General features: G+C 45.5%; 53 protein-coding genes, 15 tRNA genes and 9 pseudogenes (1 of these 77 running past the window's edge). 19 read left to right on the top strand and 58 right to left on the bottom strand.

The features are described from left to right. From JO375_RS03195 to JO375_RS03185, 3 genes and pseudogenes are all read right to left on the bottom strand, one after another. A protein-coding gene (locus tag JO375_RS03195; protein ID WP_229523100.1) for a peptidoglycan D,D-transpeptidase FtsI family protein crosses the window boundary here: on the bottom strand, positions 1–1,310 show its 5' portion. It extends 766 nt beyond the left edge of the window; only the first 1,310 of its 2,076 coding nucleotides appear in the window; it begins with the start codon at positions 1,308–1,310; its stop codon lies beyond the left edge, outside the window. 180 nt (positions 1,311–1,490) lie between these two features. Next, positions 1,491–1,841: pseudogene (locus JO375_RS03190) on the bottom strand (penicillin-binding transpeptidase domain-containing protein); the annotation flags it as partial. 695 nt (positions 1,842–2,536) lie between these two features. Beyond that, positions 2,537–4,783, bottom strand: a complete 2,247-nt coding sequence (locus tag JO375_RS03185) for a glycoside hydrolase domain-containing protein (RefSeq protein ID WP_229523099.1) — start codon at positions 4,781–4,783, stop codon at positions 2,537–2,539. A gap of 1,086 nt (positions 4,784–5,869) precedes the next feature. Here JO375_RS03185 and JO375_RS03180 point away from each other — a divergent pair. Further along, entirely contained in the window at positions 5,870–6,199 is a 330-nt protein-coding gene (locus JO375_RS03180) for a hypothetical protein (RefSeq protein ID WP_229523098.1), read from the top strand. On the opposite strand, the gene JO375_RS03175 is transcribed toward JO375_RS03180, so the two are convergent. From JO375_RS03175 to JO375_RS03150, 6 genes are all read right to left on the bottom strand, one after another. Next, on the bottom strand, positions 6,192–6,359 hold the full coding sequence (locus tag JO375_RS03175; protein ID WP_229523097.1) for a hypothetical protein: 168 nt from the start codon (positions 6,357–6,359) through the stop codon (positions 6,192–6,194). The two genes, JO375_RS03180 and JO375_RS03175, sit on opposite strands and share 8 nt — an antisense overlap. Before the next feature lie 22 nt (positions 6,360–6,381). Next, entirely contained in the window at positions 6,382–6,756 is a 375-nt protein-coding gene (locus JO375_RS03170; RefSeq protein ID WP_229523096.1) for a hypothetical protein, read from the bottom strand. A 518-nt stretch (positions 6,757–7,274) separates the two neighbouring features. Further along, positions 7,275–7,739 (bottom strand): hypothetical protein, encoded by a 465-nt coding sequence (locus JO375_RS03165; protein WP_229523095.1) that lies wholly within the window; start codon positions 7,737–7,739, stop codon positions 7,275–7,277. A 511-nt stretch (positions 7,740–8,250) separates the two neighbouring features. After that, positions 8,251–10,323, bottom strand: a complete 2,073-nt coding sequence (locus JO375_RS03160; RefSeq protein WP_229523094.1) for a peptidoglycan D,D-transpeptidase FtsI family protein — start codon at positions 10,321–10,323, stop codon at positions 8,251–8,253. Positions 10,324–10,342: 19 nt separating this feature from the next. Beyond that, the gene (locus tag JO375_RS03155) at positions 10,343–11,494 is read right to left on the bottom strand and encodes a transglutaminase domain-containing protein (protein WP_229523093.1); all 1,152 of its coding nucleotides are present in this window, start codon (positions 11,492–11,494) and stop codon (positions 10,343–10,345) included. Between the two features lie 17 nt (positions 11,495–11,511). Further along, positions 11,512–11,994, bottom strand: a complete 483-nt coding sequence (locus JO375_RS03150) for a hypothetical protein (RefSeq protein WP_229523092.1) — start codon at positions 11,992–11,994, stop codon at positions 11,512–11,514. 225 nt (positions 11,995–12,219) lie between these two features. Between JO375_RS03150 and JO375_RS03145 the strand changes: the two genes are divergently transcribed. From JO375_RS03145 to JO375_RS03135, 3 genes are all read left to right on the top strand, one after another. After that, positions 12,220–13,389: an MFS transporter gene (locus JO375_RS03145; protein WP_229523091.1), complete on the top strand. Its 1,170-nt coding sequence runs from the start codon at positions 12,220–12,222 to the stop codon at positions 13,387–13,389. Between the two features lie 125 nt (positions 13,390–13,514). Then, on the top strand, positions 13,515–13,631 hold the full coding sequence (locus JO375_RS03140) for a sporulation protein YjcZ (RefSeq protein WP_229523090.1): 117 nt from the start codon (positions 13,515–13,517) through the stop codon (positions 13,629–13,631). Between the two features lie 162 nt (positions 13,632–13,793). Then, positions 13,794–14,141 carry a toprim domain-containing protein gene (locus JO375_RS03135; protein WP_229523089.1) on the top strand — a complete coding sequence of 116 codons (348 nt, stop codon included), beginning with the start codon at positions 13,794–13,796 and terminating at the stop codon, positions 14,139–14,141. Between the two features lie 81 nt (positions 14,142–14,222). On the opposite strand, the gene cyoE is transcribed toward JO375_RS03135, so the two are convergent. Continuing rightward, positions 14,223–15,167 carry a heme o synthase gene (gene cyoE, locus JO375_RS03130; protein WP_229523088.1) on the bottom strand — a complete coding sequence of 315 codons (945 nt, stop codon included), beginning with the start codon at positions 15,165–15,167 and terminating at the stop codon, positions 14,223–14,225. 200 nt (positions 15,168–15,367) lie between these two features. Between cyoE and JO375_RS03125 the strand changes: the two genes are divergently transcribed. Beyond that, positions 15,368–16,351 (top strand): metal-dependent hydrolase, encoded by a 984-nt coding sequence (locus tag JO375_RS03125; RefSeq protein ID WP_229523087.1) that lies wholly within the window; start codon positions 15,368–15,370, stop codon positions 16,349–16,351. A gap of 236 nt (positions 16,352–16,587) precedes the next feature. Here the strand turns inward: JO375_RS03125 and JO375_RS03120 are convergent, their stop codons facing one another. Further along, entirely contained in the window at positions 16,588–16,809 is a 222-nt protein-coding gene (locus JO375_RS03120; protein WP_229523086.1) for an alpha/beta-type small acid-soluble spore protein, read from the bottom strand. A gap of 119 nt (positions 16,810–16,928) precedes the next feature. On the opposite strand from JO375_RS03120, the gene JO375_RS03115 reads away from it, so the two are divergent. Beyond that, entirely contained in the window at positions 16,929–17,096 is a 168-nt protein-coding gene (locus JO375_RS03115) for a hypothetical protein (RefSeq protein WP_229523085.1), read from the top strand. A gap of 43 nt (positions 17,097–17,139) precedes the next feature. Here JO375_RS03115 and trpS read toward each other — a convergent pair whose 3' ends face one another. Next, entirely contained in the window at positions 17,140–18,129 is a 990-nt protein-coding gene (gene trpS, locus JO375_RS03110; RefSeq protein ID WP_229523084.1) for a tryptophan--tRNA ligase, read from the bottom strand. A 453-nt stretch (positions 18,130–18,582) separates the two neighbouring features. Here trpS and JO375_RS03105 point away from each other — a divergent pair, with 453 nt between their 5' ends. Both JO375_RS03105 and JO375_RS03100 read left to right on the top strand, forming a co-directional pair. Next, complete coding sequence (locus JO375_RS03105) at positions 18,583–19,548, top strand: aldose 1-epimerase (RefSeq protein ID WP_229523083.1); 966 nt, start codon at positions 18,583–18,585, stop codon at positions 19,546–19,548. A gap of 90 nt (positions 19,549–19,638) precedes the next feature. After that, positions 19,639–19,881 (top strand): alpha/beta-type small acid-soluble spore protein, encoded by a 243-nt coding sequence (locus JO375_RS03100; RefSeq protein WP_229523082.1) that lies wholly within the window; start codon positions 19,639–19,641, stop codon positions 19,879–19,881. Positions 19,882–20,002: 121 nt separating this feature from the next. On the opposite strand, the gene JO375_RS03095 is transcribed toward JO375_RS03100, so the two are convergent. Together JO375_RS03095 and JO375_RS03090 are read right to left on the bottom strand one after the other, a co-directional pair. After that, a complete protein-coding gene (locus JO375_RS03095) occupies positions 20,003–20,377 on the bottom strand; it encodes an O-methyltransferase (protein WP_229523291.1) in 375 nt (124 codons plus the stop codon). A gap of 287 nt (positions 20,378–20,664) precedes the next feature. After that, a complete protein-coding gene (locus JO375_RS03090; RefSeq protein ID WP_229523081.1) occupies positions 20,665–22,452 on the bottom strand; it encodes a M3 family oligoendopeptidase in 1,788 nt (595 codons plus the stop codon). 96 nt (positions 22,453–22,548) lie between these two features. Between JO375_RS03090 and JO375_RS03085 the strand changes: the two genes are divergently transcribed. Both JO375_RS03085 and JO375_RS03080 read left to right on the top strand, forming a co-directional pair. Further along, positions 22,549–22,716, top strand: coding sequence for a YycC family protein (locus JO375_RS03085; protein ID WP_229523080.1), 168 nt, complete (start codon positions 22,549–22,551; stop codon positions 22,714–22,716). Continuing rightward, on the top strand, positions 22,716–22,952 hold the full coding sequence (locus tag JO375_RS03080; RefSeq protein ID WP_229523290.1) for a hypothetical protein: 237 nt from the start codon (positions 22,716–22,718) through the stop codon (positions 22,950–22,952). The genes JO375_RS03085 and JO375_RS03080 overlap by 1 nt, the downstream gene beginning before the upstream one ends. Before the next feature lie 93 nt (positions 22,953–23,045). Here the strand turns inward: JO375_RS03080 and JO375_RS03075 are convergent, their stop codons facing one another. Together JO375_RS03075 and JO375_RS03070 are read right to left on the bottom strand one after the other, a co-directional pair. After that, entirely contained in the window at positions 23,046–23,756 is a 711-nt protein-coding gene (locus JO375_RS03075) for a DUF2225 domain-containing protein (RefSeq protein WP_229523079.1), read from the bottom strand. A 42-nt stretch (positions 23,757–23,798) separates the two neighbouring features. Then, positions 23,799–24,176 carry a globin domain-containing protein gene (locus JO375_RS03070; RefSeq protein ID WP_229523078.1) on the bottom strand — a complete coding sequence of 126 codons (378 nt, stop codon included), beginning with the start codon at positions 24,174–24,176 and terminating at the stop codon, positions 23,799–23,801. A gap of 377 nt (positions 24,177–24,553) precedes the next feature. Here JO375_RS03070 and ylbJ point away from each other — a divergent pair, with 377 nt between their 5' ends. Beyond that, a complete protein-coding gene (gene ylbJ / locus JO375_RS03065) occupies positions 24,554–25,831 on the top strand; it encodes a sporulation integral membrane protein YlbJ (protein ID WP_229523077.1) in 1,278 nt (425 codons plus the stop codon). Between the two features lie 69 nt (positions 25,832–25,900). Then, positions 25,901–26,704 carry an NAD kinase gene (locus tag JO375_RS03060; protein WP_229523076.1) on the top strand — a complete coding sequence of 268 codons (804 nt, stop codon included), beginning with the start codon at positions 25,901–25,903 and terminating at the stop codon, positions 26,702–26,704. 105 nt (positions 26,705–26,809) lie between these two features. On the opposite strand, the gene JO375_RS03055 is transcribed toward JO375_RS03060, so the two are convergent. Then, on the bottom strand, positions 26,810–27,709 hold the full coding sequence (locus JO375_RS03055) for a YutD family protein (RefSeq protein WP_229523075.1): 900 nt from the start codon (positions 27,707–27,709) through the stop codon (positions 26,810–26,812). 24 nt (positions 27,710–27,733) lie between these two features. After that, a complete protein-coding gene (gene lipA / locus JO375_RS03050) occupies positions 27,734–28,636 on the bottom strand; it encodes a lipoyl synthase (protein ID WP_229523074.1) in 903 nt (300 codons plus the stop codon). 238 nt (positions 28,637–28,874) lie between these two features. Between lipA and JO375_RS03045 the strand changes: the two genes are divergently transcribed. Then, a complete protein-coding gene (locus JO375_RS03045) occupies positions 28,875–29,972 on the top strand; it encodes a M23 family metallopeptidase (protein ID WP_229523073.1) in 1,098 nt (365 codons plus the stop codon). Positions 29,973–30,014: 42 nt separating this feature from the next. Here the strand turns inward: JO375_RS03045 and yunB are convergent, their stop codons facing one another. From yunB to JO375_RS02990, 11 genes and pseudogenes are all read right to left on the bottom strand, one after another. Then, on the bottom strand, positions 30,015–30,824 hold the full coding sequence (yunB, locus tag JO375_RS03040; protein ID WP_229523072.1) for a sporulation protein YunB: 810 nt from the start codon (positions 30,822–30,824) through the stop codon (positions 30,015–30,017). Between the two features lie 123 nt (positions 30,825–30,947). Next, on the bottom strand, positions 30,948–31,880 hold the full coding sequence (locus JO375_RS03035) for an aldo/keto reductase (protein ID WP_229523071.1): 933 nt from the start codon (positions 31,878–31,880) through the stop codon (positions 30,948–30,950). Between the two features lie 98 nt (positions 31,881–31,978). After that, complete coding sequence (locus JO375_RS03030; protein WP_229523070.1) at positions 31,979–32,668, bottom strand: DNA alkylation repair protein; 690 nt, start codon at positions 32,666–32,668, stop codon at positions 31,979–31,981. Between the two features lie 17 nt (positions 32,669–32,685). Then, positions 32,686–33,303: a DNA-3-methyladenine glycosylase family protein gene (locus JO375_RS03025; RefSeq protein WP_229523069.1), complete on the bottom strand. Its 618-nt coding sequence runs from the start codon at positions 33,301–33,303 to the stop codon at positions 32,686–32,688. 52 nt (positions 33,304–33,355) lie between these two features. Further along, positions 33,356–33,496 (bottom strand): annotated as a pseudogene (locus JO375_RS03020) (radical SAM protein); the annotation flags it as partial. A gap of 15 nt (positions 33,497–33,511) precedes the next feature. Next, entirely contained in the window at positions 33,512–34,027 is a 516-nt protein-coding gene (locus JO375_RS03015; RefSeq protein WP_229523289.1) for a methylated-DNA--[protein]-cysteine S-methyltransferase, read from the bottom strand. Positions 34,028–34,171: 144 nt separating this feature from the next. Beyond that, positions 34,172–34,381, bottom strand: a pseudogene (locus tag JO375_RS24950) (Ada metal-binding domain-containing protein); the annotation flags it as partial. 146 nt (positions 34,382–34,527) lie between these two features. Continuing rightward, positions 34,528–36,030: an alanine/glycine:cation symporter family protein gene (locus tag JO375_RS03005; RefSeq protein WP_229523068.1), complete on the bottom strand. Its 1,503-nt coding sequence runs from the start codon at positions 36,028–36,030 to the stop codon at positions 34,528–34,530. Positions 36,031–36,247: 217 nt separating this feature from the next. Then, entirely contained in the window at positions 36,248–38,137 is a 1,890-nt protein-coding gene (locus JO375_RS03000) for a beta-glucoside-specific PTS transporter subunit IIABC (protein WP_229523067.1), read from the bottom strand. A gap of 207 nt (positions 38,138–38,344) precedes the next feature. Next, a complete protein-coding gene (licT, locus tag JO375_RS02995) occupies positions 38,345–39,175 on the bottom strand; it encodes a BglG family transcription antiterminator LicT (RefSeq protein WP_229523066.1) in 831 nt (276 codons plus the stop codon). A gap of 272 nt (positions 39,176–39,447) precedes the next feature. Continuing rightward, the gene (locus JO375_RS02990; RefSeq protein ID WP_229523065.1) at positions 39,448–40,887 is read right to left on the bottom strand and encodes a 6-phospho-beta-glucosidase; all 1,440 of its coding nucleotides are present in this window, start codon (positions 40,885–40,887) and stop codon (positions 39,448–39,450) included. Between the two features lie 281 nt (positions 40,888–41,168). On the opposite strand from JO375_RS02990, the pseudogene JO375_RS02985 reads away from it, so the two are divergent. The 3 pseudogenes from JO375_RS02985 to JO375_RS02975 all read left to right on the top strand — a co-directional run. Further along, positions 41,169–41,501, top strand: a pseudogene (locus JO375_RS02985) (L-fucose/L-arabinose isomerase family protein); the annotation flags it as partial. Between the two features lie 8 nt (positions 41,502–41,509). Next, positions 41,510–41,692, top strand: a pseudogene (locus JO375_RS02980) (hypothetical protein); the annotation flags it as partial. Positions 41,693–41,704: 12 nt separating this feature from the next. Then, positions 41,705–41,815, top strand: a pseudogene (locus JO375_RS02975) (hypothetical protein); the annotation flags it as partial. Between the two features lie 111 nt (positions 41,816–41,926). On the opposite strand, the gene JO375_RS02970 reads toward JO375_RS02975, so the two are convergent. Both JO375_RS02970 and JO375_RS02965 read right to left on the bottom strand, forming a co-directional pair. Continuing rightward, positions 41,927–42,727 carry a TrmH family RNA methyltransferase gene (locus JO375_RS02970; RefSeq protein WP_229523064.1) on the bottom strand — a complete coding sequence of 267 codons (801 nt, stop codon included), beginning with the start codon at positions 42,725–42,727 and terminating at the stop codon, positions 41,927–41,929. A 72-nt stretch (positions 42,728–42,799) separates the two neighbouring features. Further along, positions 42,800–43,465, bottom strand: a pseudogene (locus JO375_RS02965) (potassium channel family protein); the annotation flags it as partial. Between the two features lie 159 nt (positions 43,466–43,624). Between JO375_RS02965 and JO375_RS02960 the strand changes: the two are divergent. Beyond that, positions 43,625–43,858 carry a small acid-soluble spore protein SspI gene (locus JO375_RS02960; RefSeq protein WP_229523062.1) on the top strand — a complete coding sequence of 78 codons (234 nt, stop codon included), beginning with the start codon at positions 43,625–43,627 and terminating at the stop codon, positions 43,856–43,858. Positions 43,859–44,019: 161 nt separating this feature from the next. Here JO375_RS02960 and JO375_RS02955 read toward each other — a convergent pair whose 3' ends face one another. The 3 genes from JO375_RS02955 to JO375_RS02945 all read right to left on the bottom strand — a co-directional run bounded on the left by JO375_RS02955 (position 44,020) and on the right by JO375_RS02945 (position 48,346). Beyond that, entirely contained in the window at positions 44,020–45,600 is a 1,581-nt protein-coding gene (locus tag JO375_RS02955) for a peptide chain release factor 3 (protein WP_229523061.1), read from the bottom strand. A 237-nt stretch (positions 45,601–45,837) separates the two neighbouring features. Further along, positions 45,838–47,394 carry a glucose-6-phosphate dehydrogenase gene (zwf, locus tag JO375_RS02950; RefSeq protein ID WP_229523060.1) on the bottom strand — a complete coding sequence of 519 codons (1,557 nt, stop codon included), beginning with the start codon at positions 47,392–47,394 and terminating at the stop codon, positions 45,838–45,840. Positions 47,395–47,581: 187 nt separating this feature from the next. Beyond that, a complete protein-coding gene (locus tag JO375_RS02945; RefSeq protein WP_229523059.1) occupies positions 47,582–48,346 on the bottom strand; it encodes a YwmB family TATA-box binding protein in 765 nt (254 codons plus the stop codon). 244 nt (positions 48,347–48,590) lie between these two features. Here JO375_RS02945 and JO375_RS02940 point away from each other — a divergent pair, with 244 nt between their 5' ends. Then, entirely contained in the window at positions 48,591–49,049 is a 459-nt protein-coding gene (locus tag JO375_RS02940) for a hypothetical protein (RefSeq protein WP_229523058.1), read from the top strand. Positions 49,050–49,122: 73 nt separating this feature from the next. Here JO375_RS02940 and JO375_RS02935 read toward each other — a convergent pair whose 3' ends face one another. The 9 genes and pseudogenes from JO375_RS02935 to JO375_RS02895 form a co-directional block, all read right to left on the bottom strand. Continuing rightward, on the bottom strand, positions 49,123–49,773 hold the full coding sequence (locus JO375_RS02935; RefSeq protein ID WP_229523057.1) for a response regulator: 651 nt from the start codon (positions 49,771–49,773) through the stop codon (positions 49,123–49,125). Then, entirely contained in the window at positions 49,751–50,830 is a 1,080-nt protein-coding gene (locus tag JO375_RS02930) for a sensor histidine kinase (protein WP_229523056.1), read from the bottom strand. The genes JO375_RS02935 and JO375_RS02930 overlap by 23 nt, the downstream gene beginning before the upstream one ends. 15 nt (positions 50,831–50,845) lie before the next feature. Continuing rightward, positions 50,846–51,493, bottom strand: coding sequence for a cell wall-active antibiotics response protein LiaF (gene liaF, locus JO375_RS02925; RefSeq protein ID WP_229523055.1), 648 nt, complete (start codon positions 51,491–51,493; stop codon positions 50,846–50,848). A gap of 147 nt (positions 51,494–51,640) precedes the next feature. Then, the gene (locus tag JO375_RS02920; protein ID WP_229523054.1) at positions 51,641–52,345 is read right to left on the bottom strand and encodes a PspA/IM30 family protein; all 705 of its coding nucleotides are present in this window, start codon (positions 52,343–52,345) and stop codon (positions 51,641–51,643) included. Further along, entirely contained in the window at positions 52,345–52,830 is a 486-nt protein-coding gene (locus JO375_RS02915) for a PspC domain-containing protein (protein WP_229523053.1), read from the bottom strand. Before JO375_RS02915 ends, JO375_RS02920 begins: the two co-directional genes overlap by 1 nt. Before the next feature lie 7 nt (positions 52,831–52,837). Next, positions 52,838–53,509 (bottom strand): PspA/IM30 family protein, encoded by a 672-nt coding sequence (locus tag JO375_RS02910; RefSeq protein WP_229523052.1) that lies wholly within the window; start codon positions 53,507–53,509, stop codon positions 52,838–52,840. Positions 53,510–53,596: 87 nt separating this feature from the next. Next, entirely contained in the window at positions 53,597–53,908 is a 312-nt protein-coding gene (locus JO375_RS02905) for a LiaF transmembrane domain-containing protein (RefSeq protein ID WP_229523051.1), read from the bottom strand. Positions 53,909–54,038: 130 nt separating this feature from the next. Continuing rightward, positions 54,039–54,566: pseudogene (locus JO375_RS02900) on the bottom strand (MFS transporter); the annotation flags it as partial. After that, positions 54,566–55,118 (bottom strand): annotated as a pseudogene (locus JO375_RS02895) (TetR/AcrR family transcriptional regulator). The pseudogenes JO375_RS02900 and JO375_RS02895, both read right to left, overlap by 1 nt. A gap of 827 nt (positions 55,119–55,945) precedes the next feature. Between JO375_RS02895 and JO375_RS02890 the strand changes: the two are divergent. Further along, positions 55,946–56,089 (top strand): tyrosine-type recombinase/integrase, encoded by a 144-nt coding sequence (locus JO375_RS02890; RefSeq protein WP_229523049.1) that lies wholly within the window; start codon positions 55,946–55,948, stop codon positions 56,087–56,089. 79 nt (positions 56,090–56,168) lie between these two features. Here the strand turns inward: JO375_RS02890 and JO375_RS02885 are convergent. The 15 genes from JO375_RS02885 to JO375_RS02815 all read right to left on the bottom strand — a co-directional run bounded on the left by JO375_RS02885 (position 56,169) and on the right by JO375_RS02815 (position 57,576). After that, positions 56,169–56,247, bottom strand: a tRNA-Leu gene (locus JO375_RS02885). A gap of 12 nt (positions 56,248–56,259) precedes the next feature. After that, positions 56,260–56,334 (bottom strand) — tRNA-Cys (locus JO375_RS02880). A gap of 12 nt (positions 56,335–56,346) precedes the next feature. Further along, a tRNA-Gly gene (locus JO375_RS02875) sits at positions 56,347–56,418 on the bottom strand. Between the two features lie 6 nt (positions 56,419–56,424). Beyond that, positions 56,425–56,499, bottom strand: a tRNA-Gln gene (locus JO375_RS02870). A gap of 9 nt (positions 56,500–56,508) precedes the next feature. Next, a tRNA-His gene (locus tag JO375_RS02865) sits at positions 56,509–56,581 on the bottom strand. Positions 56,582–56,598: 17 nt separating this feature from the next. Beyond that, a tRNA-Trp gene (locus JO375_RS02860) sits at positions 56,599–56,672 on the bottom strand. A gap of 7 nt (positions 56,673–56,679) precedes the next feature. Continuing rightward, a tRNA-Tyr gene (locus tag JO375_RS02855) sits at positions 56,680–56,765 on the bottom strand. A gap of 4 nt (positions 56,766–56,769) precedes the next feature. Beyond that, positions 56,770–56,845, bottom strand: a tRNA-Thr gene (locus tag JO375_RS02850). 19 nt (positions 56,846–56,864) lie between these two features. After that, a tRNA-Phe gene (locus tag JO375_RS02845) sits at positions 56,865–56,937 on the bottom strand. Between the two features lie 37 nt (positions 56,938–56,974). After that, positions 56,975–57,051, bottom strand: a tRNA-Asp gene (locus tag JO375_RS02840). Between the two features lie 24 nt (positions 57,052–57,075). After that, positions 57,076–57,149, bottom strand: a tRNA-Met gene (locus tag JO375_RS02835). A 26-nt stretch (positions 57,150–57,175) separates the two neighbouring features. Continuing rightward, positions 57,176–57,251, bottom strand: a tRNA-Val gene (locus JO375_RS02830). Between the two features lie 66 nt (positions 57,252–57,317). After that, a tRNA-Glu gene (locus JO375_RS02825) sits at positions 57,318–57,389 on the bottom strand. Between the two features lie 16 nt (positions 57,390–57,405). Further along, positions 57,406–57,497: transfer RNA gene (locus JO375_RS02820), tRNA-Ser, on the bottom strand. Between the two features lie 3 nt (positions 57,498–57,500). Further along, positions 57,501–57,576, bottom strand: a tRNA-Asn gene (locus tag JO375_RS02815). Positions 57,577–57,671 lie beyond the last annotated feature (95 nt).

Here is a 57,671-nt window from a genome sequence, read left to right as displayed (position 1 = left end):
TTTTTTCCGTAATACGCGCTTCCTGTATCCAAATAAGTTTGTCCGGGTGAAAATAAGTTCTCCCTCAAACCGACCAACACGGTTAGGGGCTTAATGGTTGAACCCAGCAGCACGGAGGACTCCGGGTGTGGGCCCGGCTTTCCACTCGGTACAGACTTAATCGTCCCATTCCCCATTTTATGCTGAATTTCGTTATATACCGCAGGCGCCGTACTACCGGTTTTCCATACATTGGGATCATAATCCGGCATACTGGCCATCGCCACGACATTTCCAGTATCTACCTCCATCGCTACTGCAAAGCCCGTAGTGGCATCTGTATGGAGCTCGCCGGAGATTGCATGCGTATGAAGCCAATGAAGCTGGTCCATAATCGCCTGCTCGGTTTTTTGCTGGATTTCCTTATTGATGGTGGAGTAGAGATGGTAGCCTTTTTGCGGAGGAGTAATGGATTCGATCCCCTCCGGCATGCTCCGCGGATTGACTGCAACCGTTTTATAGCCATTTTTTCCTCTCAGCTCATCCTGGTACTGCAGCTCCAGTCCGTCATATCCGACCATTTCACTTTCCAGATAGACCTGCTCCGGTCTTAAAAGCTCCGAATTAGCCTTATACAGTTCTTTGTATTTCGGTCGATTCGCACGTGCTCCTTTGAACTTGTACATATATCCAATCGCTTGTACCGCTACCCGATCCGGGTCATAATGGCGGACGTTTTCTTCCACAACATCCACGCCGGGAAACTCCTCTTTATGTTCCAAAAAATAGGCGATCTCCTGCTGGCTTAGGTCAGATTTGACTAAACGCGGGGTAAAGCCCCGATATTGACTATAGTCCGGGTCCAGACGTTTCTTGATTTCCGCTGCATCAAGCTTTTCTCCCTCTTCACGTCCCAATTCATTGAGTTTGGCAGCAAGCTTGTCGGCCAGAGCATTAAGTTCTGGAAGCAGCTTTTCCTCAGGCTTGCGTTTGCTGTCTGCATGCTTGCTATAATCCTTAGACAAGGTCACATAAAGTGACTGTACCGGGGTTGAATAAGCTAGCTTAACCATACCTGTGGCGTCATAAATCGTGCCTCGGCTCGGAGGCAACGGAACTTTTTTCGTATTCACAGACTGCTGCAGCCCCTTTAATTCATCTGACTGTACAAACTGCAGCACAGCAAGTCTGGTAATGATTAAGGAAAACAGCACAAAAGCACTGAAAAAAACAAGGTTCGTTCGCAAGATCGTCCGCTTTGTTTGTGTCTCTTCGTTTTCTTCGTTTTTCTTTGTGAATGAAAATTTTTTATCCAAGCTTCGTTTGTCCATACGGGCTGTTCATTACTCCATTCAATTTGATCTTATATCCCAATAATACCATAGATTACATAAATAACGATAAAATTAGGGATTACAATTTTGTAAGAGAATACATAAAACCAACAAAAAACTTCCCTTAGTCCGATGACTAAGAGAAGTTTTTTAAATGGGAATAATTGTATAAATAGATTATGGCTGTTTGACTGCATTCGAATCGGTTGTCGCAGCATCTTTTTTCTTCGGCACTCCGTCCAATCCATAAACTTCATCATAAGCATCAAAAATTTTACGTGCCACAGGCCCGGCACTAAAAGCCCCGAAGCCTCCTTCAGGAATGACAACCGCTACCGCCAACTTCGGATTCTGTCGAGGGGCAAAGGCAATAAACACACCGTTATCCTTCAGCTTGCCGCCTACACTTTGCTGCGATGTACCTGTTTTGCGGGCAAAGTCATAAGGGAAACCATTAAAGGCACTGACATCTGTCGACATCCCGCGTATAACTTCATTCCAGTAAGCGTCCGGAAAATTCACTTCATTATCGAGCGCAAGCAACTTGTATTTATATTGGTTCTCTCCCATGGTTTCTCTTCCTTCTGTAATGTCCCATATGTCCAACGACATTTTACAACGAAAAAGAGAAGCTCACAAAAGAATTCAAGTTCTTACTTCGATGTCTGCGGTTTTTTTTGGGTACCACCCAGCCCGTATACCTCGTCATATGCATCAAATATTTTACGCGCCAAACATTTTCCCCTTTTTTTAGTTGTACAAATATCCCCTTCAAGTTCACTCCATCCACATAACACCGCATGGACTTCTTTGAGTGACTATTACTTGAAGGGGATAATTTAAAACTCATCTGAAAAGCAGTAAGCTAAAATAAACAATTACTTGAGATTGACTGGGTTAATGAAATAAACAAACAAAAAAATCGTTAAATTAACTATACAAAAGATGCTTTTCTTGACTCCCGCTTTTTTAAACAATGTGACGTAACTGAAAATTAATAGAAAAGCACTCATAGAGACAAATAACAGCGTTATGATTAGAATTATTGCAAAGAGATTTTCTTCCCCAATGAGGTCAGGAGCCGAATATTTACCCATAAAAAATCCAATATAATAAATACAAGTATACACCATTATGATTTGATAAGGTAGCAATAATGCCAAAATAACATGAATGAGAAAACTTAGATATAAATATATTTTATTCATTTATCTCCTTTCTAGTTATTCTACAGCCTGTTCCCGAATAATCTTGTTATATTTCTCAAAAAGTAAATAGGTTTGATAAACGAGGTTACCGTAATTCACTGCTGAATCACCCGTACCATTATATCTTGTGATAGCACTTTTGGTTTCTGCTTCTCCAAATTCGTAATAATCCCTACTCAATCCTACTTTATTTGCAGCCCTAATCAATACTAAAGCACAAGTGCTCACATTAAAGTTGTTATCAGTACGAAGCTTATCCCAAATATAGTCCATATCCTTCCAATTGTCTATGTCATAGACTCGATCAGTAACTAAGTCAATCCCTATAGCAAAGTTAATGGAATCAATGGCAGTTGCTGCGAATATCTGACCTAGACCGGTGCTAGCATCTTCCTTTATAACTAGTGGAGGAGTCGGCGCTGGAGTAATAATTTTAACGGCGGTGGGCAAGGCATCCCACGCTTCATAACTTTTTTTGTAGCCATAATATTGAATCACCAATCCATCAGCCAGAGTATCATCCGCGCCTTCAGTACATAACTCTCTCATTAATACACATTGTATCAAAGCCTTTCTTATACTATAAGTACGACTCAAATTCGTAATTAAACTATCGTACTCTAATACTATTGACAAAGCCTTAGCTGGACTCCGAAGTGATTTTGCCTTTTGTACAGCTGTTAATTGTTCATCAGCTAACTTTATTTGTTCTTCAGTCATTGCGTCTCTGTATTCAGCCAAGAAGTAAGAATCATCTAGGGGAATAGATGTTGGAAATGACACTTTTTTAACGCCCATATCCCGGCCTGATTGAATATTGTTGTCAATCTCGATAGCTCCATCCCCTGTCCCAATTTTAATGGTAGAAATTTGATCGAAAGCCCAATTTGCAGGAAGATTATACCCGAGATTTCCGCTAAATCCTGTAGACATATCGCTAACAAAGCTAGTAACAGCATACCCTGCTTTAGATACGCGACTACATACATTCCTTGGTCCATAAATACCAATGCGGTATTTTCCCCCAAGTCCCTTCATTTTATTATGGAGAGCTTGGAAGTGAGGAAGAAGGTGACTGGTGACTTCTCCATCTACTGCGTCATAGTCAACGGCAAAATAGATGATGGTTCCAGGTTCAAAACCATAATTGTTAGCTGCTACTAACGCTCGTCTTGCATCGATTGCACCCTGAGTCGCACTAAAATAGCTCAAAGAATTGGCCGAGTATTGAAAAATTGGGAAAACCGAGAGTCCAGCTGCAAAGATTGTATCAAGCTCCCCTTCTTTAATTTTCTTTGAAAGTCTTGAGGTTTCAACAATATAACGGCCAACTGTGGTATATCCATTGTTCTTAAGAGTCTGAGCCCTAGCAGGAGTAATAGTTGTGATGCAGTCGCAAGCGGTTCCTTTCCGGTTTTTATCACCTGTACTTACTAGTAGAGATGCCCATGTTTGCTTTCCAGCAGCACCATCAGCAGTCAGTTTAGTAAACTTTTGAAAATTAGTTACTGCAGTTTTGACACCTTGATCAAAAACTCCATCAAAACGACCTGGATCGTACTCATTAAAATATAGTGCGTATTGCAGTAGCGATACAAACTTGGTTTGTGTGCTTCCAAGAGATAATGTTGGACATAGTGCAGTTGTGGAAGGACCAAACGAGCCATTGGGCTCGGGTATCCCTTCTTCAACTTGTAATGCGTAAATTAATGCTTTATTTGTTGAACGTGCATATATCCCGTCGCAAGGAATTAATCCTAGTGGTTCAAAGAGAGTTCGATAGTAATCTCTGTTAAGTTTTTGTTGAATTTCTCTAATCTTTGGATCTCCTATGTTAACAAATGCATCCATGTTTAACAGCGCTTTAAAAATCATAGGCGTTGCAATTCCATCTGGAACAGCTAATCCAGCATCTGATTGAAATTTTGATATTGCAGTTTTGGTGCCATTGCCAAACGTGCCGGTAAATCCCCCAGGGTTATACCCCTTACAAAATAAAGCTCCTTGAAGAATTCTTATTTGATTGGAGACTGAGCCGTTTGTTGAATCAGAGTTAACAGAAAGCGTAGGACAAAGCGAAGCAGTGGCAGGACCAAAGCTTCCTGTCGGAGATGAAATTCCTAATTCGATTTGCAGTCCCCAAATTAAAGCTCTGATTGTGCCTCGCCCTGTATGTCCGTCTTCTGTAATTGAATTAAATCCAGATCTACCTTGATAAGTTTTGTTAGCCCACTGCTGAACTTTTAATACCATTTCATCCATAATGATAACCTCTTTTCTTATTAAATATCGTTTCTAATAATTCAAATAACAACATCAAAAAAAGTAGTAACAATGTTACAAAACCAATTACTGCTCATTGGCCTAGGGATAATAGTAGAAAATGGTGTATCCCTGCACTATTTTCTACTAAGACAACATTGTTATTGAATATTATATAATGTAACGTAATGATACGCAATATAAAATGTTGCTCGGACCGTCACCATTCAGAAAAACCAAACTTTCTATGTGGTTTTGAAAAGCCGATTCCCGTCGTGGTAAGAAAAAAGCATGTATCACGAAAGCCAGAAAAATACCTGTGATTTGATAATATATGCTCAAGAACATCTTATATTGAAAGAGGACTACATCATTCTCTTTGGCAAGCTGGCTTAGCAAGGTAACCAACTTCAAAACAACTTATAGAATAGCTCCCGTAAACCAGTTTTTTTAGGCATCCTACTGTCTTTTTTGAACTAAAAGTTACATTATAAACAACAATCCGTTACAGTGATCTCAAATGATTTTTCACAGAAGAAAACAAGCAGCAACAACGTTTAATCAAATTACTACTTCTCACTAAATCCACTACTCCTCAAGAAGAAGCAGAGTTCAGGTTTAACAGGTTTTGAAACCGAAAGCTACAGATCACTGGTAAAGCAATAAATTTTTGATATTTTATTGTTTTTCCATAAGTAAAAACAGTTTGTCAAGGATACTCTTTGGTGAAGAGCTTCCAGCTCATGCTTTTCATGCGCTACCAATACCAATAATTATTTAATACTGTTGGTTCGAAAGCAGGCATATGTCAGCAAAGAGATAGATTTAAGCTTTCTGCTAGATAAGCGCTTTATCTTAAACCGTTATATGAGCTTGGTTAGCGTATCAATCACTTTTAGGCCGATTGTGAAGGAAACTTTTGAAAGTAAACTTGCTATTTAATTTGTTAGGGCGTTTTATATAGTAAATATTCTGTTGATAACAAACATACGTTCGTATATAATTAATTTAGTAAGTAAAATAAACACTTATAGCATGTAAAACTATATCAAGTAATTTTTTCAATATAAGGAGAGATATAACTGAATGAACTATATTTCGCTCAAGGAAAGTCTTATTTCACTCCAAAACCTTCCAGATTATCCACTTTCTTTACATGTCCGTGAAATCGTTAATACTGAGCATACAGATTCCAAAATTGTCTTGGAAGTTCTGGATGAACCTGAGCTTTTTAGCTTACTTCTAGTAACAACTAATGTCAAAGAGGATTATTGGAACATGCACCTTTTTTATATGGATCAGGTCGAAAGAAATAACGACCAGTATCGCTATCATTCTTTTTCTATCACCGAGAGCATTTACCTGCATAACTGTTTTACCAGACTGTTAAAGCATAGAGAAGCAGGACTCATTTAGAGTCCTGCGCTGTACCTTTTACTCTTTGATATTCTTCTTCTATAATTCTAGTAAGCAACTCAGTAGCGGTAATCCCCATCTTCTTGGCAGCCTCTGCTAACTCCTTCTTAATATATGCAGGCACATCATAATGAAACTTAACTTTATTCCCATAAGCCATCTTTCTTTCCTCCACATTCCCCTTAGTTGTTATTCATTACTTCGTGATACTTTTGATCAATTAAGCGAATTAACAACTGGGTTGCTGAAGTTTCCTGTAAATTCGCACATTCAATGAGCTTTTCTTTCGTCTCTGGTGCAAATTCATATGGCAATTTAAGCTTTGGCTCTGACATTCGTCCACCCATATTTTTCTCAACTTGGACAGCTTTAGTGACCATTAATTCTAAGGAATTTTCCTCAGATGTATTCACTTCCGTGTATTTCTTAAGTACTCTAGATAAATATGATTTTATCGCCTTTTGATTGTCCTCATCCAATACAATGGACAGGTTATTATCTTGTACATGCAGTTCACAATCAAAGTTATTTCCAAATAGATTGATATTGTATTTCACGCTTACACTCCTTTTGCTAAACATTAAGATTTGTTGCTTATAATATACTTTGTTTCGTTATGTTACGCAATATTTTATAAAATATAATTTATTACTGGAAACTTTTTTTCAAAAAATTAAGGATAGGGAGAGTACAAGAATATACTAAATAAAATACCTTGATCCTTCTTAAAATAAATATTTGTTAAGAAACACCAAAAAGGAGGGAGAATGAAGAAAGTAATATCCCATACAATGAGGATACCAGAAGATTTATCTTAGAATGGTCAGAGAAAGCAGGACGTGATAACTAAACTAAAAGGAAGACATGAAGAACCGAATTGCGTTGTGCGTGATGAAAATAAGTTTAAAAAAAATAAAGAATATCCCCTCCAGTCAGCAACGTTCAAAATTTTTCCCGTTGTTAGACTGTGGGGATATTACTAACGCACATTATTTTAGTATTTAAACAACATAGTTTCACACCACTAAAATTGGTTAAAAAAATATTTCATGGAGTTAAAAATTCATGAAATCTGTCAATGGTAATCTACATAAAAGGTTCCTTTTGCATTATCTGAACCCGGAGTAACACTTACTTCAAAGTAACCATAAAGACCACTGAGAGTAACGTTATTATTATATTTTGAACCATTTTGTAAAGTGTAAGTCGTCCATGGACCATGAGACGTAGTATCTCCTACTTTGTAAACTGCAACACTAAGCGCGTAATCCCCGCCTTGAGTATTTGGAAAAGTATGCACTGTTATTTTCCCGTTACAATAAATCGGAGCAGATCTTTCGTTCCAACTATACGATTTCGTAGTTCCCATTGTATGTATTAAGTGATTTTCTTGTGTAGGAACTTTAGAATAAGCATCAGATGTTACAGATGTCACTGCATAAGTTGAAGATGTTACAGAAGCATCCGCATAAGCTGAAGATGTAATTGCTAAAAACAAGAGACACGCCACTCCCGAGACTTTCACTTTTTTATCTAGCATATAAAAACCTCCTTGTTTATTTAACTACAACTTGATTATATAACACAATGCCTCAAAAAGAATTTATGTATATATATCATTTTCTGTTAATATTATCATTTCAATGTCTTTTTCTATTAATCACTAAATATGCCTTTTCGCTCCATAGAGAGCAAAAACAATGAATCTTCAGATTCGACTTAATAATTCAAGAAAAAATATTCCTATATACATTTTCGGCTCTCTAAAGTCTCCTTGTCAGAAAAAGCACTGTGATATATATAAACTTTCATTAATATATCTAGCGGCCCATCATTTTGAAACAAATGATGGGCCGCCATTCTTGAAAGAACTACGCGATCTGCTTGAATGATCAAACCTCACGCTTATTGTTTTTCTCCAGATTCTCATCCACTTTCCATCAGGCAAACCAGACCTTACGACTGTTGAACTAATTCTCATTGGTATACTTAGGTGTAATGACTTTCATTCTATACGCACAAGTCCACGAATCATCTTTACTTTTACAGTCTTACATTCCATCATTAACAGCTGAATTTCCAGCTTTTTTCTTCGGCACTCCGTCCAATCCATAAACTTCATCATAAGCATCAAAAATTTTACGCGCTACAGGTCCGGCGCTCCAGGCTCCAAAGCCTCCTTCAGGAATGACAACCGCTACCGCCAACTTCGGATTCTGTCGAGGGGCAAAGGCAATAAACACACCGTTATCCTTCAGCTTGCCGCCTACACTTTGCTGCGATGTACCTGTTTTACGGGCAAAGTCATAAGGGAAACCATTAAAGGCACTGACATCTGTCGACATCCCGCGTATAACTTCATTCCAGTAAGCGTCCGGGAAATTCACTTCATTCAGCACTTTAGGCTTAATGGTTTGAACCACGTTGCCGTTGGCATCCTTAATTTGGCTGACCAGATGCGGCTCCATCCGTTTGCCTTTGTTTGCAATCATCGCTGCATATTGCGCAAGTTGCATAGGTGTATATTTACCTTGTTGACCAAAGGATGCATAAGCCAATTTGGAAAGTGCTGATTCTGTTTTTTTCGTGTACTCCCGCCATCCTCGGAACTCACCGGGTAAGTCTACTCCAGTAGAAACGCCTAACCCAAACTCCTTCATATAACGGTCCCATACATTAACGCCTTGGTCTTCTGAGGCGTTATTAATATATTTGTTATATAAGCGCTTGCCAACCATATCGACCATAAAGACATTGGAGGAATGACGAATAGCAGAAGCCGGGTCCATTATACCGTATACATGACCAGATGCGTTACGTACTCGTGAGGAATTGTTACGTCCGAAATAAGCCGCGCCTGTATCTTGATAGTACGTATTTGTTGTAAACAATCCTTCTTCCAATCCAATAAGAACAGACAATGGTTTGACAGTTGATCCGAGAAGTACAGTAGAATCAGGGTGCTGTCCAGGTTGGCCAGAGCCAACGTTCCTAATTGTACCGTTTTGATAGACATGTTCAATTTCTTTATACTTTTCTGACGAAATTGTTCCAGTCTGCCAATAATTCGCATCGTAGTCCGGCATACTTGCCATCGCCACGACATTCCCGGTATCCACTTCCATGGCTACAGCAAAGCCTGTTTTGGCATAAGGATGCGTACTGCCAGATACAGCATGTGTATGAAGCCATCTCAATTGATCCATAATGGCATTTTCCGTCTTAACCTGAATTTCTTTGTTAATCGTCGAGTAAATATTGTCCCCTTTTTGCGGAGGAGTGATGGAATCTACACCTTCCGGCATATTACGCGGATCGATCGGAACGGTTTTATAGCCATTTTTCCCCCGTAGCAGCTCCTGATATTGAAATTCCAGTCCATCAAAACCAACCGACTCATTATCCATATAAATAAGGCCTGGGTCCTTTTCCTCTGACATGGATTCTTGAATCTCCCTATATTTAGGCAACGATTCACGCGCACTTTTATAGCTTTTAATATAGCCGACTGTTTGGACAGCCACCGTATCTGGATCATAATGGCGAACGGTTTCCTCAACGACATCCACTCCTGGAAACTCGCTCTTATGCTGCATGAAGTAGGCAACTTCTTCTTGACTAAGATTGGTTTTAATCAGGCGGGGCGTAAAGCCGTTAAACCGTTGATAGTTCCGGTCCATCGCATCCAAAATTTGTTCTGCCGTCATTTTCGGCTCGTTTTTATCGCCATATTGAGCAAAGCGATTTGCCAGCCTTTGTGCCATATTTTCCAGCTCGGGCAATAGCTTTTTGTCATTGCTACGCAATTTTTCCATACTGTCGCTGTAGTTTTTGGAGAGTGTAATGTACAACGATTGTACTGGTATAGAATACGCGAGCCTGTTCTGCCCGGTTGCATCGTAAATGGTTCCCCGAATCGGTGCAAGCGGTACGTTTTTGGTAACATCGCTGGCCTCCTGCTGCTTTAGCTGAGGTCCCTCCACAAATTGAAGTATAGCCAATCTTACGATAATAACTGTAAATATAATGAACGAGCTGAAAAAGAACAGGTTGATTCTGAAGCTGAATCTTTTTCGGTCGGACGACTCATTGTCTTTTCCCTGCTCGTTATCCATTTTTCTCATGTGCCCTCTTTCACTCCTTTTAAATCACCTTATCCTTGATATGGGTCTGGGCAAAACCAGGCGGATTAAACCAATCCCCGCTTTGCGCCCAGGTCGGATCTAACGGTACCCACTGACCCTTGCCGCTTAGATACACTTCATTCCAGGCATGTGGCCCATAGCCTCCCTGTCCGTTGTATCCGAGTCCAGTCACAACCTTGACCTGAAGCCCCTGGGAACGGGCCATCACGGCGTACAAGCGGGCATAATCGATGCAAACCCCCTTGCGTGTATCAAATGTATCTCTCGGAGTCTGCTCATGCCATTCGCCCCTCTGCTCATAAGCTTCTACCTTGCCATAGTCATAGTTGATACGGGTGCCTACCCACTCATACAACGCTCTGGCTTTTTGCTCATCACCTTTAGCCCCCTGTGTAATCCTCGCCGCGGCCTGACCAATGCCGTCCGGAATTTCACGGTCGATCATTTCGTATTTACGCTGCATGATGCCGTTTAATTCCTTGGTAACAGCCTGCGTAAATACGGGCAGCTTATCCTTGATCAGAGTGCCGGACAACGGTTCAATGACCGATTGCGCACCTTTCATATAAATCGGCGAAGCCTGTACGTAGCTGCTGAACCCGCTATTAGGATATAGACTAACACCGATAAACAGCAAGGCTATAACCATAATGGCACGCGCTCCGCCGATAACCGTACCAATACCGGCTCCTGCAATCCTGCTGAAAAACCCTGTTCTATGCCCCTGCTCACGAGGAGGAGCACCCAACTTGCCGCCTACCACCAGTACATAAATGGCACGCAGCACAAACTGAGCAATCGCATAGCCGAGCATGAATAATACGGCAAACCGCAGGAGAGGAAAACCCTCAAGCCCTGCCACAAGTGTGTAATAAAATTGCTCAATTCCGCTCAATCCACGCTGCGGCATATGCTCCATATAAGCCGCCAACCATTGCTGTACCTTCGGTGAAACCCACATAGCTAATCCAAGTGAGCACAAAATACCCGCCACGGTCAGTATGCCATCCACAATGAGACTGAGCAGCGCACCTACAGATCTGGAGGCTCCTCTTCTCCAGCCCTGTATCAACGACAATAGTACAATGGCGGTCAAGAACACCGTCACACCATTCCAATGAAGAATTGGCTCCAGCCAGGATGGTTTCATTTGTGTTCCTCCTGTCTCTACGGCGACTGCGGCGACTGTGTGACAGCCGAGTCTTTCGCACTTTCGATATATTTCTTGACCGTATCGCCTATGCTCCACTCGCCCAGGGGCATCCCTTGAAACCATACTTTTACCTTGTCTCCATCAAACGGGCCTTTCACTTCCAGATTGGAGCTGGTTACTGAAAAAGTACCATCCGGGTTGGAGGTGTACTTGGCATCCTGCCCCTCTTTTATCATCATGTTCAAAGCCTCGCTCTGAACCTTGCTAATTGCATCATCTTTTGCCTGAGTCACTACCTTGCCGACCTGTTCAAAGGAAATACCGCTGTAGATTAGTAGGCCTGTAATCACAACAATGACGATCAGCCATTTTACGAGCGTTCTTACAACCTTCAATATGACTAACAATAGAACAAGCCCAATCAATATATACAGCCAGTTATCCTGAACGATCTGCCAATTATGTTCCAAAAACTCTCTCCAGACGTTCTTATCCATTTCGCTACACTCCCGTTTTTTACTGCATGATTCAAAATTGCAAAATTGTCTCTGTAATTATACATGATTACGTGATGTCCTGTCAGCTTGGCACTTTTTCACTGCATATCCATTCAAGTCTTGTCTGTACAAAATGGTCTATGTTCGTCCATTCCAGCGTACAACTTAGGAAGGGCCGATACGCAGCAGCATGAAAGTTTATGTTCGGGAAAGGGGGTCATCCGCTTGAAAACAGCCCTCTGGCTGTATCTCTTTTTGTTCATTGCCTTTTTTGATCTGCATGCACAATATCCTATTCTGACACCATTCGCTATCTCCCTGGGTGCAGCACCTACCTTTATCGGCTGGATGATGGGAATTTACTCCCTGACTCACCTGCCGGGCAATTTAATGGCAGGTCCCATGGTCGACAAGCATGGCAGCCGCCGCTATATTATGTTCAGCCTGACAGTGGCAGGCATCATCCTGATCATTCAATCGTACATCCATACCCCGTGGGAATTGCTGTTTCTGCGTGCGATTAGTGGTTTTGTGCTGGCCTTTTTGTCCCCGGCCTGTCTATCGATGTTGGCGCAGCTATCCGATCATCCGGTTACACAGGGCAACTATATGTCAGGACACGGCGTCGTCCATACTTTGGCCTCTGTCCTGTCTCCCGCGGCGGGTGCGTTCATCGTAGCCAGCTTTGGCTTTAGTGAAACGTTCAGCTCCCTTGGCATCATTCTCGTAATCACGGGACTCATGGCGTATTTCACCCTGCCAAAATCGGCCCCCGCTCCGCAGGCTCAATTATCCGATGGACAGACAGCACCTTCACCACAGTCCGGGTCACAGCCACTGATACCATTCAATTGGCGTTATCTGTTCGTGCCCTTTGTTTTGGCATGTGCACAAGGCATTTTATTTTATGAGATCCCATTGCGCAATAACGGTTCGGCGTCCATAATGTCGACCGGTCTGCTATTTTCGATCATCAGTTTGGGAGCGCTCTGCACGCTCAGCCTGCTTTTTCTTAACAAATATTCGTCGATGATTCGACTGATTTGTGGCATTATTCTGATGTCCCTAAGCTTCTACGCGCTTGCCATTGTCCCCGAAGCGGTCATTGGCATTATCCTTTTTATTCTGGGAACAGCCAAAGGAATTATTTTTCCTGCCCTGGCTTCTCTCTTTATACAGCTAGGGGGTACACGCCTGGGTAAAACCTTTGCGCTGCAATCTATTGCGACGTCCATTGGCTCCTTTGCCGGGCCTGTTCTGTCAGGTCAGCTGCCAGATCATCTTTCTCCTTTTTTTATTGCGTTCTTAATACTAATGCTCGGCTTGCTGCTCATTCCGGTTCGGCGCTTATCTTCAACACCGCCACTATCTTCCCCGGGACCATATCATTCCTAGCTCGTCTGAATTATTTGCCCTATAAAGCCCAAAATGCCGAACCAAGGGCGAATGCACAGTACCATATATCCCTGATAACATAGACTATTTTGACTGAACATTTATTAGGAAGGGAGGTGCAGCCCGTGAGCCACTGCCATCCTTGCCCTACCCCCTACGCTGGATTCGGAACATCAACTGGCACCATTCTTGTTCTTTATGTTCTGCTCGTCATCATTCTCCGTACACCTTGGATCATGTAAATGTATGTTTTTACTGTTATAGCACAGCAATCATGCCTGCCGCTTCTGGCAGGCCGTTTTATTGTTTTTTTGCATGAGAACCTCATTTAGAGCTACACTATACACATATTCATTCATTTCCCGGGGAATTTCGAGCAAAGGCATCAAGCAGGGGGTGGGCAAATGGCGATCACCGTGATTGTTGAAGGAAAAAATGACCGCAGTAAACTTCGCCGACTGCTGGACTCGGAGGTCCGCATTTTATGCACCTTCGGCACTTTAAACTCTACCAAGCTGGAGTCCCTCCGCAAGCGGGCCAAACATGACGAGATATACTTATTTATGGACAATGACAGCTCGGGAAAAAAAATAAGGGGTGTGCTTGCAGACACTTTTCCGGATGCATATCATATGTATACCCGCAAAGGGTATGCTGGCGTGGAAGGCACTCCGGATGAATATGTGATTGCTCAATTGGAAAAAGCAGGGCTGGAGGAATATGTTTTATACCCTGCTGATCTCCAATTTTGAACAACAAAAAAGCTGTCCCAGGCCGTGTTTTCGCCTACTGGACAGCTAGATATCCTCTAACCAATTGTTTCAAAAATCAGGTTAGAACTTATGAACCGTATTAATAATCATCAGCAGAAAGCTGAGTGTCAGATGGTTAATGGAAAAGAAAAATACTTTTTTAGCCCAGGAATTCGTTTCTTCTTCCTTAATTGTAAAACCTTTAAAGGCATAAAATGCCCAGAGTACGGACAATAATACGGACACAATCATGAATATCAGGCCAGCATAACCATAAACGTACATGAGAATGGGTACCGGAATCAGCAGCACAATATAAGGAATCATTTGAATTTTGGTCCGATGAATGCCCTTCACGACTGGCAATAATGGAAATCCTGCTGCACGATATTCCTCGACTCTGCGAATTGCAAGTGCCCAGAAGTGAGGCGGCTGCCATAAGAACAACAAAGCGAATAGGAGCCAGGCACCCATATCAATACGACCGGAAGCAGCCACATAGCCGATTACCGGAGGCATTGCACCTGAAATACCACCGATGGATGTACTCCATGTGGATGAGCGCTTCAGCCATAGTGTATAAATACCGACGTAAACGACCATGCCAAGTATCCCCAGTAATCCTGCCTTGATACCGGAAAAGGAGAACAGCACAGCCAGTCCGGCAATGCCTAAAATAATGGCGTATGAAAGCACCGTCGTAGGGGTCAGGCGTCCTGTCGGCAGCGAACGATTACGCGTACGCTCCATCTTCAGGTCCAGCTCGCGATCAAAATAGTTGTTAAAGACGCAAGAAGACGCCATAACCAGCATTGTGCCTAAAAGTGTAAGAATTAACTTTATATAGTCAACGTCCCATTGCGATGCTAACCAGAATCCACCAAAGGCCGCAACCAGATTTGTACGAAGAATGCCTGGCTTGGTGACTGTAATAAAATCTTTCCATGTGCCTGCTTTGCCGGGTGGTTTAGATTGTACTGAATAGGTAGCCGCATCCGAAGAAGTCTTAAAACTAATATTATTCATTGTGAGTAACTCCCCCTTAGAGATATATGAATTCGGGAGTAAGTTGAACTCCGATATAAATTTTATCATACACCACCCTTAAAAAGTTTGACAGAAAACGCACAAAACGTTCACAATTGGGCGCTAATCGCCCCTGCTAATCGTTTACAGAAAATTTGGGTAGTAATAAGTACAGGATATAGTCAAAAGGAGCGACAGATATGGATACAGCCACACACTTTGTCATGGGAATTGGGTTGGCCGGGCTGGCCTACACTGATCCTGCCGTCGCCGAAGATCCAAAATTGGCGGCAGTCATTCTGATCGCTACGGTCGTAGGGTCACAAGCTCCGGATTTTGATACCCTGTTTCGCTTAGAGAACAATGCTGCCTACATTCGCAATCACCGTGGAATGTCACATTCCATTCCCTTCTGGCTGATATGGATCTTGTCCATAACGGGACTAATTAGCCTTATCTTCAGCGATGTGTCCACAAGCCATGTGGCACTCTGGGTAACGATTGCCGTCTGTCTTCATGTATTCACCGATTTGTTCAATACGTATGGGACACAGGCATTCCGGCCTTTTACGCAAAAGTGGATATCATGGAATATCATCCACATCTTTGATCCCTTTATTTTCGGCACTCACATTGCTGCAATTATGCTGTGGATCACCGGACTGATCCCGCCCGCCCCCTTATTTATTACACTGTACGCCGCGATCGGCCTGTATTACGTCTGGCGTACCTGGAGTCACTTTCGTCTCGAAAAAAGGGTGCATAATATGGACAATGAGCGCCAAAAAGGCGATACCTATTACATCATCCCCACTGTTTCATGGAACCGGTGGCATGTCGTAAAAGCTCATCAGAATGGAAGTTATGATATTGGCGGATTGCATCGAAAACGTCTCTTCTGGAAGAAACATGCCGTTCCATCCACACATCCGGCTGCAGAAGCCTCCAAATCATACCGTGATGTTCAGGCATTTCGCTATTTTTCCTCCTTTGCTGTTGCCGAGGTGGAGGAACGGGAATGGGGCTACATTGTGCGATGGGCAGACGTGAGGTATCATCACCGGAGACAATACCCATTCGTCGCCGTTGCCGTGATGAATAAGCAGTTCGGACTGATCGACAGCTATATCGGTTGGCTCAGTCACGAAAAGATGGAAAAACGTCTCTCCCCTCATATGAATTAAAGATGGTTTACAGGTTATAGTGCACACAGCAAACAGCAAGTCTCCAATATCAAAGGAGACCTGCTGTTTGCTGTGTGTATAAAACCGCAATGAAAGCGCCCTCTTGACGAAGCAGACTTGTGTGCTTCACAATGGTCATAAGCCATGCGCGCAAAAAATCCGGAGCATGATTGCTCCGGATTTTCATCATCACAGTTGCTCATAATACAACTTCCAAGATGGAATGCTTATGTGTATTACTGCATTTGGCTGCTGCCAGACAAGGATTGCTCTGCTTGTTGGACCAGCTTCTTCGTGATGTATCCCCCAAGTGATCCGGTTTCGCGGGAAACGACATTCCCAAAGTAACCGTCCTGAGGGATGGTGATGCCCAGTTCTTGAGCGGCCTCATATTTTAATTGTTGTAAAGCGGCGTTGGCCTGCGGCACTTGCAGGTTGTTTGAACGACGTCTGCTCATATTTGAATCTCCTTTCAGTTCTTTGTGAGTGAGGTTCATTGCAAGCTTGCAAGATTATTATGGCTCGCTTACACCTGCTTATTCCTGAAATTCAACATTCGAGGCTGGAGGTTTTTGCCATGAGCAAAGGTTTATCCCTATGGTTCGCCGTTTCATCCATTGTACTGCTGACGGCAGCCGCTATATCGATTAGTTACTCCGCATGGTTAGCCATTTTACTTGGATTTTTATCTGTAGGCAACATTGGCTGGGGCTTTGTGATCAAGGCCCGTCAGCGCCGCTCCTAGCCGATCTGACCGTGCATCTGATTGCGCTGACTGTCGTATGCTTTTAACGCAAACGGGGTAGAAAGCCCATGCGCTCTTTGACTGCAGTCAGCGTGAATTCAGCCGCTTCCCGCGCTCGCTCTGAGGACTGGGCCAAAATCCGTCCAATCTCACCGGATTCCCGGATGTCACGATATCGCTGCTGAATAGGCTCCAGCGTGGCTACAAGAGCCTCTCCCAGTTCCTTTTTGAACGCTCCATACATTTGGCCTTCAAAGCGATCCTGTACTTCCTGAAGCGACAAACCGGTACATTGGCTGTAAATGCCCATCAGATTGCTAATTTCCGGTTTACCTGCCGGATCATATCTTACTTCGCTGCCGGAATCGGTGGTAGCGCGGCTGATTTTTTTGCTTATAATCTTCGGATCGTCCAGCAAAGCAATATAGCTGCCGGGATTCGGGTTGCTCTTGCTCATTTTTTTGGATGCATCGTCCAGAGACATAATTCTTGCCCCTACTTCAGGGATATAAGGTTCGGGAACCGTAAAGTACTCTCCATAACGGTGATTAAAACGTCCTGCCAAATCACGTGTCAGCTCCAAATGCTGTTTTTGATCTTCACCTACCGGGACAAGATCCGCATTGTATAGCAAGATGTCTGCTGCCATCAGCGACGGATATACGAACAAGCCCGCTCCTACAGATTCCTTGCCAGCCGCCTTGTCCTTAAACTGAGTCATACGTTCCAGTTCGCCCATATTCGTCAGCGTTGTCATTAACCATCCCAATTCCGCATGCTGAGGAACATGGGATTGCAAGAAGACGTTGGATTTCTCCGGGTTAATGCCTGCTGCAATAAATAGTGCCGCCACTGCCTCTGACTGTTCGCGCAATTGAGCCGGCTCCTGCGGTACGGTAATCGCATGAAGGTCTACGACCATAAAATAGCATTGGTGATCATCTTGCAGTCTGACGAAGTTTTTCATCGCACCGATATAATTGCCCAAAGTAAGCTGTCCGCTGGGCTGAATACCTGAAAGTACAGTTTTCATGGTTATCCTTCCTCCTGAGATTGGATTCATTTGAAACACAAAAAAGCCTCGCATCCTCAAGGGACGCGAGACCGTGGTACCACCCTTATTCATTGCCTGCAGCTTCTCGGGACATGCCCCTGACCGCCTGCAATCTTAAAGCTCCGTTAACGGGGAGCAATCGGCCGTCATACTGAGGATGGTCACATCCTGTTCTGTGCGGCACTCCGAGGTCCATTCAGCAATGCGGGCTCACCGGTTCTCATCTGCCACCGGCTTTCTGAAGAGCTTGCGCGAAGCTTACTTGTCCTCATCATCGCGTTATCCATGTCATTACTTTCTAAATTACATTTAATGATAAATCCGTATAATGTTATTGTCAAATGACGATTGTACCCTGCACCCAAAAATCTGTTATCATAATGGCACAAGGCAAAGCTTCAACCGATTATAGTGGACAAAGGAGCATGGAAAATGAAACAAGTGACCAAAGAACACTGGAACGGTTACGACACGTATGTTTTACATAGCCCTGAACTGGAAGTTACGATGATTCCCCGTCTCGGGAATAATATCATTTCAGTACGTGATCTGAAGCTGAACCGGGACATCGTACGCCGTCCCGCCGAGGAAGAATTGGCTTTTTATTTACAAAAGCCTTATCATTTTGGCCTGCCGATTTTGATCCCTCCTGGCCGAATCCGCAAGGGTCAATTTGAGTTTGACGGCATTTCCTATCCATTCGATCGAAATACAGCCAATGACAATCACATACACGGTCTGCACCGCAATCAAGCTTGGTGCTGCAGTGATATTGAAGAGGATGAGGATGGTTGCAGCGTAACTACCGAGCTGCTGACAGAAAGTGACCCGCATTGGATGGAGCAGTTCCCTATTCCTTTGCGTCTGGAAATGACTTACCGCTTACAGGGACCTATATTAAGCCAGACACTGCAAGTCACGAATTTGGGTGAAAAAGCAGCTCCATTCGGTCTGGGATATCACACCTGGTTTATGGTGGATGGAGAACCCGGGCGCTGGAGCCTGAAGCTGCCTGTAAACGGAGTATATGAACAGGATGCCGAACAGCTCCCTACAGGTGTTATTACTCCTTTGAATGACTTGGAACAGCTCCCTTCGGGGCTTTCGCTGAAAGGCACGAATTTGGATACCCTGTTACGGGCTTCCGAAGGCCCTGCTGAAGCGCTATTGACTAGAGATGACGGTTATCAAATTCACTATACAGCAGATGAGCATTACTTTAAGTACTGGGTTTTGTATACGAAAGGTGAATGCGATCAATATTTCTGCATTGAACCTTATACCTGGCTGCCTGATGCTCCCAATTTACCTGATCCTGCCGGACAAGGCGGATTGATTCGTCTGGAGCCCCGGCAATCCATCAGCCTCAAAACTCAACTTTATATACAACAACCATAATTTCTCTTTTTATACTTCCGTTCCTTCGGCGCATATTTTCATAACACTGTCACATACTAAGCTTATCACAGCCGAAGGAGGTGACTACACATGTATGAAGCCAATCAAAGCAGAGGTCGTCGCAACAATAGCAATACGCTGATCGTTCCTCAAGCCAACAACGCGCTGCAACAATTGAAATATGAAGCTGCGCAAGAACTGGGCATCACCATTCCGGCAGACGGTTACTATGGTGATATGCCATCCCGTGAAGCTGGTTCTCTCGGGGGCTATATCACTAAACGCTTAGTACAACTGGCCGAACAGCAATTATCAGGCCGTTCAGGTCAATAAGCGTCATTATTCCACATGAGCAATCCGTTTATCGTCATTTAACAAAATGCGTTATGATCGGTATACAGCAAAGGCGGTTTTCCAATGGAAAACCGCCTTTGCTTCGCTCTTGTATGGAGAGTTATTCCGAATTCGCCTTTCGGTATGTAGGCTTGTTATAACGGATCATAAGATTCGCCATATTATAATTCGACTCCAGCGTAGCATCCACCAGAATAATCCCCTGTCTGACGGCAAAATCGAAAGCAATTTCGCCATGTGTCCAGCTGCGCTTGTGATCTAGTGTTTCCAAAGCCATACGTCGAAACTCTTCACGATGCTTTGCAGACAATCCTGGCTCTACTGCTGTGAATGTGCCGCCTTTCCCTGCAATTGGATTATGCCTGATTCCGAATTTTCCAATCACATTGTTGCGTATTTGTACAAATACGGTGCCTGACGACAAACCGGCCAATTCATGATCCAATTCTTTAAAAACAATATCCAGCTGCCTCATTAACGAAAATTGATCCAAATTACTCACCACAAAATTCCTCCTATACACCTTTTTTTGAATTATTAATAGGTCTTTCGACTCGATTATATGTGAATATTTTTAAGTTTACAACCATTTTAAACATAAATAGGTATTTATTACTATTTTTTAAATAAATCCATTAATTTAAATTTCACCAACAGGTAATATCGATAATACTTCGACATATTGTGACGTCTTTCTTCATCTTCTGCGATGAATGCAAAACAGGCCTCCTTTTGAGGAGACCTGCTTAAAGCGGATATCTTTTATTCCGTCATCTGCAAAAATTGCTCAATATCTTGAACGGTGACTTGCGCGGCATTCCGCCAGAAATCAGCCTGTGTTAAATCAGCGCCCAAATGTTTGGCTGCCAATTTTTCCACCGTCATACGGCCTGTATCACGCAGCAAAGCATCGTATTGGTCTGCAAAGCCATCAGGATTATTCTTCGCAAAAGCGTAAATCCCTGCACTGAACATGTACCCGAATGTATAAGGGAAGTTGTAGAAAGGTGTGTTCGTAATGTAGAAATGCAGCTTCGATGCCCAAAGATGAGGGTGCACTTCGTTCAGAACTCCGCTGAACGCTTCCCGCTGTGCTTCCTCCATTAACTCGCTCAGCTGCTGCGCTCCTACCACCCCTTTTTTCCGCAATTCGTAAAAACGGGTTTCAAACAGGAAACGGGCATGAATGTTCATAAAGAAGGCCACACCACGCTGGATTTTGTCCTCCAGCAAAGCTACCTTTTCCTGCCCCTCGGCGGCTTCCAGCAAAGCATCCGACACAATAAGTTCTGCCAGCGTAGACGCCGTCTCAGCCACGTTCATGGCATAATTTTGATTGAGCGGGTGCAATTCATTCATTACATGCTGGTGATAACCATGTCCAAGTTCATGGGCCAGTGTCGAAACGTTGGACGCTGATCCTGCATAGGTCATAAAAATCCGGGTCTCTTGGCTTAATGGCAAAGATGTGCAGAAACCTCCAGGACGTTTGCCTTGACGATCCTCTGCTTCGATCCAGCTTTTCTCAAAAGCCATTTGGGCAAAATCAGCCATTCTGGAACTAAATTTGCCAAATTGCTCGACAATCGTAACAGCTGCGTCGTCGTAAGGGATTTTGGTCGTCGATGCTCCCAAAGGAGCCTCCACGTCATGCCAGGACAGCTTATCTAAACCAAGCAGCTTTGCCTTTCGCTCCAAATATTTGACCAGGACAGGCTTCGTTTCATTGATAACCTGCCACATGGTATCCAGCGTCTGCCCCGACATACGGCTGATTTCGAGCGGCTCCTTAAGTACGTCTGTCCAGCCGCGGTTTTCATACAGCTTGAGACGGAAGCCTGCCAGGTGATTCAGCGTATCCGCACAATAGTCCTCCACCTGCGTCCACGCCTCTTCCCAACGTGCAAACACCTTCTGACGCACACTGCGGTCCGGTTCATCCAATTTATTAGCTGCCTGCCCTACAGACAGATTTACGATCTCACCGTTCTCTGGTATAGGAATCGTCATATTTTTAACAATGGTGTCATAAAAATCACCCCAGCCGTGGTAGCCATCCACAGCCAAATCCAATGCAAGGCCCTCCAGCTCAGGTGCCATTTTTTCACGCGCTTCGTTTCGATATTCAGTCAGAACAAATGAAATCGGCTTGATGGCTTCCCGCTCCATCCACTTTTGCCATAGTTCTTCACTGGTTTGTGCCAGCAGGTTCTGGAAAGATACCAAGGCACTTTTCCCTTGTGCGTACAGCGTATTCACGCGTGCCCCCAGTTGGACAGCCAGCTTGTCGTGTTGGTTTTGTGCAGTTAGACAAGAGACGAAGGACATTGCCTGTGACGCTCCGTTAAACAACTCCTGCATGCTATTCAGCACACTGTCCAGCTGCTCGGTATCCAATAACGTTTGCGGTATTTTGGCTGTTTTGAGCTGGGATTGCAGCTGTTGGACTTTACCCTCCAAGTCCTCCAAAAATGCATGGAATGAGGCAGAGGAGGAGCCTCCGCTGAATATAGATTCCAGATCCCATGTTTGCTTTAACGGCGTTTTCATAATAGTTCCACCTTTCTTTTGGCGAATTTATGTAGTTTCATATACAATTAAGCTACATCGTGATGATAAAATCACTACAATTGGGAGGAATACAGAATGAGACCCTTACAAATCTCGCCGGAAACGGCTGTGAAATTATCCGAAAAGCTTGGCATTCCGCTGGAACACCTTATGCATACACCCCAGCACATTTTAATGCAGAAGCTGGCCGAACTGGCTAAAGAAGATACTGCTGACCCGAACGGCGGAAAGTCGAACAAATGATGATTCCTTTTGAAAAAACCTGGCCTTATGACATTGTCATGGGAGACATTTATGTACAGTCTTGTCCGTTTTGTGATCATGAGAATGTTTTGCTGCCCCTGAAGACAAAAGAACTAAAGCTTATTCATGAAGGGATGAAAAAGCTGCTTGTGTTCCCTTGCTGTCATAACAAGGTTACTTTGGTGGATTGTGACGCTGATTATTTGCTGTCAGATACCACTCTCCGCCGCCATTAATCCACCGAGGCAGTGGTAAGATAAGGTAGCCTGTCCTACAAACAAGGTGTGAACCATGAGCCTGAATTGGCCATAGTACACACCTTTCTTTTTTCACGAGGAGGTTGCGTCCTGCATTTCCTCTGGCAGATTGATATCCTTAGCCAGCATTTGCTCACGGAGTACAGTCCATTGTTCACGGGATGCCCGAATCATGGCCGCATCCATAATTTTCTTGTCATTAATGACACGCGAAAACCAGCGTACCGCTTCGTTAAAATTGCCTATGCGCCGATTCAGCTCTCCAATCAGATAGAGCAGCTTCGCATTATTCGCTCCGACACCTTCCAGCTCATACACCCGGATATAGGCATCCAGACTAAATTGGAGAAAACGAAGCTCCTGCTCCTCATTTCCCTGGTATCGATACATCCATGCAATATGCTGCAACAAACTGGCGATCACCCGGTCCTTTTCACCGATAACCTGCGCGCAGAGTAAAGCCAGTTTATACGTTTCTAACGCAACTTCCCAGCTGCGGTGACCGGCATATTCACGGGACTGCCACCGATTACCAATTTTGTCCTTAAAAAGCTTGCTTTGCAGACTGCTTAATTGAACGATAGAATGCTCTGTTGAGGTAAATCCGCAATGGGGACAGACCCGCACGACGTAAAAATCGGGATTTTCATTTTTGTAATATGCACAAAAATCCGAATCCGTGCGAATGGCCTTTTTCAGGCTTGGTCTGACACGGGAGGTCTTAAATTCTTGCTCACAATGCGGACAAACGATATTGATCTGATACAACGGTTCCAGTTCCAATGTGTATACAACCCTCTCCAAAATTCAGCAATTTCCGTAAGCTTACGGGGTATTTACAAAATGATGCGCAGGACCCGACAAACGATTAAGTATGATGGAACGAAGCGGCTCCTCAATGCCGACATCCGTTAACGCATCCGCCATACAAGACAACCATGCTTCTGCTCGCTCCTCTGTTACAGGAAACTTCATGTGTCTGGCACGTAACATCGGATGGCCATATGCATCGGAAAACAGGGACGGTCCACCAAAAAATTGGCTCAAAAACATGAACTGCTTTTCCTTGATCGGCTCCATATCCGCAGGAAACAGGGGACTTAACAACGGATCTTTATAAACTCTCGGGTAAAAGGTCTCAATAATAGCACGAATACCTTCCGCACCCCCAAGGTTGTCATAAATGCTCAGGCTAGGATTCACTTTTCCTCCAACTTTCTGTGCTATGGTAATAAATATATACCCGTATTATAACAAAAAACAAAAAATGACGCTAAAAATAAGCGTCATCTTAATAATCTATACGACTGTATCATTATATGACTAATAACTTCGCCAATCCTCTTCACCGGGATGGACACGAGAGACACGAATAACATACACGAAAGCACATACAAGCAAACCGGCAACGATACTCATCCTGATCACTCCATCCTAAAGGTTATGGATCGTTGTTTTCCTATTCTAACATACTTTTTACAAAATTACAGCATGTTATGCAATCGCTTTCTTCATTTTTTTGTACTGTTTGTCCATCTCCGACATAGGAATATTAATACATCCCCAAAGGAGGAGCTTCTATGTCGCTGTACCGTCGCTACTCACTTCCTTTGTCCATTCTTATGCTGCTATCCCTGTTTGTGCTTATGGTCGCATACCCGCAATCTTCTCTGAATGCCGGACTTCGCGGTCTTGCCATTTGGTGGGACGTGTTATTCCCGTCGTTATTCCCGTTTTTTGTAATCTCCGAACTGCTTCTCGGTTTCGGCATTGTTCATTTTATTGGCGCGCTGCTGGACCCGCTAATGCAGCCTCTATTTCGTGTACCTGGCTGTGGAGGTTTCGTCGCTGCGGTCAGCTGTGCATCCGGCTACCCGATTGGGGCTAAATTAACAGCCAAGCTGTGGGAACAAAAATGGATCACGCGCATTGAAGGAGAGCGTCTAGTCGCATTTACGACCTCCTCTGATCCCATCTTTCTGATCGGCGCGGTATCCGTCGGCTTCTTCCATCAGCCGGAAATTGCGCTCGTGCTAGGCGCAGCCCATTACGGTGGCGTGCTGATCATCGGTCTGCTCATGCGCTTCCACGGTGCCCGTGATACACATGGCGGGCAAGCTGAACCAGCATCCGCCAGCACTGCGGATGTAAAGACCAGCACGCCGTCTGCACACCGTCTCGGGCACCTCCGCCAAGCGCTATATGCGATGCATGCAACGCGCCTGGAAGATGGGCGTCCGTTAGGCGAGCTGCTCCGTGAGGCAATTGCCTCTTCCCTGCGTCTTATTATTGTCGTAGGGGGGCTGGTTGTATTCTTCTGCGTTATTTTGGAGGCGTTGACGAATTCCGGCTTAATGAGCGTGCTTCATTGGCTTACGGCAAGTTTACTGACTGCGTGCGGCCTTCCCTCTACGTTAACAGAGTCCATTGTGGGCGGGATCTTCGAGGTCACTTTAGGAGCGCAAGCCGCGGGGAGGGCCACAGGAGTGGCGTTACCGTTCAAAGTAGCCGCAGCAGCTTTTGTTCTTTCCTGGGGCGGGCTGTCCGTTCATGCGCAAGTCGCAAGTATTTTAAATATGACGAACCTGCGATATATACCGTTTTTGCTGGCTCGGGCTGCGCACGGTGTCATCTCGGCGATGCTGGCTCTCCTATTATGGCGTCCGCTCATGGGTCAAGGAAACACGCCGGTGTTTGCTCCGCTATACACCTTTTCCTGGTCCCCCGCCTTCTCGCCAACCATACTGTTGCAAGGCCTGGTGTTCTTTGGCTGTCTACTGGCAGGGATGCTGACTCTCTCCTGCTTGAGCATGGGGGCAAGTTACCTATTTGCGTGGTTGAAAAGAGCATACAGGTAATGAACGATTGTGTTCTTGCGCATAATTGATTATGATCGGTATATACCCATGACAAAGGAGCTTTTCATCTTGAGATATTATGTTCTGGATCGCGGGGATCAGCACTCCATGGACTTGAGTCAGCAATTTCACCGTCTTGCCCAAGAAAAGAATTTCAAGCTGGATGCCGAATCGCCGGAAATCGTCGTGTCTATTGGAGGCGATGGTACGATGCTTCATGCGTTCCATACCTTCATCGACCAGATTCCGGATATTGCCTTTGTTGGTGTACATACCGGTCATCTGGGCTTTTACGCTGATTGGCATGCGGACGAGTTGGAGGAGCTAATCCACCTGATGAGCCAAAGCGGAACGAAAGGGCTGCTTAGCCCAAGAATCGTCAAGTATCCGCTGGTTGAGCTGGAGATTCACAAAAAGTCTGGAAATGCCTCTTTTATCGCCCTAAACGAGTTTACGTTAAAAGGGGTGGATGGTACTGTTGTTGCCCAGGTTGATATTAACGATATTACGTTTGAAATGTTCCGTGGTGACGGCATATGTGTGTCGACCCCTTCTGGGACGACGGCCTATAATAAAGCGCTCGGCGGAGCGATGGTTCATCCTACCATCGAAGCAATACAATTAACTGAGATCGCTTCCATCAATAACCGTGTTTATCGGACACTGGGATCACCCTTGCTGCTGCCCAAACACCATCATTGTGATATTTTTTCGCGAAAAGATCAGCGTCTTTTGCTGACTATCGATCACTTGAACTTTCCTGTGGATGATCTGATCTCTGTTCGCTGTCAGGTCTCAAGTCAAAAAATCAGCTTTGCCCGATATCGCCCTTTCCCCTTCTGGGATCGGGTACGCAACGCTTTTCTTAACTAAAACCTGTAAAAGAGCCGATTATGGCTCTTTTTTATGTAGCATTTGCATAATTCGATTCCCAACGCTCAAAGGTACAATAATTACAAACAAAACGGTTCCTGAAAATCAGGAACCGTTTTGTTGTGGAGCTATGAATGTTTTATTCTTTTGGCTCGCCTCAGCTCTTTCGGCTCTGACAGCAGATCCTGCCTGACGCTGGCCTTCGGAATCACGTGGAGCACGGGTTGGCCGCCACTCCCTGTTTTCCTTGGATTGACGTTCAAAACGTGACCCACGGGATTCTTTTTTATTGAAATTCCCTTGCTGACGTTGTCTCCGCGGCTCACGGGCTGGCTGTCCTTCTGCCGGATTGCGTCCTTCCTTTGCATCACGCGGTTCTCTAGGGTGACGCGACTCACGCTGCCGATTTCCTTCACGATCTTCTCGCGGCGGACGACTTTCACGAGCTTCACGTGTCTGCCGCTCACGGGTCTCCGGGGCATCCTTCGACTCCTGGCGCTCCAACTCGCGTGATTCACGTACCACTTCGCGCGTCTGCTCCACTTTCGGCTCCTGAACTGCGCTCAAATCCTGCTGCTGAGTTTGCCGCCACTCCCGCTCTCCGGTCGTTTCCGGCAATCCCGCTTGCCTGTCTTCATGTTCCAGCTTTTGAACTTGTTCCGTTTGAGCATCTACCAACTGTTGGATGTCCGGGGTAACCGATTCTTCATTGATTCCGTTCTTGTTGACCACTTCACGGCTTTTTTGCAGCACAAAATAAGCACAGCCAAAATTGCAGTATTCATTAATGTAATCGTCCAGTACCACTATGGATGTATCCTTATTTGCCTTGGGGTGCCCCTCTCGGTAAAAGCCCTTTAGACGCAGCTGATTGTAACCCCAATCGCCAATAATAAAATCATAGCGGTCCAACACTTCACTATATCGATCACGAAACGCTTCGGGATTCCACCCGTTCTTGTGATCCTTCACTACTTCATAATTCTTGCCACCGATTTGGAACAAGTTAATCTGACCGCCTTTCCCGGATCAAGCCTGCGAAAGGTTGCCTTCTTCCTTATGCCGAGCAGCAGATTTTACCTGCTCATGCGCTTGGTAGGAACTGCGGACCATCGGACCGGATTCTACGTGGCTGAACCCCCGTTGTAATCCCTCTTCCTTCAACTTCGCAAAATCTTCCGGTGGATAATATTTTTGCACATACAAATGTTTCTCGGACGGTTGCAAATATTGCCCTATTGTCAAAATATCACAATCAATTTTACGCAGATCATCCATGGCCTGCAAGATCTCGTCCCACTCTTCTCCAACACCCAGCATAATGCTTGATTTGGTCGGGATGGACGGATTCAATTGCTTCGCACGTTGGAGTAACTCCAGAGAGCGACGGTATTTTGCCTTGGCCCGTACTTTGTCGGACAAGCGCTCCACTGTTTCAATATTATGATTCAAAATATCCGGCTTGGCATCCATGACGATCCGCAGGGATTCAATATCACCCATAAAATCGGGAATCAATACTTCCACACTGCAAAAAGGCAAACGGCGGCGAATGGCACGGACCGTTTCTGCAAATATGGTGGCCCCCCCATCTTTCAAATCATCACGGGCCACACTGGTTACTACACAGTGCTTCAAGTTCATTTTTTCGGCTGCTTCCGCAACACGTTCAGGCTCTTGCAAGTCCAGCTCCGTAGGCATTCCCGTATTCACTGCGCAAAAACGGCACGCACGTGTACAGATATCACCCAAAATCATAAATGTAGCTGTCCTGTTGGCCCAGCATTCATATATATTAGGGCATCGTGCCTCCTCACATACGGTGTGTAATGTCTTTGAACGCATCATGCTCTTGATTTCCTGGTAGCTATCACCTGTTGTAAGTTTAATACGAATCCAGTCGGGCTTTGCTTCCTTCACTTTTCTAGACAATGGAATAAACCTTCTTTCTATAAGCTTAAGCTGTCATTGCCATACATTATAACATGAAAGCGATGTAAAAACCCCCATTCATTTTTCCCTTTTTGATATGACATTGATCTGAAAAAGTAAATCTTGTATGGATAAAAGCACCGAATATCGCTCAATCTAAGCAAAAAACGCCCTCATGCCATGATTTTAGGTCCGGAATTTCCCATGGCATCATGTCATCTATAGGAGGTTGGTTCATGTGCCTTACCCTAAGCGGACAGCCCGTGCTGTTCGTCTGTTATCGCTGCTGCTATGCGCTATTACACTGACAACATCCTGTCCGCTTCCTGCTCATACCTTTGCCAGGTACCTGCAGCCATCATCATCCCAGAATACCCCGAAGGATGCTTCACATTCCAAATCTTCATTGTATACGTCCAGGCTGGCTTTGTATCAATCCATTGAAGCCCTGACCGGGATTCCTTGGTACAGGCTGGCTGCGATCGATCAATATGAACGTACGCTTACAGTGGCCCATCCCAAAGACCGCAAGCATGCGGAGCGGATCACAGGTATTTTTATTACGGGACCTGTCTGGTCCGGTCTGATGAACCCTGATTCGAAGGATCAAAATCCACACTCCATTGAAATGTTTTCCGGACTGGGACAAGACGGCTCAGGTGACGGAATCGCGAGCCGCGATAATGACAGGGATCTACTCTTTAGCCTCGCTTCATATCTCGGTAAATATGGGAACACTGAGGATGAATTTGGTATTGCTGTATGGGAATATTACCACAACACCCGTGCAGTTCAAAGAGTCCAGCAGTTTGCCAAGCTGTATCGGACATATGGCAGGCTGGATCTTGGCAAGCATGCCTTCCCGCTTCCCTTGGGTAGCATTTACAGCTACCGCAGCACTTGGGGCAGTAGCCGCAGCTGGGGTGGTTACCGTATACATGAGGGAACTGATCTGTTTGCTGGCTATGGAGTTCCGGTTCGCAGCACCTGCTATGGTGTAGTCGAAATGAAGGGCTGGAATCCATTCGGAGGATGGCGAATCGGCATTCGCGATCTCAACAACCGCTACCACTACTATGCACATCTCTCCGGCTTTGACAAAACTGTTCGCAACGGAGATATTGTCACCCCCGGTCAGACAATTGGCTGGGTCGGAAGCTCAGGCTACGGGAAACCCGGTACCCAAGGCAAGTTTCCACCGCATCTCCACTATGGTATATATCGGGACAGCGGCTGGACAGACTGGTCCTTTGATCCATACCCGTTATTAAGACAGTGGGAACAAGCCGAACACAAAGCCCTCAAAACAGGCAAGACAAAAAGGACCTCCTCGTAAGGTCTTTTTTGCCTTGGGAAGCACTTGTTCCCTCTCGTCCTGTTAAGGCGTTGAGGACGCACTGGAGGGGCTTTCCTCTTCCAATTCTACTGGAACGCTTTTGATGCCGGGATCTGTGGCGCTCCCGCTCTCTATCGTATGTGAAGGCAGCGCCAGCTGTGGAGCGACTGCACCATTTTTGCCAATCGGCTTCCCTTGATTGTCATAGTAGTACATCGGAACATTGCCAACCACCAGCAAATAAGATACGGGAATTTCCGTCTCCACAATCTGAGGCTGCATCTCAAACGGAATGACGACAGACACCTCTGTCGTAATCCGGATATACACTTCCACTAAGATCATGTTAATGCCCGCATCCTGTTGACGCGTGTTTAAATCCACCTTGATGGTCCCGTGCGGCTCCACCTTTAAAGGAATTTTCGGGCCATATGCCGCCAGCAGCGGACTGTTCAATGCCTGACCAATGGGAATGCGCTCATCAAAATGACTCATGCTGTCCATCGTTGCCTTGACTGCCTTGAGCGTGTCTGACGTAATTCTCATATGTTCTGCATAATTCAGAACAAATCCGGAGGTTCTCCCTTGGGCATCTGTTCTCCATTCGATCAGATGATCGGCTGTCTTTCCCTGCTTTACCTGTGCTGTAATGGCTGAATTAATGGCCTCGGTCGCCATTTGCTTAACCCGTACTTTGGCCAGATGCATCATGGGTGGCTTCAAATGCTGCTCTACATAAGCAGCAATCTGTATCATTCCTACCAGCAGCACCAGCGCTACAATGAGCAATACTCTGCGTCTGCCGCGTCGCCTTCTGTTGGGTAGGCTGTGCCATTGCGGTCTTCTCATCATCCGATCCCCCTGCAGCGATGAACTTACCCTACAAGGATATGCGAGGGACCTACGAAAAAGAAGCTGCCCGTCCGGCAGCTCCTCTTGGGATAAATATATAATTTCAAATCGCAGTCTAGCGAATTATTTGAAAATGTGATCAATCTTGTCGATATCCGTCTGACTCAGCCGGACACTCAGCGTTTTCAAATTCTCCAGGACCTGCTCCGGCTTTTTCGCCCCTGGAATGAGTGCATCAATCGAGTCGCGAGTCAAATACCAAGCCAGCACTACATGAGCCACCTCAGCATTTAATGCATTGGCAATCTGCCGTACCTGCTCTACCTTTTCCAGATTACGGGCAAATGTTTCCCCCTGAAACAACGGATTATTAGCTCTGATGTCCGTGAAGGTTGTATCCTTCGTATATTTTCCGCCCAGCAGTCCGGCTGCCAGCGGGAAATAAGGCACAAATGAAATATTATTCGCCTTGGTGTAAGGCAGCAGTTCCTTTTCCGCTTCCCGCTGAAGCAAATTATATTCGGATTGAAGCACATCTACATAGCCGTCGCTATTCGCATCCTTTAACTGCTCAATGGAAAAATTGGATACACCAATCGCTTTAATTTTACCCTCGTCTTTAAGCTTCTTCAGTTCTCCGACTGCTTCTACCTTCGGGGTAGCTTCATCCGGAAAATGGATGTAAAACAAATCAATATAATCGGTTTGCAATCTTTTCAGACTGGACTCAACAGAAGCACGCAAAAATGCTGGCGAGTTGTCAAAAACAACCTTTCCGTTCACAAATTTGTGCGCCCCCTTAGTCGCAATCACAGCTTTATCACGTTGGCCGCGTTCTTTCAAAACCTCACCAATCAAGCGTTCGGAGTGTTCAGGTCCGTAAATAAAGGCCGTATCCAGAAAATTGATGCCGTTATCCAAAGCTGTGCGAACTACTTCCTTGCCCGTTTCATCGTTCAAACCGGAAAAAAGATTATGTCCGCCCACCGCATTTGCACCCAAACCGATTTGAGTTACATATAGATCTGTTTTGCCAATACGCACTTGCTCTGCCAATTCACGTCATCTCCTTTTTGAAAGTTACTTCCATTTTATTATTGCATTCCAAAAAAAGCAAAGTGCGTGCCTGGATGAATATTGGCCGGGGACACCTTCTAATTTCTTTTTCGCTTCATATTGCGGATGATCGTTTTGGTTTTCTGATCCACCCGGTATGATTCGATGATCTTTTGCAGCGCTTTATTGAACGTAAAATGGTCCAGCGTATTGTTTTGCAAGTAATTCATTGTAATTTCGGGCAGCTTAATATAACAGATGGATATCGCCCATGCTACCGCCATTTGTACATAATAATCCTCACAATGAGTCTGATCCAGTAATTCAAGCACCTGATCGATATATTGCTCCTCTATATAAAAATTCAGCAACATCACTACGCCAAACCGAATTTCATATTCTTTATTAGAGAACAGATAGAGCTGAATAAACTCCCATACCCGTTCCTTATGATTTTTCGTCCATTTTAAACCAGCGCAAAAACTGTCACATACAGACCAATTATTAATTTTAGGAATAAATGTGGTAACAGTATGCAAAGCTTCCTCTATGTCTGTTTGTATATACCCAATAACCATACCTTGCAGCATCACTTCCTCGAAGTACTCGCTTTCGGCAGTCTCCAAGTAAAGACGCCAATCTCCTTTGGCAATCGTCTGCGCCAGCTTGCGCAGCACCGGCAATCGTACCCCCAGTACATTATCAATCGTCGGGAGCAATGAAGCCGTAAATTTCTGAAAATCGGTATCAACGTGTGACAATATTTGTTCCCGGATTGTTTTTTCCACAGTCCCACTCCCTGACCTTAACGAAATGAAATACTCCACAAATAAATGGAGGCCACCGAACCATAGGGTGAATACACCTGCCGATACTCCTCGAACTGCTTTTTAGTGAGGCTACCCAGATTGTATAACTTCATCATTCCCCGTCGAATAGCCATATCGCCCCAACTGACGACATCCGGACGCTCCATGCAATGAATCAGCATCATTTCAGCCGTCCAGGGACCTATGCCCTGTAATGAGGACAGCTTTTGGATTACCTGCGTATCGGAGAGTTCATACAATTCCTGCAAATCCAGCAAGCCTTGCTCTATCGTTTGGGCCAAATTCATGATACATGCGGCTTTTTTCATGGTTATGCCACTGCTTTGAATATCCTCAGCTGAATGGGCGACTATACGCTGCGGAGTTATCACACCCAGCTTCTCCTGCATTCTGGCCCAGATCGTTTCAACTGCCTTGGCTGAAACAAGCTGTCCGACAATCGCATGAACGAGCGCAGTGAACAGGTCCGGAATGACCATTCGTTCTACTTTGCCCATTTGTGACATCGCTCTACCGAGTACGGGATCTGCGGATTTTAGATATTGAATTTCCTTTTCGCCATAGTCGAAGTTTTTGGTAATTACGGTGTTCATTCCGCTCATCCTCTCATCAAGGTTCAAATCCTTTCTTGCTCACGTAAAGCTGTTATTCAGGGGAAACATGGAGAAAACGCTCATACACCGCCTTATAGGCGACCGGGTGATACCAGTCTTCCAGCCCCAATGGCTCGTACAACGCACCGATATTTAAGCTTCGTGTCCGCCTTCCTCCACTGCCGTCTCCCATAATGAGTGTTCATCCTTAGCCCCGCTCAAGCTGCAAAAGCTTTACCTTCATATCCAAGCCGCCGCGATATCCGGTCAAAGTGCCATTTTTACCGATAACCCGGTGGCATGGAACGGTAATCAAAATCGGATTAGCACCGATAGCAGCTCCCACCGCACGAACGGAGGCAGGCTTTTGGATCGCATGGGCAATGTCTGAGTAGGATTGTGTCTCCCCATACGGAATGTCACACAAGGCGTCCCAAACCGCCCTTTGGAACGCAGTCCCTTGAATGTCAAAAGGAATCGTAAAGCGCGTGCGCTCTCCACGAAAATATTCAACCAGTTCCTTGGCATAGGGCTGTAAGAACGCCGCCTCTTCGACTAAAGAACTGCCAGGATATCGCCTTCCCGCCCATGCTGTCAATTCCGCTACAGGTTGATCGGGTGAGCCCACATAACATAATCCTTCAGATGTGGCTGCAATATATAAATTCCAATCCTCATAGGTCAACAATGACCAATAGATCGTTTTACTGGTTTGAATTGTCATGCTGTATACCTCCATTTGCGCTTTTTTGGATTTGAGCAGACGATATTGCAAGGGAGTGCAGCCCATGTAATTGTGATTTACATATTCTGTAACACATGCAATCCATTCATGATCAGGCAAACGTTGCCCGGTCGGCTTGCACCTTTTGCATGGCCGAAAATGCTCCGCCAAAGCCTGCTCTGCTGTTTTGAATATACGAATGTTTTCCCTTTTGGGCGGACGCGATTTGCAGGAGGGGCGACAAAATATTCCCGTTGTCTTCACAGCGTACAAAAATTTCCTATCATATGATTTGTCATTGTTTACAATAGCTCTCCACTTATCGTCAGTTACTGATACAGCGGATATTCCCATTTATATCACCTCTCATATGCGATCCTGCCTCCCGTATAGCTATGTCTAAATTATAAACGAAATAGTGAACATATGTACTCCTTTTAGAATGTAAAGGCAAGATAACGAAAAAAAGATGACTCCAGCAGAGCCATCTTTAATCTTGCTTATTTACTTTCCCAGGCTTGAAGTTTGCCCGGTTCAATGGTGATCGTCAGCTCATCTGCAGGCTGCTGATATCCATTTGACCAACATTCGGTATTGGGAATCCCTGCCCTCTCCGGGTCGAACACCGGGTCCAACCCCTGCTTTCGCTGCCGTTCGTAATCCTTGAGCACCAGGAGTGCAGGTTTGGCAAGCAGAATCATGGCAATCAGGTTCACCCACAGCATAATACCGACGCCCATATCCCCCAAGGTCCAGGCCAGAGCTGATTCCTTGACTACCGTTCCGTAAAACGTTGAACCCAGAATAACCAGCTTTAGCACCAACATGGGCCATTTCGCTTTGTGATCAGGGACCAGATAGGACATATTCGTTTCTGCGATGTAATAATAAGCGATGATGGTTGTAAATGCGAAAAAGAACAATGTAATCGACAGCAGACTTGAACCAAAGCCCGGAAACACCGACTCAATAGCAGCCTGCGTATATTGGGTTCCTTCTTCGACGCCAGGGAGATTGTGGACAATATAACCGCCGCCGGGTCCCTTCACATTGTACATACCTGTGAACAAAACCATAAAAGCCGTAGACGTACACACCAAAAAGGTATCTACGTACACGGAAAATGCCTGAACCAGCCCCTGCTTGGCCGGGTGAGATACTTCAGCAGCGGCAGCCGGATGCGCACCGGAGCCTTGTCCGGCTTCGTTGGAGTAAATCCCGCGCTTTACGCCCCAAGCAATCGCTGTTCCTACCATGCCGCCGAACACGGAATCCATACCAAAGGCACTGCGGAAAATGAGTGAGAATACACTCGGGAGTGCAGTGATATTCGTCATCATAATATAGAAAGAGACGAGAATGTAGCCAAGGGCCATAAAAGGAATGACCACCTCAGCAACCTTCGCAATCCTTTTTACCCCGCCAAAGATAATAAGTGCCAGTAAAACGACAACTAAAATCCCTGAAACCTTCATATCTATCCCAAACGAGCTGTGGAAAGCTACAGCAATGGAATTTGACTGGGTTCCCGGCAGTAACAAACACATAGCTACCAGTGCGACAACCGCAAAAATAACAGCAAACCATTTTAGCCCGGTTCCTTTTTCAATATAAAAGGCAGGGCCGCCCCGGTACAAACCATCGCGCTTTACCTTATATACCTGAGCCAGTGTGGATTCAACAAAAGCCGTAGCTGACCCGATAAAAGCCATGACCCACATCCAAAATATCGCCCCAGGTCCTCCCATTCCGACAGCCAAAGCAATACCTGCTATATTCCCGGTCCCTACACGCCCCGATAGCGCCATTGTAAAAGCCTGAAAAGAAGATACTCCTGCCTCAGAACTCTTTCCTTTAAATACCAAATAAATCATTTCTTTGAGATGCCTGATTTGCAGGAATCGAGTCATGATTGAAAATAACAAGCCCACGCCCAAACAGACATATATCACCGGATTACTCCAGATGATGCCATTCACTGCTCCTACCCATTTCTCTAACATTCCTTGCCTTTCCCCCTGATTAGTCGATAAATTCCTGGTCTGTTTTTCCAGTAATTTTGCATTATTACAAAAAAATTATAGATGAGATTGTATCACCATACAAGTTCATTTAATTGACATATTGTCAATTACGAGCAGACTTATCCGGCTGTATCCATGATGACAAAAAAACGCTGATGATCCGGGAATGTGATCATCAGCGCTTTCCTTAAGACATTCAGGCAGTACCCTCTTGGTCTTTCGTAGTGGCGGATAGCTTTAACAATGGTTCCTGCTCTTTTACCTGACCATGGGCAATTGGAACGATGTCTGTATATTCGGAAGAATTCGTGATAATAACTGGCGTAATCGTAGGGTAACCTTCTGTCTTGATTTGTTCCATATCAAATTCGAGCAACAAATCCCCGGCTTTTACCTGATCGCCTTCTTTGATATGGGAAGTAAAATGTTTACCGTCCAGCTTAACCGTATCGACTCCGACGTGAACCAGAACTTCTGCACCATGGTGCGAAACAATCGCAAGCGCATGTTTTTTCTTGAATGCCACAGTAATGGTTCCGTCGAATGGGGCTACAACTCTGCCCGTTGTCGGTTGGATGGCGATACCTTTACCCATAGCTTCCGAAGCAAATGCAGGATCGGGAACCTCCGACAGAGCGACCACAGTTCCTTCAATCGGGCTAAGTACCTCTTCATTAGAAAAAACAGCTGCAGGAGTGGATTCTTTAGCCGAATTGTCAGTGGTGTCCCCTTCATCTACCGGATCTTCAAATCCCAAAATATAGGTCAAAATGGCCGAGACCAAAAATGATACGGTAATTCCTAAAATCATTCCCGGGAAGCCTTGTCCGCCAGGACCGTAAAAGATCGGCAAGGTCAGCAAACCAGGCGCGCCGGAGGCGAATGCTTGCGTTCCTGCTTGGCCGATAATGGCACCGCCAATAGCACCGCCGATAACACCGGCGATAAATGGACGCTTCAGCGGCAGTGTAACCCCATAGACAGCAGGCTCTGTGATGCCGAACAAAGCGGTCAGTGTGGCAGAACCGGCCAGCGTTTTCAGCTTTTTATTTTTCGTTTTCAGCATGACACCAAATGCCGCGCCCGTTTGAGCAAAGATGGAAGCCGAAGCAGAAGGCTTGATTCCGTCTCTACCGTTAACAGCAATGTTATTAATGAACACAGGTACAAGGCCCCAGTGAACACCGAAAATAACGAGCAACTGCCAACAAGCACCGAGGATTGCTCCAGCAAGCAGCGGACTAAAGCTGAACGCGGCAACGAGTCCAGCGGCAATCCCATTACCTACGTACACCCCGACGGGTCCGAAGACCATCAAAGTCAGAGGAAGCATAATGACAAGCAAAATTAACGGTGTAACAAAGTTTTTGACGCTCTCATGTATTAGCCGATTGCACAATTTTTCCAGCTTGCTCATGGCGATAACAGCCAAAATGATTGGAATGACGGTAGACGAATAGCTCATCATCACAACCGGAATCCCGAAGAAATCTGTAGGCGTGCCTTCCGTTTTCAACGTAACGATGGACGGGTAAAGCAACCCTCCGGCAATCGTCAGGGCAACAAAGATGTTGCCACCAAACTTCCGGGCTGTTGTAACCGCTAACAAGAGAGGGAGAAAATAAAATAAACTGTCAGCTCCAGCATACAAAATCATGTAGGTCGTTTCTTTTGGATGCAACCAGCCAAGGTTGCTGGCAATCAGCAGCAAACCTTTCAAAATACCTGACCCTGCCATCACTCCGAGCAGCGGTGCAAAAATACTGGAAATCACATCTATAACGGCGCCTAATCCCTTGTTGCCTTTAGCCAATTTGTCTTCATGTCCAGTTTCGCTCAAAATGTTGGATACCTTGCCGATTGCATTATAAACCTCCGGCACTTTGTTGCCGACGACGACCTGGAACTGACCGCCGCTCTGCTTAACCGTGATAATTCCATCGGTTTTTTCCAGTTTTCCTTTGTCTGCTTTGGCTTCATCCTTTAGCACAAACCGCAGACGGGTAGCGCAGTGAACAAGCGATACCACATTGTTTTCGCCCCCTACCAGGTGCACAATTTCTTTTGCCAATTTTTCATAGCTCATGTTAGACACCTCCATGTACTAAGGGTATTTTACATATTTAGGCACACAAAAAACCTAAGCCTTGAAAAATAGTGGGCCATTGGTGTCCCGCGATTTTTCATGACTTAGGTTTTGCCTGCATAACCAGTAACAATCCCAGTTAAAAGTATTAAATTCCCTTTATCCTCAAAATATATTAAATATCCCATTTATGTCAACAAAAATATTTTATCTGTTCACCACCCGCTCAATATGCACGGTCAGATACAACTTTTCTTCATTCGTTAATTCATGATTATATTCTTTTTTCACAAAAGCTCCGATTTTCTCCGTACAGGCCGCCGCTTCCTTGTGCTTTCCCTTAATCATGTCGTACAAATGGTCATAGTTATTTTCGTAGTGATTCCCCTTGAATACGCGCTGAGCAAAAAATTTCAGATGCGTAATAAAACGGAAGTAGCTTAGCGAATCCTCGTCAAAATCAACCTTGAAATGATATTTCGCGATATTGATAATTTGCTGGATAAACTTTGTAATACTCATGGTAGTGATGACTTCCTCGTTCATTTCGGCATTCACGATATGAATCGCGATAAAAGCCGCTTCGTCCACAGGCAGCTCAATACCGAACCTTTGCTTGATTTGCTCGAGCGTTTTCAACCCAAGCGCAAATTCTTCTTTGTACAGCTGCTTAACTTCCCACAATAACGCGTTTTTAATTTCCAAACCTTCCTCATATCTTTCAATAGCGAAATTAATATGGTCGATCAAGGAAACATAAATATTTTCGTTCAGCTTTTTGTATAAATTGTGCTTGGCGTCATTAATGATTTCCTCCACGATCACAATCAAATCAAGTGGGACTTCACGCAGCAGCATTTTGAAGTTATCGGACGTCTGCTTGTTTTTCAGCGCAAATACCTTCTGAATTCTGGTTTCGTCCACTTTGTCTCCAGGCTTTTTCTTAAAAGCAATCCCCCGCCCCATCACCACGAGTTCCGTGCCGTCGGACTGGTAGACGCTGATTACATTATTGTTGATGACCTTTGCTATATTCATCTCGATCCCCCGTTCCATATGTCAGCAAGAGCCACAATCATTCCATTATTTTACTGCAAATCAAAAAAACCAAAGCGCAGCAAATAAACGAGACTATAAAATCTGCTTATTTGTGGCTTAGGTTTTGCCTGCTGCGCAGTAACAATCCTATAGAATGATGGAATTGCGTCAAGTATAGCCCGAAGAGGATTGATTGTCAACGCTTTCACTCAAGAAACGAAAACCGGAAATCCCGGGTAATTCGGGTATTCCGGTTTATTTCTTATGGAGATTTATTCTCCCAGGTTTTCCCCATTGGAATGAATCACGTTTTTGTACCAGTGGAAGCTTTTCTTTTTAATCCGTTTCAACGACCCGTTGCCTTCGTTATCGCGGTCTATATAAATATAGCCGTAGCGTTTTTTCATCTCTCCCGAAGAAGCACTAACAATGTCAATCGGCCCCCAGCTTGTGTAGCCGATAATCTCTACCCCATCCTGAAGGGCTTCGCCCATTTCGACAATATGACGCTTCAGATAGTCGATCCGGTAATCGTCGTTGACTTCTCCTTCTGGCGTCAATACGTCGTTGGCCCCAAAACCATTCTCCACTACGAACAGAGGTTTTTGATAGCGGTCATGCAGTTGGTTGGCCGTGATGCGGAATCCTTTTGGATCGATCGTCCAGCCCCACTCGGACTTGCCCAGATACGGGTTGGACACAGAGCCGAACACATTGCCGCTGGTCATATTCTTGACAACGTCTGGGTCGGTGCTGGTTGTCCGGCTCGAGTAATAGCTGAATCCGATATAATCGACGGTATGATTTTTCAGAATATCTGCATCGCCTGGCTCCATCTCGATATTCAAGTCGTGATCCTTGAAGAAGCGCTTCGCATAACCAGGATATTCACCGCGTGACTGTACATCAATAAAGAAGTAGGACTCACGGTCTTTTTCCATCCCCTGAAATACATCCTCAGGGTTGCACGTATACGGATAAAAGCTGCCAGCTGCCAGCATACAGCCAATCTTGGCATCCGGTATGATCTCGTGGCACGCTTTTACAGCCAATGCGCTTGCGACAAGCTGATGGTGAGCGGCCTGGTATTGAATTTGTTTAACGTTGTCTCCTTCTTGAAATACAAGTCCAGCACCAAGGAAAGGCAGATGAAGCAGCATGTTGATCTCATTGAAAGTCATCCAGTATTTCACTTTAACCTTGTAACGGGTGAATACGGTTTTGGCATAAGTTTCAAACAGGTTTACCAGCTTCCGGTTCCGCCAGCTTCCATATTTCTCAACAAGGTCTACCGGAACGTCAAAATGCGCAAGGGTCACGACCGGCTGGATGCCATGCTTATGCAATTCATCAAATAGATCATCGTAGAATTGCAGTCCTGCTTCATTCGGTACAGCATCTTCTCCAGTTGGAAAAATACGAGCCCAGGCGATGGAAACACGCAGCGCTTTAAAGCCCATTTCTGCAAATAACGCAATATCCTCACGATAGCGATGGTAAAAATCAATTGCTCCGTGCGAAGGATAGAATTCGCTTTCAAGCGGGGTGAGTGAAGGAACATCCCCCTTCATAATGCTTCTTCTCTTCTCTCCTGTAGGCAGCAAGTCCACCAGGCTCAGTCCTTTACCGCCTTCCAGAAAAGCGCCTTCGGCCTGATTGGCAGCAAGGGCACCGCCCCATAAAAAGTCTTTCGGAAAAATAAAGCTGGACATAAATGTTCTCCTTCCAAATATGTGATAAAACAGGACTGCAAGGCTGATGGATAATAAAAAAACCTAAATCAGCCTGAATACACTTACTGTGTAGACAAGTCGATTCAGGTTATGCCCTAACGGTAACATCCCATGAAATGGTTATACATATTTGAGAAGAACTCTAACAAAGATTTGGGTATCTGTCAACTTCATCTGTTACGACGGCAATCCGTGTTGCTATCCGGTAACCCCATTAGTTGAGCGGTTGGGAGAAGCACAAGATTTACGCTCTGCAAACCGGGTGCGGCATAACCATCGCTTGTTTTGATGGCGACCACAGGGAGTATTCCATATTCCTTGGCAAAGCTAAAGGGATTGAGGGACCTTATACCAGCGGCTCGTATGTCTGGGTAGAAGTCAACGACTGGCCGTTATGGGAAGAAAAGCTCGTCAAAGGACCTTACGTCCACCACTAGGTGGGCATTCATACTAACGTCATCCCAGCTCTTTACGAGGCCTGTAATTATCCCCCAGGTGTCAAGGCAGACCCGGTAGACCCTACCGAACAGGAGATTCAACGCTGGTTGCGCGGTTCCGCTCTCACTACTACTAAGTCAAACATTCTGGTGTAACTATTTTAATTCAGGAGAACAGACACTATGGAAACCGAGACCTGAAAATCAAAGCCGCACAAATCCGTAAGGATCTGCTCACCATTATCCATCGTGCCAAAACAGAGCATACGGGAGGCTCGCTGAGCAACACGGACATACTCACCGCCCTGTACTACGAAATCATGAATATTGATATCGCTAATCCTAAATGATGGGAGGAGCGCAACTGGAACGCCAACGCCAATCTACTACAAGTACAGCGCGATTATTTTGGTGCCCATACCTATGAGCGAAGTGCTTTAGAAGGAGTCTTCCACACAAACTGGCAGTGATATAAAGCGACAGATGCCCTTCCCTGCTTTTACAATGTAAAAAACTGGAGAAATGCCCTGAATTAATCGTTCCCCAGTTGCCAGACTTTGGTTTTGATTGAGACACTAATTTTATTTTTGGACACTTTTTCGTTGTCTCATCGCCTCAAATAATAGCACCGTAGAGGCCATAGCAGCGTTGAGTGATTCCGCCTGCCCCTGCATCGGGATGAATATCGATTCATTGACTATGCGTGCGGTGGCATCGGAAATGCCTTGGCCCTCGTTGCCAATCACAAGCCAGGCGGATGCACGCAAATCCACGGCATAGCATGACAGGCTGGCCTCCAGCGAGGTGCTGATCAAGCGGGCCCCCTTGCTTTGCGCCTGCGGCAATAGCTCTTCCAGACTGCCCTCAATCACCGGCAGATGGAACAACGATCCCATGGTGGAGCGGATCGTTTTGGGATTGTACAGGTCAGCGCAGCCATGACCCAGAATGACGCCAGCCGCTCCGGCAGCGTCTGCACTGCGAATGATGGTGCCTACATTGCCGGGGTCCTGTACCCCGTCCAGCACCATCACCAGCGCATCCGGCTGCTCCAGCAATGCCGGGAATGCACTGCGCTCCGCCTTAAGCACGATGGCAAAGACAGGCTGCGGAGTCTTCGTGTCCGTGCATTTGGCAATGACCGCCGCTGATACGGGAATCCATTCCACAGGCTGGTCAGCTTGATCCAGGTCATTCAGCTCAGCGGGAATGCCCTTCTCCAAATCATAAACGACGCTTTCGACAGCCGCGCTCGAGCGCAAGGCTTCCTGCACCAGATGAATACCCTCAACAATATATTTGTGCTGGCGGGTGCGATGTTTTTTTTCCAGCAGTTGTGCCCATTCTTTTACACGCGCATTATTTGGTGAAATGATTTCCATTCATGATCCGTCCGTTTCTATAAAAATAAATGCGTTACTTGTGCTTAATGCTTAGATACCTTTTTGTCGCTCCTATGTAGCAAATGCTAACTCCAGCTTGGCCAGATCATCCTTATGACCCACAATAATCAGTACATCCCCGGACTCCAGCCGATCTTCCGCATAAGGAGAGATGTTCATTTCCTGATTTCTGCGGATTGCCATCACATTGCAGCCAAAGCGTGCACGTATGTCGAGCTCCTTCAGATTTTTGCCAATCATGGCGTCAGCGGCTTTCATCTCCAAAATGCTGTAGTCCTTGGACAACTCGATATAATCCAAAATATTGGGCGAGGTCAAATGATGGGCTACCCGCAGCCCCATGTCCCGTTCAGGATAAATGACTTTATCCGCACCTATCTTGTGGAGTACCTTGCCGTGTAGTTCATTTTGCGCTTTGACCACCAATGTCGGTACACCCATATCCTTCAGAATCAATGTGGTCAGAATACTGGCCTGTATGTCTTCGCCAATCGCAACTACAATGACGTCAAAATTGCGAATCCCCAGCGCTCGAAGGGCTTCCTCATCTGTTGAATCGGCAGACACTGCATATGTTACAATATTTGACATTTCCTGTGTGCGCTGCTCGTTCGAGTCAATCGCCAGCACATCAAAGCCCATCTCACTCAGTGCGGTCGCAACACTGGAACCAAAACGTCCCATGCCAATGACAGCATACTGTTTTTTGGCCATACCTTTTTCCCCTCCCGATCACCATTATGTCCGTCATAGTATAGCATAACACGCTATAAACTTAAATTTTGACATGCTTTGCCAAATGCTCCTTCATGCATATTCACCAGTAGCCCAAGCCATAATACTTCTGATAACTATTACAACATACGGGAGGCACACATGCCCATTACACTTGATTTACGGCAAGCGATTGTTCACAAAGTTCACGGCAAATCCGAAGCTGATCTGACGGATATGATTATGGGATCAGTGGATGGACCAGAGGCTGCTCTGCCTGGATTGGGTGTCATTCTTGAGATCGCCTGGAAGCATATGAATCCAAACCAGCAGCAAGAGTTCGTCCATTTGGCGCATGAGCAAATCGACAAAATCAAACCCGTCCCCTTGACATAGTCCCTGTCTATTCAGCTCTTGTTATATTTAGCCGTGGTTATTATTCTGCTCGTACATGAAAATGAGAATAGTCCACTCGACATTAAACCTGGAGTGGACTATTCGTTGTACACCAAGATACCTGAGATCAGGTCTGTGATCCCCATTACATCTTAGAAGCCTTATGGCGCCATTTCCAAAAACTTGGCTGTCGGATTTTTCTCCATAGCCGTGCGCATGGCATATTCATTTTCGAACAAGGCAACATAATTGCCTTTTTTATCTTTTACCAGTGTAGAGTTAATACGGAACTTGCTCGGATCAATCTGATCATCCACAATCCAGCGAGCAAATTGATACGGCATACGCTGAAGCTGCACATCTACCCCGTACTCGCCCTTCATACGGTACTCAAACACTTCAAATTGCAGTTGGCCGACCACACCCAGCAGCGTATCGTCAAAGCTTACTGTATGGAACACCTGGATTGTACCTTCCTCAGTTAGCTGGTCAATCCCCTTTTGATACTGCTTGTGCTTCAAGGCATTTTTCACGGTAACCTTGGCGAAGATTTCAGGCGAGAAGGTCGGCAATTCATCAAATACGACCTCGCTGCCTTGACTGAGTGAATCGCCAATGCGGAAAATACCCGGATCAAACAAACCAATAATATCACCAGGGAACGCTTCCTCGACAATATCCCGATCCTGTGCCAGAAACTGCTGTGGTTGGGACAGCTTAATCTCTTTGCCCATCCGTACATGTTTCACACTCATCCCGCGTTGGAACTTACCGGATACAATACGCAAAAATGCGATACGATCACGGTGAGCCGGATTCATGTTAGCTTGAATTTTAAATACATAACCGGTAAATTTCTCGTTCGTTGGCTCGATTTCCCCTACTGTGCTGCGACGCGGTTCCGGTTTGGGAGCAAGCTGAAGGAAATTTTCCAAAAATGTCTGCACACCAAAGTTGTTAATCGCACTACCGAAGAATACAGGTGTTAATTCTCCGCGCTGTACCTTCTCCATGTCAAAAGGATCGCCCGCTACATCAAGCAGCTCCAAATCCTGACATAGTTGGTCATGCAGATATTCGCCCGCCATCTCGCGAATGATTGAATCGTTGTAATCCTCTACTTTTTGAACCTTAATCGTAGAATGGTCATCTCCCTGGAACAGCTCGACCTGATTCTTGACACGGTCATAGACACCGCACAGATCCCGTCCTGTACCAATCGGCCAGTTCATGGGAACTGAGCGGATACCGAGCACCTGCTCGAGCTCTTCCATCAGATCAAAGGGGCTGCGTCCCTCACGATCCAGCTTATTAATAAATGTGAAAATCGGGATTCCGCGCTTCGCACAAACCTGAAACAGCTTGATCGTTTGCGCTTCCACGCCCTTTGCCACGTCGATCAGCATGACTGCACTGTCTGCAGCAGTCAATGTGCGATACGTATCTTCACTGAAATCCTGGTGACCCGGGGTATCCAGAATATTAATGCGATGCCCTAAATAATCAAATTGCATAACCGAGGATGTAACCGAAATCCCCCGCTGCTTTTCTATTTCCATCCAGTCACTCGTTGCATGCTTGCTCGCTTTACGCGCCTTGACTGTACCCGCAAGACGAATCGCGCCTCCGAACAGCAGCAGCTTTTCTGTCAGTGTCGTTTTCCCCGCATCCGGGTGAGAAATAATCGCAAATGTGCGCCGTTTGTCAACTTCCTGTTGAAGTATATCTACCGTTTTACTCATTTCACATATCCCTTCATGATCAAATCCATTGCATCCCTGCTCAAGCTATTCATAAAAAGGCCATGATGCACGCCTATATTCATTATAAATACGATCCTACTTATAGGTTAGCCTGCCTTGAACTTAAAACTAGTTGCAAACTGAAAACCTGAGACTAAGCTATTATAGCATACTCCGAACGCAAAGCATCCCCTTACATCCTAAACAGGACATAGGGGGATGCTGGACAAATCGGGATTACTGAGCGCCGCCTACCCGCCAGATGACATTATCTTCATCCTGACCATTAACCGGCCACCACTTGAAGCCATCCTGCTCCAACAGCCTGTGAGCACCTTCCGGTCCCCAGGAGCCGGCAGCATAGGTTTCCAGCGTATTCGGGGTTTGCTGCCATGCCTTGGCGATTCGATCCACAAATCCCCATGCTGTGGCAACCTCATCCCAGCGCGTGAAGTACGTCGAGTCACCTTCAATTGCGTCCATCAGCAAGCGTTCGTAAGCCTCTGGTGAGTTGATACCCACCCTGCAGCTTTGACAAAAATCCATAGCCAGCGGCTCAATATCTGATTCGGAGCCAGGCTTCTTGGCATTGATTTTAATGTAAATGCCCTCCATTGGATTGACCCGAATGACGAGCAGGTTCGGCTCCAGTTTATGCTTTTGACCAAGATATACGTTTGTTGGCATGCTCTTGAATTCCACTACAATCTCCGTTGTTTTTACAGGGAGACGTTTGCCTGTACGAATATAGAACGGTACGCCTGCCCAGCGGAAATTATCTACAAATACGCGTGAAGCAAAATAGGTTTCGGTGTTCGACTGTGGATCAACCTTGTCCTCTTGACGATATCCAGGCAACTGCTGACCGCGATAGCTTCCTTCTGTGTATTGGCCACGTACCACATTGGTCTGCACATCCTCAGCTGATTCAAAAGGACGCAGCGAACGCAGCACTTTTACCTTTTCATCACGAATATCCTCAGGCAACAAACGGCTAGGCGGCTCCATCGCAATCATCGTCAGCATTTGCAGCATATGATTCTGTCCCATATCACGCAAGGCTCCGGAATGATCGTAGTAACCTCCGCGTTCTTCTACACCTACCGTTTCGCTGAGTGTAATTTGCACATTGGCAATATGCTTATTATTCCACAGCGGTTCAAAGAAAGCGTTGGCGAAGCGAATAACCTCAATATTTTGTACCATTTCCTTACCCAGATAATGATCAATACGATATATCTCTTCTTCGGCAAATACTTCACGTATTTCAACGTTCAATTCTTGGGCAGATTCGAGGTTGTAACCGAACGGCTTCTCAATAACCAGACGATTCCAGCCTTTACCATCCAGCATGCCGCCTTCTTTCAAGCTTTTCGACACGCTTCCGAACAGTTCAGGCGCCAAGGCCAAATAAAATAACCGATTTCCCGGAATGTTAAATTTGCTCTCAATAGACTCTGTCTGCTGACTCAACTCATGGAAGCCTTCGACATTATTGATATCCAGCGATTTATATTCAAAATGCTCGGCAAACGTCTGCCAATCTTGATCATTTTCTGCCTTATACCGACTAAACTCCTGTATGGAAGCATACAAGTCATTACGGAATTCTTCCTCTGTGCGAGGGCGTCTTGCTACACCAATAACGGCGAAATCTTTAGAGAGCTTCCCTTCACGATACAAGCTGTAAATAGCAGGAAACAGCTTGCGACGAGCCAAATCGCCTGTAGCACCGAAAATAAACAGAACTGCACCTTGCGTCACAACAGATTCTTTAACAGGTATGTCAACCATGAAGTACCTCATTCTTCCCATGTCAAGATTCCGCAATCCACAATCCTCGAAATCCGCATGTAGTATTGTGTATATTTAAACAAGATCATACTTGATTTTCGGAAAACATGGAACTAAAGATTTGATGACATTTTATCATATCCTGCATGGATAAGCTATCCGATGAACCATAAATTCACCTTATAAGTCAGTATTCTATCGTAATAAGCGGAAAACCAAGTGTAATGCGTGTATCCTTCTCTACCTCATTTTCGTGCACAGCCATCTGCACATGTACCTGATGTTCGCCGCTTTGAACACTTAACGGAAGCTCTGGAGCTTCATAGGATACAGCCTCCGTAGTGGCATCTGTATATCTTTCCCTGGACTGCATAGAGAGGTTTTTGGCCAGGCTTTCCTCTGTCAGTACCATTAGTTGACTTACGGTTTTATCGGAACGCAGCGAGCGCTGAACGGCTGTGTTCCATTGTGCTTGTACTCCCGCAGACTTTAAAAGCTCAGCACAAAGCTTATGCAGCCGGATTAGGTGCATACGGCCTGCATTGCTGCTCTCGAGCTGAACGAACACATACCATTGCCGAGGCTGCCGTTCCATTACATGTAAGCGGATTTTTAGGTCCTGGGTGTTATGAACTGAACGATAAACGGCATGGCCATTTTCCACAAGCTTGTTTACGGCAGGCAGCTTTAGCCGATCAGCTATTTGTGCCGCCATAACTGCTGGATTTCCATCGTTAGCTGCCCAATCTCCCTGCCATTTCACTACCAGCTTACTCAACGAACCGGGGACCTGATCCGAAACGGTTAGCAACGAGCGCAGGGCCGTATCCGCCTCACGGACATCATACCGGGCCGTCTGAAGCGATCCATAACGCCAGCCTGCCAGTACCAGCACTGTTCCCAAGATCAGAATAGCAATCATCCCTTTTTGAATCATCCCTGCTTTTAGCATCGTCATTCCTCCCGCTTCATAAACATTCGATCCCCAATATGACTGAATGCTTTCTTTTCTTCGGCTGGCTGGAAATCTATGAATCTATCAATAGCATGCCCATTATCGAAGGTTCTATACACGTAAAGGTGCAGCAAAGCTTTTAAAAATATTCATCTGTCTACTGGGTGTTCAACCATACATTATAGACACCGCGAGAATAAACTAGGATCACAACGCATCTTATCCCAAAAGAGGTGAAAACATGTTTCCCATTTACCCTATAACTGAAACCGGCGTAGCACCTTATGGCGGCCAGATGGTATGTGCAGTTATGCGTGATGGTACAAGGCACGTCGGCATCTTAAGCGGGTGTAGCAAGAGTAAACTAATGCTGAATGGATATCCTTCCTTCTCGCCTGGCAGTCTTTATGCCGGAGGCTATAACAAAAAGGTGAAGAAACAGGCCCAGAAGCCATCCTCTAAAAAGAAAAAAAGAAATTCCAATAACAAAGCTCAGCCCTCTGCGAAGCTAAATTCCTTACTTAAACCACCCGATGAGCCTTTGAGTCCATCCTTTCCATATGACAGAGGAGGACTTAGCAATGGTGGATATGGCAATAGTGGATATGGCAGTGGATATGGCCGATATGGCGGATATGGATACGGGGCAGCGCTGGCGCTTGATTTGGCTTTAGTCGCCTTTTTGTTCCTACTTATCTAAAGATTATGAATATAATGCAAAAACCGGAGGACTCATGGGGTCCTCCGGTTCTTTGTCTTCATCTCTCTACATTTTACTCTGCCAATCCGTTTTTGTAGGCGTATATTGCCGCCTGCGTGCGGTCCTCTACTCCTAGTTTGGCCAGCAGGTTGGTGACATGGAATTTTACTGTCTTGATCCCGATAATCAGCTCATCTGCGATATCCTGATTGGATTTCCCTTGTGCCAGCAGTCGGAGCACCTCCATTTCTCGCTCCGTCAGCTCCGCATGCGCGGGCGCCTCAGCCTGTGGCTGGCGGAAGCGATTCATCATCTTGGAGGCTACCTGCGACTCCAGCACAGACTGCCCGCGTGCAGCTGCACGAATCGCATCCGCTATCTCGGATGCACGGGACGTTTTGAGCAAATAGCTGAATGCCCCCGCTTCAATAACGGGATACATTTTCTCGTCGTCCAAATAACTCGTCAGCACAATGACCCTCGTCTCCGGCAGCAGACGCATCACTTGGCGAGTCGTCTCGATGCCGTCCATGCCATCCATGACCAAATCCATTAAAATCACATTTGGCTTGTATTCCGAAGCTAAACGTATGCCTTCTTCTCCGCTTCCAGCCTCGCCAACCACTTCTATGCCTTCTTCCGTGCCCAGCACCGCCGCAAGACCAATCCGCACCATTTCATGGTCGTCTACCAGCAGTACGCTAATCGGCAATTCCGTTTCCATGATCATCGTTCCTTCCGCTTTCATCATTAATGACTGGCACCGACACCTCAATCCGTGTCCCTTTTCCCGGAGCCGTTATATACTGAACAGCGCCGCCAATCTCGCTGACCCGTTCCTGCATCGTGGATAATCCGTATGAAGTCTGCTTTTTCTCATCCAGCTCAAATCCGACACCGTTATCCCGAATCGTCAAACGGATGGAATCCGGGCGCTGCACGATACGAATCTCCATGCGGCTTGCTTTGGCATGACGCAACGTATTAGACATCGCTTCCTGAACAATGCGAAACAGATGATTCTCAATCCCTTTCACTAACTGTACTCCGCTCTCCATCTCAAAATCAATCTCCATCGGTACCTTCGCCTGCAGTTCCTGTATCAAATCGCGCAAGCCCTGCTCCAGTCGTTTCCCTTCCAGATAGACAGGCCGCAGATGAAGCAGCAGCGCTCGCATCTCGGATTGCGCTACGGAAGACATCTCTTCAATCAGCGCCACTTGACGCTGCGCTTTATCAAAATCCTTATCCAGCGTCCTGCCTACAGCCGTTGCCGTCATGGAAATAGCGAATAATTGCTGGGATACTGCATCATGCAGCTCTCTCGCCAGCCGTTGCCGTTCCTCGACAATCGCAGTGACCCGAGCCCGTTCTGCCAGTTGGGCATTATTCGTGGACAGCCGCTGCAAAGACGTAACCTGCTCCTGCCATTTACGCCCGATACGCTCCAACTGCTCGCCCAGCCTGCCAAGCTCATCATGACCCAGTGGGGGCAATTCACGGGCGGGGGTTCCCTTTTCCCACATCAGCAGCGTTTCTCTCAGCATTTCCAGCCTGCTTTTAAAGCGGTAGCTCTCATAAAATCCGTACATTGCCCCTGTACCGATCAGCACTAGTACAACAGCTCCTACAAACTTCAATATCATTCCCCAGGTTGGAAACGACTTCACATATCCATATGTATACAGCATATAAAAGACAACTGCGCCCACAACAACACACAGGAGGATACCTTCACCCATACTGCGGGTTACCATGTTGGACGTTTTTTTATGATTCATCCCGGCTCCTCCTGATCAATAAAATCGGACGCGAACATCGCCCGCCAAGTATGAAACGACAAACTTCACCTTATATTCACTCTGTGCATAGTTGGGCGACTTCCAAACCAGGCGATTGAGCATACCCGCTTCATGATCACGGTCAAACTGAATCTGCCCGAACAACACGAACATTTCCACCTCTACACCGTAATTATCCGGCAGCGTAATATCGATATCTCCGAAGATTCCCTGCAAAAATACAACAGGTTCACGTTCTTCCGGAATAGCTAACGTCAAATCAGCATCCACATCCCCAACCACATGCCATATGCTTGTGCTGCGCAAAATCCACGGCACTTCGTCCCATTTATAATTGGATATAAAATTATGCTTGAAGATGGAGCTTTGGCCTTTGTGCAGCTTTCTGGAACGTGAATAGAACGCAGCTAACGAGGCTAGCGTGATTACCACAAACAAGAACAGATGATCCAGCACCAGCAGCCCGGCTCCGATGGCGAGCATCGTATAGCCTTTTTTGATCTTGAAATTACGTATCTTATATACTCCGGCCAACATCAGGATCAGTGCAACCACGGAGAGGAAACCAATCCACTGACCGAATAAAATAATAATTCCGACGCCGATCGCTGCCAGTGCCAAAGTTGATTTTCTTCTCTCCATGCTGCACCCCCTTATTGTTTATACAGGAAGGAAAAGCCATAGTGGCGCGATATATCGCCATATGGCTTCCCGAACCATACAGATTTAGCACTCTTATTGACTAGTGTTCATCTATACAGCATATCATAATGTTTGAGTTCCGAGTAGTCAGTCCTTCTTTAGATCTGCTGGTTTAGCACCTGTTTGAATTCTGGACTTAAGCTGTTGGAGCTGCTCATCCACTTTGAACTGTTTTTCATCCTCAACCGGATTGATGTATGCGTCTCCCGGAGCTTGACGGTAAGGGGCACGCAGTACGTCAGCTTCTGCTTCCATTTGCATGATTTTTTCTTCCATGCGGTGGAAGCCCAGCGAAGCAGATCCGCTTTCAATTGTGTGTAAACTGTTGATTTGTGACATTTGTTTTTTAGCTTTTGCCATTTGAGCGCGAGATACGAGTTCATTACGCTTATTGCGCATTTTGTAGAATTCATCCTTCATTCCGTGAAGCTGCTGTACCAGTTCTTTGGCTTGAAGCTCAGCTTGGGTGTGCAGGTCACGATATTCATCCTGCTTTTGCAAAAAGTAAACCTTTTCGCCCAGCAGCTTGCGCGCTACCTCTTCTTGACCATTCCGCAATGCGGATTCGGCTTGCTTTTCGCGCTCGTTGGATACACGTACGGCTTCCTCCAAGCGCTGCTTCATGCGGCGTTCATTGGCCATTTGCTTGGCAACCGTCACCTCGGCCTCGTGAATTTCTGCCTCCATATCGCGCAAATACTGGTTCAGCATAATAATCGGATCTTCCACTTTATCCAGCACTTCATTCACCGATGCTCTTGTCATGTCCTTCATTCTTTTAAAGATTCCCATTATTTACGTTCTCCCTTCTCAAATTGCTCTACTTTTTTACGTAACTCTTCCAGTTCCTTTTTCATTGCTTTTTTCTCTATATCTTCCATCATTGAATCCAGATCGTTGTTGTGGCCAGTGTTATATTTGGATGAATGGCGGGCATCTTGATCAAAAAACGGGTTCGAATTACTGTATTGTCCGCCCTGATAGTAGCCAGTTCCCTGTCCAAACTGCGATCTTGTACTATTACCGCCATAATGGCGCGGATCCTGATTGTAGGGTCCACTACCCGGGCCAAATCCTCCATCAAAAGGAGATCCTGGCTCTTTGGAGATAACCAGCGCTGCAATCACATAAATCATAAATGTGGTGCCTGCTGTAATAAAGAAACTGATCACAACCAGAATGCGTATCCAAGTTGAGTCCATTCCCGTTGCGTCAGAAAGACCGCCGCATACTCCAGTTAATACTCTATCCCGGTTAGATCGGTAAATTCGGGTCATAATCTATTTACTCCTTCCCGCTGCTGTTCAGCTTACTTTTGAGTCTCGCCCACTCCTGTTCGAGCAGCGATCCGCCGCTTGGGGCATCCCCTGCATGACCATCATTACCTCGACGCAACTCACGCAGACTCAGCGTTTCTGCCTCCATATCGGCTACCCGGTCCTCCAAGCGGCTGAACATTCGGGGGATATTCCGTCCACCGTATGTACCTGCCCGTTCGTTCATTTTCTGCTGGAGTCGCAACGTTTGTACACGTGCAGCATAATACTGACGCTTGCTGTGCACCGTTTGGTATTCTGTCTTTAATGTGTCCAACTGCTGCTCCAATTCACGCAGAGATTCACGGCTCTGCTCCCACAGTTCTCGATACTGCTCTTCTTTTTCTGCATACAGCATTTTTTCCTGGAGGGCCAGCTTCGCAACGTGTTCTTCATCTGCCTTCAAAGCCAGCAGCGCCTGTTCCTCCCGCTTGGCCTGCATGGACAATGCATGATCCAATTGCTGTTTCATCTGTCTTGTATGCACTGCATACTGCTGATAAAGCTTTTCCGCTTCGGCGATTTCCTGGCGGGTATTATACAAGAACTGGTCAATCAAGTGCACCGGATCTTGACTTTGTTCCAAATGCTCATTGAAGGTTGCTACCGTAATATCACGCATTCTTCGAAATACACTCATTGGCGTCTGCTCCTTTCACATGTCCTATTTTCATCATTTTAATACTGCCGTTTTCTATAACCTTCTTCATTTCTTAAATGGCCAGATTCAGTAGCGTCTTCTGCGGTCACTCAGCATGGATACACCAAATATGATTAACCCGATTGCCAGCAGTGGCCCAATAAGCCAGGACAGTTTACCTAGTAAAATCAGTACCCCGAGCAGAAGCACGATCCAGCCGAAGAGCGCATTTCCTCTTTTGACACCGTAGTAACCCAACATAATCATGGCTATCGGAATTAAGTAACCAATCAGATGTCCTACAAAGTGACCGAAAAACGGAGTAAACTTGCCAAGCAGCAAAATCGAACCTAACACGATCAGTACAATGGCCAAGCCATTCCCTTTGTTAACTCTCATGATCTCTCACCGCCTTTCACTGTGTCTTGCTTATGTCCTTATTGTACGCTGATCAAGCGTTCGTCAAAACGGACCCCAGACGGTTTTCAAGCCTAGACCTTAGTCGGGGATAGATACAGACCTGCGGCAATCCACCTCTACGCTGTTCTGCTACATGGGTTGTTAAACGCAGCTCTCCCGCTTGCTTAAAGCGGAGTGAAAGGATGAGACACACCAATAATGCTAGTGTTGCAACCATATAAGCAGATTGTATATGAACATCAAACAGCAGTCCCGCAATCAGCGGACCAATTACATTCTCCAAGCTCGTATAGGAGGAGTTCATTCCTGCCACAAACCCTTGTTCATCTCCGGCCTGCCGCGACAGGGAAGTGCTTACTGCCGGACGAAGGATATCCATAGCCAGAAAGATAATGAAAGTCATTAGCATAATCATCATATACTGCTCAGCAAATAGAGTCAGGAAGATGAACAATCCCCCGACAGCCAAGCAGATATGAATGATTTTTTTGCTCTCACCAAAACGATTAATGATCCAGCCAGATATAGTCCCTTGAACAACTGTACCCAGAATGGAGCCTGTCGTTATGATGATGGCAATATCCATCGGTGTAAAACCATACTTATGATCAACAAACAGTCCGTTGAAAACATTTTCTATTTTTCAACCAGTCCAAATAACAAAATATCTGTAATAGAATAAGTGGCTTCCTCTACCGTCATACTGTTATTCAGAAAAAAGCGCTGATCGAGCATTAAATTTATCGAATCAATAATGAGTCTCATGATAAGATCCTCGTTTTTGTTTACAATAATCCCTTCCCGAATCCCCTGCTGAATTAACGTTCTGATCTGGGACCAATCATTCAGATCGGTATGCACTTTTTTCCAATGCTCGGGATAATATTTTTTCATCTGATCCAAAATTCACAAATCATAAAATTTATAATATTTCAGCATGATCCTGATTGACTGCCTGATCTTCTTTAACAAATATAATTGATTGTCTTCGATAATTTGCTCGGTTTTTCGAATCATATCATCATTCGTCCGCTCAATAAGCGTTTCTAAAATGAGCGTTTTGGACAAAAAATGTTCATATAGAGTACGCTTGCTCATAGCGAGTCTTTTTGCAAGATCATCCATGGTAAATTTCAAACCATTTTCACGCGCTTCCTCCAACAAAAGCTTCCAAAATCCTTTCCTTCATCATCATCCCTCATTCCTTCTCACCTATCAAAACTAAAAATATTTTTTCAGTACCACTATCCTACAAACAGAAACAAAGGACCCGAAAACCAGAAAGATTTCCGGGTCCAGCTGTCATCATGATTTGAACTTAGCGACGACACCATTTGGCCAAAGTCGTTTTGGTGATACCGTATTTTGGACTGCAGCTATAATGCTAATTCAGCCATTTGCGATATCATCAGGAAACCAATTTCTCTGACGCACCATATTTTTTAAGCATAAAATGCTCCTCTTACAGCAGCAGGTTTTATTATTTCACCTATCTACCATAAGGGGAGCATATCAAGGAGGATAGCAGGCCACCTTCAAGAGAAAAAAGGCACTACATTGTTGGAATTAAAGCCATAGCATATCCAGGAATTCTACCAGCATGAATTGAATAGACCAGGAATCATACAATGCTTGTCAAATCAATCAACTTTTAGAACTTGTACGGGGAACCAAGATCGAGCTTGCCATAATCCAGGCCGCCTTTTACAGGCTAAGACGAAGTGAGGTTGTAGGCTTAAAATGGTCTGCCGTTGATTGGGTCAATAAAACCATCACGATTAAGTATACCGTTACTACTGGTTCACTGAATGGTAAGCTTATGCCGCCGTACGCTTCCTCTTGTTGACGCCTTCTATAACCTTCTAATGTTCTTGAAGAAGCAGCAAACGACAAACCAACAACTCTACAACAATTCTTATTGCACGGATTATCTGGGTTATATTTTTATAGATGCTTTAGGACATCGAAAACCTAACTATATCTCACAACATTTTGCTCTAGTCTTAAAAAAATGGCATGCCTCATTTCCTCTTCCATGATCTACGCCATAGCTGTGCCAGCTTGTTGTTGGCAAACGGCGTGAGCATGAAGGAAGTTCAGGAATGGTTGAGTCATAGTGATTACTTAACCACAGCAAATATATATTCTCACTTGGAGTAAAGTTCCAAAGTATCTTCAGCAAATACAATAAAAAAGTCCATTAGAGAATATCTCTAATGAACTCTTTACATTGATCTAATACCGGCGAGAGGACTCGAACCTCCACGGTTTCCCACTCGATTTTGAGTCGAGCGCGTCTGCCATTCCGCCACGCCGGCATATTCAAATTATGGAGGCGCCACCCAGATTTGAACTGGGGAATAAAGCTTTTGCAGAGCTTTGCCTTACCACTTGGCTATGGCGCCAGAGTATATCAAAGCGGACGACGGGAATCGAACCCGCGACCCTCGCCTTGGCAAGGCGATGCTCTACCGCTGAGCCACGTCCGCATAAAATGGCTGGGGATATAGGATTTGAACCTATGCATGACGGAGTCAAAGTCCGTTGCCTTACCGCTTGGCTAATCCCCAAAACTAAAGGGCGGCCGATGGGGCTTGAACCCACGAATGCCGGAGTCACAGTCCGGTGCGTTAACCACTTCGCCACGACCGCCGCAAGTAATGAATATTTGGCAGGGGCAGCAGGAATTGAACCCACACCAACGGTTTTGGAGACCGTTGTTCTACCTTTAAACTATGCCCCTATAAAACTGGTGGAGGATGATGGATTCGAACCACCGAACCCGTAAGGGAGCAGATTTACAGTCTGATGCGTTTGGCCACTTCGCTAATCCTCCACAATGGTGCCGGCGAGAGGACTTGAACCCCCAACCTACTGATTACAAGTCAGTTGCTCTACCAATTGAGCTACACCGGCAAAAATATTCATTTAAAAGTGGCTCGGGACGGAATCGAACCGCCGACACGAGGATTTTCAGTCCTCTGCTCTACCGACTGAGCTACCGAGCCTTATAACAAGGCTCTTCTTCAAACAAAGTATTACTAATGGCGGAACTGACGGGATTCGAACCCGCGATCTCCTGCGTGACAGGCAGGCATGTTAGGCCTCTACACCACAGTTCCAAGAACATTTCCATCGGGAAATGATTGCGGGGGCAGGATTTGAACCTGCGGCCTTCGGGTTATGAGCCCGACGAGCTACCGAACTGCTCCACCCCGCGACAGAAAGAAATATTTACTTTTCAAATGGTGGAGGCTGAGGGGATCGAACCCCCGACCCTCTGCTTGTAAGGCAGATGCTCTCCCAGCTGAGCTAAGCCTCCATAATTGAAACACTCTTATATTATACCATAATGAACTTTTTATTTCAAGCTCTTTATGGTTTTTTATGACCCGTAGGGGATTCGAACCCCTGTTACCTCCGTGAAAGGGAGGTGTCTTAACCCCTTGACCAACGGGCCATGCAATAAATAATTCTGGCGGAGAGAGAGGGATTCGAACCCTCGAGACGCTTTTGGCGCCTACACGATTTCCAATCGTGCTCCTTCGGCCAACTCGGACACCTCTCCATATGGCTCCCCGAACAGGACTCGAACCTGTGACAACTCGATTAACAGTCGAGTGCTCTACCAACTGAGCTATCAGGGAATATTTAAATTTCTTTCAGGTTACAGTTACACCCTGAAAACTGGATCCGAAACTCCACTTGCGTTCTATTCTTAGGATAAGCCCTCGACCGATTA

Origin of the sequence: Paenibacillus farraposensis (assembly GCF_020736845.1) — a bacterium.
GTDB lineage: Bacteria > Bacillota > Bacilli > Paenibacillales > Paenibacillaceae > Paenibacillus > Paenibacillus farraposensis.
This window is presented reverse-complemented; position numbering and strand designations above follow the sequence as displayed.

What these genes read in the sequence shown, in the direction of transcription:
- JO375_RS03185 (WP_229523099.1), bottom strand. Translation starts at nt 4,783, where the DNA reads ATGGATGAAATGGTATTAAAAGTTCAGCAGTGGGCTAACAAAACTTAT.
- JO375_RS03180 (WP_229523098.1), top strand. Translation starts at nt 5,870, where the DNA reads ATGAACTATATTTCGCTCAAGGAAAGTCTTATTTCACTCCAAAACCTT.
- JO375_RS03175 (WP_229523097.1), bottom strand. Translation starts at nt 6,359, where the DNA reads ATGGCTTATGGGAATAAAGTTAAGTTTCATTATGATGTGCCTGCATAT.
- JO375_RS03165 (WP_229523095.1), bottom strand. Translation starts at nt 7,739, where the DNA reads ATGCTAGATAAAAAAGTGAAAGTCTCGGGAGTGGCGTGTCTCTTGTTT.
- JO375_RS03160 (WP_229523094.1), bottom strand. Translation starts at nt 10,323, where the DNA reads ATGAGAAAAATGGATAACGAGCAGGGAAAAGACAATGAGTCGTCCGAC.
- JO375_RS03155 (WP_229523093.1), bottom strand. Translation starts at nt 11,494, where the DNA reads ATGAAACCATCCTGGCTGGAGCCAATTCTTCATTGGAATGGTGTGACG.
- JO375_RS03150 (WP_229523092.1), bottom strand. Translation starts at nt 11,994, where the DNA reads ATGGATAAGAACGTCTGGAGAGAGTTTTTGGAACATAATTGGCAGATC.
- JO375_RS03135 (WP_229523089.1), top strand. Translation starts at nt 13,794, where the DNA reads ATGGCGATCACCGTGATTGTTGAAGGAAAAAATGACCGCAGTAAACTT.
- cyoE (WP_229523088.1), bottom strand. Translation starts at nt 15,167, where the DNA reads ATGAATAATATTAGTTTTAAGACTTCTTCGGATGCGGCTACCTATTCA.
- JO375_RS03125 (WP_229523087.1), top strand. Translation starts at nt 15,368, where the DNA reads ATGGATACAGCCACACACTTTGTCATGGGAATTGGGTTGGCCGGGCTG.
- JO375_RS03120 (WP_229523086.1), bottom strand. Translation starts at nt 16,809, where the DNA reads ATGAGCAGACGTCGTTCAAACAACCTGCAAGTGCCGCAGGCCAACGCC.
- JO375_RS03115 (WP_229523085.1), top strand. Translation starts at nt 16,929, where the DNA reads ATGAGCAAAGGTTTATCCCTATGGTTCGCCGTTTCATCCATTGTACTG.
- trpS (WP_229523084.1), bottom strand. Translation starts at nt 18,129, where the DNA reads ATGAAAACTGTACTTTCAGGTATTCAGCCCAGCGGACAGCTTACTTTG.
- JO375_RS03105 (WP_229523083.1), top strand. Translation starts at nt 18,583, where the DNA reads ATGAAACAAGTGACCAAAGAACACTGGAACGGTTACGACACGTATGTT.
- JO375_RS03100 (WP_229523082.1), top strand. Translation starts at nt 19,639, where the DNA reads ATGTATGAAGCCAATCAAAGCAGAGGTCGTCGCAACAATAGCAATACG.
- JO375_RS03095 (WP_229523291.1), bottom strand. Translation starts at nt 20,377, where the DNA reads ATGAGGCAGCTGGATATTGTTTTTAAAGAATTGGATCATGAATTGGCC.
- JO375_RS03090 (WP_229523081.1), bottom strand. Translation starts at nt 22,452, where the DNA reads ATGAAAACGCCGTTAAAGCAAACATGGGATCTGGAATCTATATTCAGC.
- JO375_RS03085 (WP_229523080.1), top strand. Translation starts at nt 22,549, where the DNA reads ATGAGACCCTTACAAATCTCGCCGGAAACGGCTGTGAAATTATCCGAA.
- JO375_RS03080 (WP_229523290.1), top strand. Translation starts at nt 22,716, where the DNA reads ATGATTCCTTTTGAAAAAACCTGGCCTTATGACATTGTCATGGGAGAC.
- ylbJ (WP_229523077.1), top strand. Translation starts at nt 24,554, where the DNA reads ATGTCGCTGTACCGTCGCTACTCACTTCCTTTGTCCATTCTTATGCTG.
- yunB (WP_229523072.1), bottom strand. Translation starts at nt 30,824, where the DNA reads ATGATGAGAAGACCGCAATGGCACAGCCTACCCAACAGAAGGCGACGC.
- JO375_RS03025 (WP_229523069.1), bottom strand. Translation starts at nt 33,303, where the DNA reads ATGAACACCGTAATTACCAAAAACTTCGACTATGGCGAAAAGGAAATT.
- JO375_RS03015 (WP_229523289.1), bottom strand. Translation starts at nt 34,027, where the DNA reads ATGACAATTCAAACCAGTAAAACGATCTATTGGTCATTGTTGACCTAT.
- JO375_RS03005 (WP_229523068.1), bottom strand. Translation starts at nt 36,030, where the DNA reads ATGTTAGAGAAATGGGTAGGAGCAGTGAATGGCATCATCTGGAGTAAT.
- JO375_RS03000 (WP_229523067.1), bottom strand. Translation starts at nt 38,137, where the DNA reads ATGAGCTATGAAAAATTGGCAAAAGAAATTGTGCACCTGGTAGGGGGC.
- licT (WP_229523066.1), bottom strand. Translation starts at nt 39,175, where the DNA reads ATGAATATAGCAAAGGTCATCAACAATAATGTAATCAGCGTCTACCAG.
- JO375_RS02990 (WP_229523065.1), bottom strand. Translation starts at nt 40,887, where the DNA reads ATGTCCAGCTTTATTTTTCCGAAAGACTTTTTATGGGGCGGTGCCCTT.
- JO375_RS02970 (WP_229523064.1), bottom strand. Translation starts at nt 42,727, where the DNA reads ATGGAAATCATTTCACCAAATAATGCGCGTGTAAAAGAATGGGCACAA.
- JO375_RS02960 (WP_229523062.1), top strand. Translation starts at nt 43,625, where the DNA reads ATGCCCATTACACTTGATTTACGGCAAGCGATTGTTCACAAAGTTCAC.
- JO375_RS02955 (WP_229523061.1), bottom strand. Translation starts at nt 45,600, where the DNA reads ATGAGTAAAACGGTAGATATACTTCAACAGGAAGTTGACAAACGGCGC.
- zwf (WP_229523060.1), bottom strand. Translation starts at nt 47,394, where the DNA reads ATGGTTGACATACCTGTTAAAGAATCTGTTGTGACGCAAGGTGCAGTT.
- JO375_RS02945 (WP_229523059.1), bottom strand. Translation starts at nt 48,346, where the DNA reads ATGCTAAAAGCAGGGATGATTCAAAAAGGGATGATTGCTATTCTGATC.
- JO375_RS02940 (WP_229523058.1), top strand. Translation starts at nt 48,591, where the DNA reads ATGTTTCCCATTTACCCTATAACTGAAACCGGCGTAGCACCTTATGGC.
- JO375_RS02935 (WP_229523057.1), bottom strand. Translation starts at nt 49,773, where the DNA reads ATGGAAACGGAATTGCCGATTAGCGTACTGCTGGTAGACGACCATGAA.
- JO375_RS02930 (WP_229523056.1), bottom strand. Translation starts at nt 50,830, where the DNA reads ATGAATCATAAAAAAACGTCCAACATGGTAACCCGCAGTATGGGTGAA.
- liaF (WP_229523055.1), bottom strand. Translation starts at nt 51,493, where the DNA reads ATGGAGAGAAGAAAATCAACTTTGGCACTGGCAGCGATCGGCGTCGGA.
- JO375_RS02920 (WP_229523054.1), bottom strand. Translation starts at nt 52,345, where the DNA reads ATGGGAATCTTTAAAAGAATGAAGGACATGACAAGAGCATCGGTGAAT.
- JO375_RS02915 (WP_229523053.1), bottom strand. Translation starts at nt 52,830, where the DNA reads ATGACCCGAATTTACCGATCTAACCGGGATAGAGTATTAACTGGAGTA.
- JO375_RS02910 (WP_229523052.1), bottom strand. Translation starts at nt 53,509, where the DNA reads ATGAGTGTATTTCGAAGAATGCGTGATATTACGGTAGCAACCTTCAAT.
- JO375_RS02905 (WP_229523051.1), bottom strand. Translation starts at nt 53,908, where the DNA reads ATGAGAGTTAACAAAGGGAATGGCTTGGCCATTGTACTGATCGTGTTA.
- JO375_RS02890 (WP_229523049.1), top strand. Translation starts at nt 55,946, where the DNA reads ATGCCTCATTTCCTCTTCCATGATCTACGCCATAGCTGTGCCAGCTTG.